Annotated in this window: 51 protein-coding genes and 2 pseudogenes; 30 read left to right on the top strand and 23 right to left on the bottom strand. The window is 71.6% G+C overall.

Annotated features, from left to right (window positions below; genetic code table 11):
• Together ACLQ29_RS20485 and ACLQ29_RS20490 are read left to right on the top strand one after the other, a co-directional pair.
• Positions 1–333: pseudogene (locus ACLQ29_RS20485) on the top strand (hypothetical protein); the annotation flags it as partial.
• A 590-nt stretch (positions 334–923) separates the two neighbouring features.
• The gene (locus tag ACLQ29_RS20490; RefSeq protein WP_425773104.1) at positions 924–1,352 is read left to right on the top strand and encodes a protein-tyrosine phosphatase family protein; all 429 of its coding nucleotides are present in this window, start codon (positions 924–926) and stop codon (positions 1,350–1,352) included.
• Positions 1,353–1,495: 143 nt separating this feature from the next.
• On the opposite strand, the gene ACLQ29_RS20495 is transcribed toward ACLQ29_RS20490, so the two are convergent.
• A complete protein-coding gene (locus ACLQ29_RS20495; RefSeq protein ID WP_425773105.1) occupies positions 1,496–3,790 on the bottom strand; it encodes an ATP-binding cassette domain-containing protein in 2,295 nt (764 codons plus the stop codon).
• A 165-nt stretch (positions 3,791–3,955) separates the two neighbouring features.
• Between ACLQ29_RS20495 and ACLQ29_RS20500 the strand changes: the two genes are divergently transcribed.
• The 3 genes from ACLQ29_RS20500 to ACLQ29_RS20510 all read left to right on the top strand — a co-directional run bounded on the left by ACLQ29_RS20500 (position 3,956) and on the right by ACLQ29_RS20510 (position 6,861).
• Positions 3,956–4,684: a MerR family transcriptional regulator gene (locus tag ACLQ29_RS20500; protein ID WP_425773106.1), complete on the top strand. Its 729-nt coding sequence runs from the start codon at positions 3,956–3,958 to the stop codon at positions 4,682–4,684.
• A 53-nt stretch (positions 4,685–4,737) separates the two neighbouring features.
• Entirely contained in the window at positions 4,738–5,946 is a 1,209-nt protein-coding gene (locus ACLQ29_RS20505; protein WP_425773107.1) for a D-alanyl-D-alanine carboxypeptidase family protein, read from the top strand.
• 87 nt (positions 5,947–6,033) lie between these two features.
• On the top strand, positions 6,034–6,861 hold the full coding sequence (locus tag ACLQ29_RS20510; protein WP_425773108.1) for a peptidylprolyl isomerase: 828 nt from the start codon (positions 6,034–6,036) through the stop codon (positions 6,859–6,861).
• 119 nt (positions 6,862–6,980) lie between these two features.
• Here the strand turns inward: ACLQ29_RS20510 and ACLQ29_RS20515 are convergent, their stop codons facing one another.
• Positions 6,981–8,015, bottom strand: coding sequence for a LacI family DNA-binding transcriptional regulator (locus tag ACLQ29_RS20515; protein WP_357374506.1), 1,035 nt, complete (start codon positions 8,013–8,015; stop codon positions 6,981–6,983).
• Between the two features lie 183 nt (positions 8,016–8,198).
• Here ACLQ29_RS20515 and ACLQ29_RS20520 point away from each other — a divergent pair, with 183 nt between their 5' ends.
• The 3 genes from ACLQ29_RS20520 to ACLQ29_RS20530 all read left to right on the top strand — a co-directional run bounded on the left by ACLQ29_RS20520 (position 8,199) and on the right by ACLQ29_RS20530 (position 10,673).
• Positions 8,199–9,167, top strand: coding sequence for an acetylxylan esterase (locus tag ACLQ29_RS20520; RefSeq protein WP_425773109.1), 969 nt, complete (start codon positions 8,199–8,201; stop codon positions 9,165–9,167).
• A gap of 82 nt (positions 9,168–9,249) precedes the next feature.
• Entirely contained in the window at positions 9,250–10,116 is an 867-nt protein-coding gene (locus ACLQ29_RS20525; protein WP_425773110.1) for a M15 family metallopeptidase, read from the top strand.
• Between the two features lie 50 nt (positions 10,117–10,166).
• The gene (locus ACLQ29_RS20530; protein WP_425756089.1) at positions 10,167–10,673 is read left to right on the top strand and encodes a DinB family protein; all 507 of its coding nucleotides are present in this window, start codon (positions 10,167–10,169) and stop codon (positions 10,671–10,673) included.
• A 61-nt stretch (positions 10,674–10,734) separates the two neighbouring features.
• Here ACLQ29_RS20530 and ACLQ29_RS20535 read toward each other — a convergent pair whose 3' ends face one another.
• Positions 10,735–12,468, bottom strand: coding sequence for a cellulose binding domain-containing protein (locus tag ACLQ29_RS20535; protein WP_425773111.1), 1,734 nt, complete (start codon positions 12,466–12,468; stop codon positions 10,735–10,737).
• A 340-nt stretch (positions 12,469–12,808) separates the two neighbouring features.
• Positions 12,809–13,996 carry a spore photoproduct lyase family protein gene (locus ACLQ29_RS20540; protein WP_425773112.1) on the bottom strand — a complete coding sequence of 396 codons (1,188 nt, stop codon included), beginning with the start codon at positions 13,994–13,996 and terminating at the stop codon, positions 12,809–12,811.
• 157 nt (positions 13,997–14,153) lie between these two features.
• On the opposite strand from ACLQ29_RS20540, the gene ACLQ29_RS20545 reads away from it, so the two are divergent.
• A complete protein-coding gene (locus ACLQ29_RS20545; protein ID WP_425773113.1) occupies positions 14,154–15,461 on the top strand; it encodes an RICIN domain-containing protein in 1,308 nt (435 codons plus the stop codon).
• 62 nt (positions 15,462–15,523) lie between these two features.
• Positions 15,524–16,075, top strand: a complete 552-nt coding sequence (locus ACLQ29_RS20550) for a hypothetical protein (RefSeq protein ID WP_425773114.1) — start codon at positions 15,524–15,526, stop codon at positions 16,073–16,075.
• Here ACLQ29_RS20550 and ACLQ29_RS20555 read toward each other — a convergent pair.
• Positions 16,063–17,022, bottom strand: a complete 960-nt coding sequence (locus ACLQ29_RS20555) for a helix-turn-helix transcriptional regulator (protein WP_425773115.1) — start codon at positions 17,020–17,022, stop codon at positions 16,063–16,065. The genes ACLQ29_RS20550 and ACLQ29_RS20555 overlap by 13 nt on opposite strands.
• A 582-nt stretch (positions 17,023–17,604) precedes the next feature.
• Here ACLQ29_RS20555 and ACLQ29_RS20560 point away from each other — a divergent pair.
• Positions 17,605–19,353 (top strand): GTP-binding protein, encoded by a 1,749-nt coding sequence (locus ACLQ29_RS20560; RefSeq protein ID WP_425773116.1) that lies wholly within the window; start codon positions 17,605–17,607, stop codon positions 19,351–19,353.
• 336 nt (positions 19,354–19,689) lie between these two features.
• Positions 19,690–20,889 (top strand): RtcB family protein, encoded by a 1,200-nt coding sequence (locus ACLQ29_RS20565; RefSeq protein WP_393368896.1) that lies wholly within the window; start codon positions 19,690–19,692, stop codon positions 20,887–20,889.
• Between the two features lie 42 nt (positions 20,890–20,931).
• Here ACLQ29_RS20565 and ACLQ29_RS20570 read toward each other — a convergent pair whose 3' ends face one another.
• The 3 genes from ACLQ29_RS20570 to ACLQ29_RS20580 all read right to left on the bottom strand — a co-directional run bounded on the left by ACLQ29_RS20570 (position 20,932) and on the right by ACLQ29_RS20580 (position 23,989).
• Positions 20,932–21,723: a maleylpyruvate isomerase family mycothiol-dependent enzyme gene (locus ACLQ29_RS20570; RefSeq protein WP_425773117.1), complete on the bottom strand. Its 792-nt coding sequence runs from the start codon at positions 21,721–21,723 to the stop codon at positions 20,932–20,934.
• Positions 21,724–21,832: 109 nt separating this feature from the next.
• Entirely contained in the window at positions 21,833–23,326 is a 1,494-nt protein-coding gene (locus ACLQ29_RS20575; RefSeq protein ID WP_425773118.1) for an MFS transporter, read from the bottom strand.
• A 33-nt stretch (positions 23,327–23,359) separates the two neighbouring features.
• Entirely contained in the window at positions 23,360–23,989 is a 630-nt protein-coding gene (locus tag ACLQ29_RS20580) for a TetR/AcrR family transcriptional regulator (protein ID WP_425773119.1), read from the bottom strand.
• A 558-nt stretch (positions 23,990–24,547) separates the two neighbouring features.
• On the opposite strand from ACLQ29_RS20580, the gene ACLQ29_RS20585 reads away from it, so the two are divergent.
• From ACLQ29_RS20585 to ACLQ29_RS20615, 7 genes are all read left to right on the top strand, one after another.
• On the top strand, positions 24,548–24,955 hold the full coding sequence (locus ACLQ29_RS20585) for a DUF5753 domain-containing protein (RefSeq protein WP_425773120.1): 408 nt from the start codon (positions 24,548–24,550) through the stop codon (positions 24,953–24,955).
• Positions 24,948–25,145, top strand: a complete 198-nt coding sequence (locus tag ACLQ29_RS20590) for a DUF397 domain-containing protein (RefSeq protein ID WP_425773121.1) — start codon at positions 24,948–24,950, stop codon at positions 25,143–25,145. Before ACLQ29_RS20585 ends, ACLQ29_RS20590 begins: the two co-directional genes overlap by 8 nt.
• Before the next feature lie 127 nt (positions 25,146–25,272).
• Complete coding sequence (locus ACLQ29_RS20595; protein ID WP_425773122.1) at positions 25,273–25,647, top strand: L-rhamnose mutarotase; 375 nt, start codon at positions 25,273–25,275, stop codon at positions 25,645–25,647.
• 202 nt (positions 25,648–25,849) lie between these two features.
• Positions 25,850–26,677: a peptidoglycan-binding domain-containing protein gene (locus ACLQ29_RS20600; RefSeq protein ID WP_425773123.1), complete on the top strand. Its 828-nt coding sequence runs from the start codon at positions 25,850–25,852 to the stop codon at positions 26,675–26,677.
• A gap of 182 nt (positions 26,678–26,859) precedes the next feature.
• Complete coding sequence (locus ACLQ29_RS20605; RefSeq protein ID WP_425773124.1) at positions 26,860–27,273, top strand: DUF6069 family protein; 414 nt, start codon at positions 26,860–26,862, stop codon at positions 27,271–27,273.
• A 39-nt stretch (positions 27,274–27,312) separates the two neighbouring features.
• Entirely contained in the window at positions 27,313–27,666 is a 354-nt protein-coding gene (locus ACLQ29_RS20610) for a YciI family protein (RefSeq protein ID WP_425773125.1), read from the top strand.
• Positions 27,667–27,686: 20 nt separating this feature from the next.
• On the top strand, positions 27,687–28,874 hold the full coding sequence (locus tag ACLQ29_RS20615) for an RNA polymerase sigma factor (RefSeq protein WP_425773126.1): 1,188 nt from the start codon (positions 27,687–27,689) through the stop codon (positions 28,872–28,874).
• A 50-nt stretch (positions 28,875–28,924) separates the two neighbouring features.
• Here ACLQ29_RS20615 and ACLQ29_RS20620 read toward each other — a convergent pair whose 3' ends face one another.
• Positions 28,925–30,187 carry an MFS transporter gene (locus tag ACLQ29_RS20620; RefSeq protein ID WP_425773127.1) on the bottom strand — a complete coding sequence of 421 codons (1,263 nt, stop codon included), beginning with the start codon at positions 30,185–30,187 and terminating at the stop codon, positions 28,925–28,927.
• Positions 30,188–30,259: 72 nt separating this feature from the next.
• On the opposite strand from ACLQ29_RS20620, the gene ACLQ29_RS20625 reads away from it, so the two are divergent.
• From ACLQ29_RS20625 to ACLQ29_RS20635, 3 genes and pseudogenes are all read left to right on the top strand, one after another.
• A complete protein-coding gene (locus tag ACLQ29_RS20625; protein ID WP_425773128.1) occupies positions 30,260–31,243 on the top strand; it encodes a DUF5937 family protein in 984 nt (327 codons plus the stop codon).
• 169 nt (positions 31,244–31,412) lie between these two features.
• Positions 31,413–31,862 (top strand): annotated as a pseudogene (locus ACLQ29_RS20630) (snapalysin family zinc-dependent metalloprotease); the annotation flags it as partial.
• 226 nt (positions 31,863–32,088) lie between these two features.
• A complete protein-coding gene (locus ACLQ29_RS20635; protein ID WP_425773129.1) occupies positions 32,089–32,736 on the top strand; it encodes a hypothetical protein in 648 nt (215 codons plus the stop codon).
• A gap of 9 nt (positions 32,737–32,745) precedes the next feature.
• Here the strand turns inward: ACLQ29_RS20635 and ACLQ29_RS20640 are convergent, their stop codons facing one another.
• Positions 32,746–33,582, bottom strand: a complete 837-nt coding sequence (locus tag ACLQ29_RS20640) for a DUF3152 domain-containing protein (RefSeq protein ID WP_425773130.1) — start codon at positions 33,580–33,582, stop codon at positions 32,746–32,748.
• A 137-nt stretch (positions 33,583–33,719) separates the two neighbouring features.
• On the opposite strand from ACLQ29_RS20640, the gene ACLQ29_RS20645 reads away from it, so the two are divergent.
• Positions 33,720–34,220 (top strand): SigE family RNA polymerase sigma factor, encoded by a 501-nt coding sequence (locus ACLQ29_RS20645; protein ID WP_425773131.1) that lies wholly within the window; start codon positions 33,720–33,722, stop codon positions 34,218–34,220.
• Positions 34,217–34,972 carry a hypothetical protein gene (locus ACLQ29_RS20650; RefSeq protein WP_425773132.1) on the top strand — a complete coding sequence of 252 codons (756 nt, stop codon included), beginning with the start codon at positions 34,217–34,219 and terminating at the stop codon, positions 34,970–34,972. Before ACLQ29_RS20645 ends, ACLQ29_RS20650 begins: the two co-directional genes overlap by 4 nt.
• A 16-nt stretch (positions 34,973–34,988) precedes the next feature.
• On the opposite strand, the gene ACLQ29_RS20655 is transcribed toward ACLQ29_RS20650, so the two are convergent.
• Positions 34,989–37,760: an ATP-binding protein gene (locus tag ACLQ29_RS20655; protein ID WP_425773133.1), complete on the bottom strand. Its 2,772-nt coding sequence runs from the start codon at positions 37,758–37,760 to the stop codon at positions 34,989–34,991.
• A gap of 204 nt (positions 37,761–37,964) precedes the next feature.
• Here ACLQ29_RS20655 and ACLQ29_RS20660 point away from each other — a divergent pair, with 204 nt between their 5' ends.
• Positions 37,965–39,413, top strand: a complete 1,449-nt coding sequence (locus ACLQ29_RS20660; protein WP_425773134.1) for a M28 family peptidase — start codon at positions 37,965–37,967, stop codon at positions 39,411–39,413.
• Between the two features lie 74 nt (positions 39,414–39,487).
• On the opposite strand, the gene ACLQ29_RS20665 is transcribed toward ACLQ29_RS20660, so the two are convergent.
• Entirely contained in the window at positions 39,488–40,186 is a 699-nt protein-coding gene (locus ACLQ29_RS20665; protein ID WP_425773135.1) for an SDR family oxidoreductase, read from the bottom strand.
• Between the two features lie 162 nt (positions 40,187–40,348).
• On the opposite strand from ACLQ29_RS20665, the gene htpG reads away from it, so the two are divergent.
• Positions 40,349–42,265 (top strand): molecular chaperone HtpG, encoded by a 1,917-nt coding sequence (htpG, locus tag ACLQ29_RS20670; protein ID WP_425773136.1) that lies wholly within the window; start codon positions 40,349–40,351, stop codon positions 42,263–42,265.
• A 114-nt stretch (positions 42,266–42,379) separates the two neighbouring features.
• The gene (locus ACLQ29_RS20675; protein ID WP_425773137.1) at positions 42,380–43,336 is read left to right on the top strand and encodes an NAD(P)H-binding protein; all 957 of its coding nucleotides are present in this window, start codon (positions 42,380–42,382) and stop codon (positions 43,334–43,336) included.
• A 51-nt stretch (positions 43,337–43,387) separates the two neighbouring features.
• On the opposite strand, the gene ACLQ29_RS20680 is transcribed toward ACLQ29_RS20675, so the two are convergent.
• On the bottom strand, positions 43,388–44,041 hold the full coding sequence (locus tag ACLQ29_RS20680; RefSeq protein ID WP_393368954.1) for a response regulator: 654 nt from the start codon (positions 44,039–44,041) through the stop codon (positions 43,388–43,390).
• Positions 44,042–44,084: 43 nt separating this feature from the next.
• Positions 44,085–45,239 (bottom strand): sensor histidine kinase, encoded by a 1,155-nt coding sequence (locus ACLQ29_RS20685; RefSeq protein ID WP_425773138.1) that lies wholly within the window; start codon positions 45,237–45,239, stop codon positions 44,085–44,087.
• A 111-nt stretch (positions 45,240–45,350) separates the two neighbouring features.
• Here ACLQ29_RS20685 and ACLQ29_RS20690 point away from each other — a divergent pair, with 111 nt between their 5' ends.
• Positions 45,351–46,814, top strand: a complete 1,464-nt coding sequence (locus tag ACLQ29_RS20690) for a nitrilase-related carbon-nitrogen hydrolase (protein WP_425773139.1) — start codon at positions 45,351–45,353, stop codon at positions 46,812–46,814.
• Here ACLQ29_RS20690 and ACLQ29_RS20695 read toward each other — a convergent pair.
• Together ACLQ29_RS20695 and ACLQ29_RS20700 are read right to left on the bottom strand one after the other, a co-directional pair.
• Positions 46,739–47,431, bottom strand: coding sequence for a nitroreductase family protein (locus ACLQ29_RS20695; protein ID WP_425773140.1), 693 nt, complete (start codon positions 47,429–47,431; stop codon positions 46,739–46,741). The two genes, ACLQ29_RS20690 and ACLQ29_RS20695, sit on opposite strands and share 76 nt — an antisense overlap.
• Entirely contained in the window at positions 47,428–47,763 is a 336-nt protein-coding gene (locus ACLQ29_RS20700; protein WP_425773141.1) for an ArsR/SmtB family transcription factor, read from the bottom strand. The genes ACLQ29_RS20695 and ACLQ29_RS20700 overlap by 4 nt, the downstream gene beginning before the upstream one ends.
• 65 nt (positions 47,764–47,828) lie before the next feature.
• On the opposite strand from ACLQ29_RS20700, the gene ACLQ29_RS20705 reads away from it, so the two are divergent.
• Complete coding sequence (locus ACLQ29_RS20705; protein ID WP_425773142.1) at positions 47,829–48,491, top strand: ThuA domain-containing protein; 663 nt, start codon at positions 47,829–47,831, stop codon at positions 48,489–48,491.
• Positions 48,492–48,651: 160 nt separating this feature from the next.
• On the opposite strand, the gene ACLQ29_RS20710 is transcribed toward ACLQ29_RS20705, so the two are convergent.
• The 3 genes from ACLQ29_RS20710 to ACLQ29_RS20720 form a co-directional block, all read right to left on the bottom strand.
• Positions 48,652–49,017: a hypothetical protein gene (locus tag ACLQ29_RS20710; RefSeq protein WP_425773143.1), complete on the bottom strand. Its 366-nt coding sequence runs from the start codon at positions 49,015–49,017 to the stop codon at positions 48,652–48,654.
• A 122-nt stretch (positions 49,018–49,139) separates the two neighbouring features.
• A complete protein-coding gene (gene dinB, locus ACLQ29_RS20715) occupies positions 49,140–50,327 on the bottom strand; it encodes a DNA polymerase IV (RefSeq protein WP_425773144.1) in 1,188 nt (395 codons plus the stop codon).
• A gap of 58 nt (positions 50,328–50,385) precedes the next feature.
• Positions 50,386–50,823 carry a VOC family protein gene (locus ACLQ29_RS20720; RefSeq protein ID WP_425773145.1) on the bottom strand — a complete coding sequence of 146 codons (438 nt, stop codon included), beginning with the start codon at positions 50,821–50,823 and terminating at the stop codon, positions 50,386–50,388.
• A 96-nt stretch (positions 50,824–50,919) separates the two neighbouring features.
• On the opposite strand from ACLQ29_RS20720, the gene ACLQ29_RS20725 reads away from it, so the two are divergent.
• Positions 50,920–51,894 (top strand): helix-turn-helix transcriptional regulator, encoded by a 975-nt coding sequence (locus ACLQ29_RS20725; protein WP_425773146.1) that lies wholly within the window; start codon positions 50,920–50,922, stop codon positions 51,892–51,894.
• Here ACLQ29_RS20725 and ACLQ29_RS20730 read toward each other — a convergent pair.
• The 4 genes from ACLQ29_RS20730 to ACLQ29_RS20745 form a co-directional block, all read right to left on the bottom strand.
• Positions 51,789–52,424, bottom strand: a complete 636-nt coding sequence (locus ACLQ29_RS20730; protein WP_425773147.1) for a GNAT family N-acetyltransferase — start codon at positions 52,422–52,424, stop codon at positions 51,789–51,791. The genes ACLQ29_RS20725 and ACLQ29_RS20730 overlap by 106 nt on opposite strands.
• The gene (locus ACLQ29_RS20735) at positions 52,421–52,987 is read right to left on the bottom strand and encodes a GNAT family N-acetyltransferase (RefSeq protein ID WP_425773148.1); all 567 of its coding nucleotides are present in this window, start codon (positions 52,985–52,987) and stop codon (positions 52,421–52,423) included. Before ACLQ29_RS20735 ends, ACLQ29_RS20730 begins: the two co-directional genes overlap by 4 nt.
• 172 nt (positions 52,988–53,159) lie before the next feature.
• On the bottom strand, positions 53,160–54,734 hold the full coding sequence (locus ACLQ29_RS20740) for a glutamate synthase-related protein (protein WP_425773149.1): 1,575 nt from the start codon (positions 54,732–54,734) through the stop codon (positions 53,160–53,162).
• A 107-nt stretch (positions 54,735–54,841) separates the two neighbouring features.
• A complete protein-coding gene (locus ACLQ29_RS20745; RefSeq protein ID WP_425773150.1) occupies positions 54,842–55,972 on the bottom strand; it encodes a peptidoglycan recognition protein family protein in 1,131 nt (376 codons plus the stop codon).
• Positions 55,973–56,173 lie beyond the last annotated feature (201 nt).

Raw genomic sequence — 56,173 nt, forward strand, 5'->3', positions numbered from 1 at the left:
GGCCTGCCCGAGCGCGCCGCGGTCATCTCGATCGCGACGAGCCTGCAGGAGTCGAAGCTGGACAACCTGGGCCACCTCGGCGACGCCAACGACCACGACTCGCTGGGCCTGTTCCAGCAGCGCCCCAGCTCGGGTTGGGGTACGCCGGAGCAGATCACCAACCCGGAGTACTCCACCACCGCGTTCCTCAAGGGCCTCAAGCAGGTTGACGGCTGGCAGGACATGGCGCTGACCGACGCCGCGCAGACCGTGCAGGTCTCCGCCTACCCGGACGCGTACGCCCAGTGGGAGCAGCAGGCCACCGACCTGGTCGGCCAGTACTGGAACAGCTGACACCGGCACCACCGCAGAACACCGACCGCTGGCCGGCACCCCGCAACCCCGGGGGTGCCGGCCAGCGGCGTCTCCGCCCTGGTCGGTGCGCCGGGGAGGGCGCTGCGGCGGCGCAGGGCGGGCAGGGGGTCGTCGGTTGCCAGCCGGTGGATGGTGGGATGCCCGCCGCCCGCCGCCCGCCGCCCGCCGCCCGCCGCCTGCCGACCCCCGCCCGCGGCTGCAACCGCGACTGCCACCCCGACCTGGACGGCCGCCGCACGCCGATTGAGACGGTGGCCGCACGACAGCGCCCGCACCACCGCTACCGCTACCGCCACCGCTACCGCCCACCAGCACTTCGGTGTGATCGGCCTGGTGGTGGGGTGGGCACGGGGGAACAACGTGGGGGACCGGCTGGTTGTGGAGGGTGTCGGTGTGACTCAGTGTCCCCGGGCCTCACCTAATATCGCCGTCGCGGAATACCGTTTGGCTGGAGCCGCGTCGCGCCACTCGCCGAGAGGCGACCTGCACACCGACACCAGTGCCGCCCCCGGTCCACAAGGCCGGGGGCGGCGCTGTCTGTACCCACCGGTTGGGCCGGGAGCGGCACAATGGGTCGGGTGACTGCTTCTGCGTCCTGGCCTGAGCAGCCTGGTTTGCTCGTACTCCCCAGCGGTGCGACGGTGCGCGGACGCCGCGTCGCCGCCGTGACCTCGCCCGCCGACTTCGCCCTGCTGTTGGCGCCCGGCCCGGGTCCGGCGTGGCCGCACCGGCGGATCCGGTGGCCCGATTTCTGGGTGCCGACCGATGGGGCGGACGCCCTCGATGCTCTGCGGGCGGCGTTGCGGCATGCCCACGACGGTGCGCGCGTCGAGGTGGCCTGTCGGGGTGGGGTGGGGCGTACCGGGACCGCGCTGGCCGCGTTGGCGATCCTCGACGGCTTGCCGGCCGATCGGGCGGTGGCGTGGGTCCGGGAGGGTTACCACCCCAAGGCGGTGGAGACGCCCTGGCAGCGGCGCTGGCTTCGCCGCGTCGCCTGACCGCCCCCGAGCCGCCGCGCGGGCCTACCCCCGCCGGGCCTACCCCCGCCGGGCCTACCCCCGCCGGGCCTGCCCGGCCGGGCCTACCCCCGCCGGGCCTACCCCCGCCGGGCCTGCCCGGCCGGGCTTGCCCCCGCTGGTGCCTACCCCCGTCGCGTTACCGCCGGCTCGTTGACGTATTCGCGCAGGTGGGTGGCGGTCAGCGTGTCACCTTCGGCGACCAGGTCGGCGGGTGTGCCGGTGAAGACGATTCGGCCGCCGTCGTGGCCAGCTCCCGGCCCCAGGTCGATGAGCCAGTCCGCGTGGGCCATGACCGCCTGGTGGTGCTCGATGACGATCACCGTGTTGCCGGCGTCGACCATCCTGTCGAGCAGGGCCAGCAGTTGGTCCACGTCGGCCAGGTGCAGGCCGGTGGTGGGTTCGTCCAGGACGTACGTGGTGGTCTTCTCGGCCAGGTGGATGGCGAGCTTGAGTCGTTGCCGTTCCCCGCCGGACAGGGTGGTCAACGGTTGGCCGAGGCTGAGATAGCCCAGCCCGACGTCGACCAGCCGACCGAGGATGAGGTGCGCCGGACCACCCGGAAAGAAGGCGTACGCCTCGGTGACCGACATGGCCAGCACCTCGCTGATGTTCTTGCCCCGCAGCGTGTACGTGAGCACCTCGTCGGTGAAGCGTCGCCCCTCGCACCGTTCGCAGACGCTTGCGACGCCGGCCATCATCGCGAGGTCCGTGTAGATCAGCCCGATCCCCTTGCAGGCCGGGCAGGCGCCCTCGGAGTTGGCGCTGAACAGGGCCGCCTTGACGCCGTTGGCCTTGGCGAAGGCGGTACGGATCGGGTCGAGCAGCCCGCTGTAGGTGGCCGGGTTGCTGCGCCGGGACCCGCGGATGGGGGACTGGTCCACGATGACCACCCCGGATCGGCCGCGCAGTGACCCGTGGATCAGGGAGCTCTTGCCGGAGCCGGCCACGCCGGTGACCACGGTGAGCACGCCGAGCGGGATGTCCACGTCCACGTCGCGCAGGTTGTGCAGGTCGGCCTGGCGGATGGCGAGTTGCCCGGTCGGTGGGCGTACCGCCTCGCGCAGGGTCACCCGGTGGTCCAGGTGCCGGCCGGTGAGGGTGTCGGAGCGGCGCAGCGCGGGCACGTCGCCGGTGAAGCAGATCCGGCCGCCGTCGGCACCGGCGCCCGGCCCGAGGTCGACAACGTGGTCGGCGATGGCGATGGTTTCCGGCTTGTGCTCGACCACCAGCACCGTGTTGCCCTTGTCGCGCAGTCGCAGCAGCAGGTCGTTCATCCGGGCGATGTCGTGCGGGTGCAGGCCGACCGTGGGTTCGTCGAAGACGTACGTGACGTCGGACAGGCTGGAGCCGAGGTGCCGGACCATCTTGACCCGTTGCGCCTCACCGCCGGAGAGGGTTGCCGACTCCCGGTCCAGGCTGAGGTAGCCCAGTCCGATCTCGACCAGGGAGTCCAGCAGCTCGCGCAGGTTGGCGGTCAGGGGCGCGACCCCCGGGTCGTCGACGTCCCGGACGAACGTCGCGAGGTCGCTGATCTGCATCGCCGAGCAGTCTGCGATGCTGCGTCCGGCGATGCGCGACGACAGGGCCGCCGCGTTGAGTCGGGTGCCGCCGCACTCGCCGCAGGTGGTGAAGGTGACCGCCCGGTCGACGAAGGCGCGGATGTGCGCTTGCATCGACTCGCGGTCCTTGGCCAGGTAGAGCCGCTTGACCTTGACCACCAGACCCTCGTACGTCCAGTTGTTGCTGCCCATTTTGATCTTCGTGGACGGCTTGTGGAGGAAGTCCTCCCACTGTTGCGGGGTGAAGTCCTGGAGCTTGACGTCCGGGTCGAACAGGCCGGAGCCGACGATTGTCTGCCAGTACCAGGAGTCGACAGCGAAGTTCGGCACGGTGATGGCGCCGTCGTTGAGGGAGCGCTCGACGTCCACCAACTCGTTGATGTCGAGGTCGGAGACCCGTCCCAGCCCTTCGCAGGTGGGGCACATGCCCTCGGGCAGGTTGAAGCTGAACGCACCGGCGCCGCCGATGGACGGCTGGCCGAGCCGGCTGAAGAGGATCCGCAGCATGGCGTACGCGTCGGTGGCGGTGCCGACGGTGGAGCGGGAGTTGACGCCCATCCGCTCCTGGTCGACGACGATGGCCGCGCTGAGGTTGCGCAGCGAGTCGACGTCCGGCCGGTTGAGGTTCGGCATGAACGACTGGAGGAACGCGCTGTAGGTCTCGTTGATCATGCGCTGGGACTCGGCGGCGATGGTGCCGAAGACGAGCGACGACTTGCCCGATCCGGAGACGCCCGTGAAGACGGTCAACCGGCGTTTGGGGATGTCGACCGAGACGCTGGCGAGGTTGTTCTCCCGCGCGCCGCGTACCTCGATCATGTCGTGGCTGTCGGCGGCGGACCATGCTGGCTGCGACATGCGAACCCTTCACGGAGTCGTGGCGGGACCTCGCCCCGCCGATGCTGGCGGGTTCCATTGTCTCATTCATCCACATGTAGAGACTTTGGTCGACAGTCAAGCGCAGGGTGCGGAAGCACGTCCGGGAAAGTCTCAAATCACGCCGTAAGCGGTACGGTGGCTCGCGTGGACGTCGCCGGTAAGGATCGGCTGCGCGCCGTGGACCTGGCGGCCACCGTCGGGATCTCGGTGCAGCAGGTGCGCAACTACGTCGAGCAGGGTGTGCTGCCGCCGGCTCGGCGTACCCCGAGCGGTTACCGGATCTTCACGACCGAGCACGCCCGCGCGTTGAGCGTGGCGCGGCGGCTGGCCGAGGGACACGGCTGGAGCCGCGCCCGGGAGATCATGGCCGCGGTGCACAGGGGTGACCTGCCGGCGGCCCTCGCGGCGCTCGACGGCGGCCACGCCGAGGTGGACCGGGAACGCGCCGAGATCCGCCGGGTGCTCGGCGCCTTCGAGACCGTGCTGGCCAGCCCACCGGCGTCCCGGCCCGCACCCCGCCGCGCCGCCCGCATCGGCGAGGTCGCCGCCCTGGTCGGGGTGCGAACCTCCCAGCTACGACTCTGGGAGCAGCGCGAACTGCTGCGGCCGGGCCGCATCCCGGGCACCAACTACCGGGTGTACGACGAGGCGGAACTCCGCGCCGCGCAGGTCATTGCGCTGCTGCGCCGGGGCGCGTACCCGTTCGAGATCATCGAGGCGGTGTTGGCGGAGCTGCGGACCACCGGCAGCCCTCAGCGGGTCCGTGCCGAACTCGCCCGCCGTGAGCAGGACCTGCACATCCGCAGCCTGCGCCGGCTGCGGGGCACGGCCGCCCTGCACGACTACCTACGTGGTCGCGGCGAGGCGGGTTGACCGACAGGCGCATCCCGTCCCGCCGGGCGATCTTGTTGACTAGGGTCGGGCACATGAGAGCTGCGCTGCTGGCGGCCACGGCGTCCGCCGTCCTGCTCGCTCCCGCGCCGGTCGCCGCCGCGGGAGCGTCCGCCCAGGCAACCGTGCGCTGCCCACGGGCGCCGGCCCCGGCGATGTCCCGTCCGCCCCGACCCTCCCCTCCGCCCGCCGTGCCCGCGCAGCGGGTGGTCGGCGGCGCGGCCCTGGACACGGCCGGCCTGGTCGTGCCGACCGACGCCGCCGCGCCACCGGCGATCACCGCCACGTCGTGGCTGGTCGCCGACCTGGACAGCGGCCAGGTGCTCGGCGGTTGCGGCCCACACGAGTACGGCACGCCGGCCAGCGTGCAGAAGCTCCTGCTGGCGGCCACGATGCTGCCCCGGTTGGACCCGAAGCAGACGGTCACCGTCACCGAGGACGACATGCTTATCGAGCCCGGCTCCTCGGCCGTGGGACTGGTCGCTGGCGGTCGGTACACCATCGAGACCATCTGGCTCGGGCTGCTGCTCAACTCCGGCAACGAGGCCGCCAACGCGTTGGCCCGGCTCGGCAGCGGGACGGACAGCGCCGCCGGTGTACGCGCCATGAACGAGCAGGCGCACCGGCTCGGCGCGCTGCAAACCCACGCGGTCACCCCGTCGGGGCTGGACGGCAGGGGACAGTTCACAAGCGCGTACGACCTCGCGCTGATCGCCAGGGCCTGTTTCGCCGAGCCGACCTTCCGCCGGTACGCGCTGACCGAGGAGACGGAGATTCCCACCCAGGCGGCGCAGCGTACGAAGGGTTTCCAGATCCAGAACGAGAACCAGCTCATCTACCGGTATCCGGGCGCGCTCGGCGGCAAGACCGGCTTCACCGATCTGGCCCGGCACACCTACGTGGGCGCGGCGGAACGGGGCGGGCGGCGGCTGGTGGTGACCCTGTTGGGCGCCGAATCGGCGCCGCTGCGCGGCTGGGAGCAGGGTGCCGCCCTGTTGGACTGGGGCTTCACGCTGCCCCGGAACGCCTCCGTGGGCCGGCTGGTCGAAGCGGGGGAGTTGACCGCCACCGCGTCGGCGACACCGTCCGCGCTGGCCGCGCCCGGCGCGCCCCGACCGGCGGCGGCCAGCGGGCCCGCGCGTACCGGCTCGGGGTGGTTGTGGTCGGTGACCGCGGTGAGCGGCGCGGGGGTGCTGGCGCTGTTGGGCGGGCTGCTGTGGCGGCGTCGCCGTCGGCTGCCCTGAGCCGCCGACTGCCCGGACGGATCGACATCGGGCGCTGGCCTCCATAGACTCCGGTCTTTCTGGCACCACGAGTCCAGGAGGATCACAGTGTCGAGTGAACTCGAACCGCGCCGCGGCGGAGCGGCACCCCGCCGGCCGGTGCGCGCCCTGTCCCGCCTCGCGGGGGTGACCGTACTCGCCGGGGCGCTCGTCGTCGGGGCGTCCGCGAGCGCGGTCGCCGCGCCAGCCGCCCCCGAGGGCGCTTCCGCCGCTGCGGACGCCGCCACCCGACCGCCACGCACCACCCACGGCCCGTGCGCGTACACGGAGACACCCGACGAGCCCGCGGCCCGGCCGGTGCCGTTGCCGCCGGACCCGCGACGTACCCCGGCCCGGGGCAGCGTCCGGGTGACCCTGACGACGAACCACGGACCGATCGGGTTGACGCTGGACCGGGCCGCCGCGCCGTGCACCGTGCAGAGCTTCCTGCACCTGGTCGGTAAGCGTTTCTACGACCGCACTCCGTGCCACCGGCTCACCGCGTACCCGACGCTCAGCGTGTTGCAGTGCGGTGACCCGTCCGGCACCGGCGAGGGCGGCCCGGGATACCGGTACCGCGACGAACTGCCGACCGACCTGCCGCCGGCGCCCACCGACCCGACCGGGGAGCGCCGCGTGTACGCCCGGGGTGTGCTGGCCATGGCCAACGCGGGGCCGGACACCAACGGCAGCCAGTTCTTCCTGGTCTACGCCAACTCGGCGCTGCGCCCCAACTACACGATCTTCGGCGAGGTCGACGCGGCCGGGCTGGCCACCCTGGACCGGATCGCCGCCGGGGGAGTAGCGCCGACCGCCGAGGACCCGGCGCCGGTCGACGGCGCGCCCGCGCTGCCGGTGACCATTCGCAAGGCCGTCCGGGCGCACCACCACCACTGAGCACGCGGCGCGGTGGGCGGCCCTCGGCCGCTCACCGCGCCGGCCGGAGTCAGCCCGGCACCGAAATTCTCGGGAGCGGATCGGAACTGGTCCAACCGGTTACCGACCCAGGTCGGGCCTCACGACGGGCTGGGCGACCCGGACGGTGGGGCGGTGCTGTCGCGGACGACAAGTTCCGTGGCGAGTTCCACCCGGGGCGAGTCGATGCCCTCGCCCTGGGCCAGGCGCAGCACGGTCCGGGCGGCCAGCCGTCCCATCTCGACCAACGGCTGGCGCACCGTGGTCAGCGGTGGCGATGCCCACCGGGCCTCCGGCAGGTCGTCGAAGCCGACGACGCTCACGTCGTCGGGCACCCGCAGCCCGCGGCGCCGGATGGCCTCGTAGACACCGAAGGCCATCTGGTCACTCGCGGCGAAGATGCCGGTCGGCGGGTCGGCGAGGTCGAGCAGCGCGGTCGCGCCGGCGAACCCGGAGGCGTGGTAGAAGTCGCCCGGATAGACGAGCGCGTCGTCCACCGGCACCCCGGCGCCCTCCAACCCGGCCCGGTAACCGTCGAGGCGCGCCCGGCTGCACAGCAGGTGCGTCGGCCCCGCCACCAGGCCGATGCGTCGGTGCCCGATCGCGAGCAGGTGTTCGGTCGCGGCGAGCCCGCCGGCCCAGTTGGTGGCGCCGATCGTCGGGACGTCCATGGCCGGCACGCCGGACGGGTCGACGACCACCACCGGCACGTTGAGGCGGCGGAGTTGCGCGTGCAGCGGCGGGCTCAGGTGCGAGGTCACGAAGATGACGCCGTCGGTGGCCCGGGTGCGCAGGTTCTGCAGCCACTGCCGGGCCGCGGTGGGCTGCCGGTGGATCGCGGAGACCACGGTGCCGACACCCGCGCCGTGCCCGACATCCTCCACGCCCCGGATGATCTCCACCGCCCAGGGGCTGTCCAGGTCGTTGAAGACCAGGTCGACGAGGCCGGCGCGGCGAACGCTGCGGCTGGTGCGTCGCCGGTAGCCGTGGTGGCGCAGCAACTCCTCGACCCGCTCCCGGGTGTCCGGGGCGACATCGGAGCGACCGTTGAGCACCCGGGACACGGTCGGCACCGACACCCCGGCTTCCCGTGCGATCGCGGTGATGGTCACCCTGCGTCCGTCGTCCGCGCCCACCCGCGTCTCCTTCACCGAGCCGGAAGAACGACCCCGAGATGTCGTCAACCGAGGATCCCGGAACGGTGTGCCCGTTCCACGCGCCATCTTGCCTCACCGACGGGGGTTGACGACATGCCAGGTCGGTTCTAGCGTTCGGCGAAGTTACGGAATCTTTCCGGAACTTCGTCGACCGAGGACGGCATGTACACCGATCTACCTGAGGAACAGCTGCGCGACTACCGCGGCGTCGTCCAGGACCCCGCGGACTTCGACGATTTCTGGGCCGACACCCTGGCGGAGGCCCGGCACGCGGGCTGGCCGGTGCGGGCCGAGCCGGTCGCGACCGAGTTGGACAGCATCGACGTGTTCGACGTGACCTTCGCGGGGTTCGCCGGGCAGTCCGTGCGGGCCTGGCTGCGGTTGCCCCGCGGCGCTGACTCGGCGCTGCCGACGGTGGTCCAGTTCGCCGGCTACGGCGGCGGGCGCGGGCACCCGCTGGAGAACCTGCTCTGGGCCGCTGCCGGGTTCGCGCACCTGCAGATGGACACCCGGGGGCAGGGCTCGGGATGGAGCCGAGGCGACACCCCGGACCTCGGCGCGGCCGGGCCGGAGGCGCCCGGCGTCACCACCCGGGGCATCGCCGACCCGAAGACCTACTACTACCGGCGGCTGATCACCGACGCGGTCCGGGCGGTGGACGCCGTCCGGACCCTGCCGCTCGTCGATCCGACCCGGGTGGCGGTGCTCGGGCACAGCCAGGGCGGCGGGTTGGCGCTCGCGGCCGGCGCGCTGGCACCCGGGGTGCGGGCGGTGGTCGCGTTCGTCCCGTTCCTCTGCGACATCCCGCGCGCGGTGGTGACCACCGCCGCCCGCCCCTACCGGGAGATCCGCGACTACCTGGCGATCCACCGCGACGCCGAGGAGCGGGTGCTGAGCACCCTCGCGTACGTCGACGGGGTCAACTTCGCCCGGCGCTGCCGCCGCCCGGCGCGGTACTCGGTGGCGTTGATGGACGAGATCGTGCCGCCGTCGACGGTCTACGCGGCGGCCAACGCGCACGCCGGGCCGACCGAGTTGGCGGTGTGGCGCTACAACGGCCACGAGGCCGGCGGAATCGACGACGACGAGTCGGCGCTGGTCTTCCTGCGCGCCCACCTGACCGAGAGCTGACCGGATCGGCGCTGCCGGGCGCGGCCGGCCCGGAACCGGCGCATCCGCCCCCGGCAGCCGTCCCGGCTGATAGACAGGAGAAGTGGGTCACCGGATCGCCGTCGCGCTCGCGTTCGCCGCGCTGCTCGGCGGCTGCTCGCGGCCGGAGCCGCGCCCCGTGCCGGCCGCCCCGCGGTCGACGCCGGTGAGTCCCACCCCCCGGGCGGCCACCCCCGCGCCGTCCAGGCCCGCGCCGTCCAGCTCCGCAGCCGGCCGGCTGCCCGGTTTCGTGGTGCTGACCGACCTCGACCCGCGCATCCACGCCGACATCCGCTACGCCACCGCGCACAACTTCGTGGGCCGCCCGATCGCCGGCTACCCGGAGCCGCTGTGCCTGCTCACCCGGCAGGCCGCCGAGTCGCTGCGCCGGGTGCAGGACGCCGCGCTGGCCGGTGGGCACAGCCTCAAGGTGTACGACTGCTACCGCCCCCAGCCCGCGGTGGACGACTTCGTCGCCTGGTCGAAGCGCCCCGGCGAGCAACAGACCAAGGCCGAGTTCTACCCGGACCTGGCCAAGGACCAGCTCTTCGCGGAGGGCTACATCGGGGCGCCCACCGCGCACAGCCGCGGCAGCACCATGGACCTGACGCTCGTGGACGAACCCGCCACCAGCCAGCCCGCGTACCGGAGCGGACAGCCGCTTGTCGCCTGCACCGCGCCCCGGGGGCGGCGCTTCGCCGACAACAGCATCGACATGGGTACGGGGTTCGACTGTTTCGACTCCCGGGCGCACACCGCCGACCCCCGCATCAGCGCGACGGCGCGGGACAACCGACGGTTGTTGCAGCGGCTGATGACCGACGTCGGCTTCGTCAACTACGACCGCGAGTGGTGGCACTACAGCCTGCGCGACGAGCCGTACCCGGACACGTTCTTCGCCGCGCCGGTCACCCGCTCGTCGGTCGGCTGACGCACCGCCCGACCGCACCGCCAGCAGCGTCATCCGGCAAGATCACTCCAATGACCACCGAACGGATCGGCCCTCCGCTCACCGGGGACGAGCGGGAGACCCTGCGCGCCTTCCTCGACTTCCACCGCGCCACGCTGGCCCTCAAGTGCGCGGGTCTCTCCGACGAAGAGCTGCGCCGACAGTCGATGCCACCCTCCACGCTGTCCCTGCTGGGCCTGGTGCGGCACATGGCCGAGGTGGAACGCGCCTGGTTCCGGCGGGTCATCGACGGTGCGGACATCCCGTTGGTCTGGTCCGAGGCGGGCGACTTCCAGCAGGCGTACGACGCCAGCTCGTCCACCCGGGCCGAAGCCTTCGAGGCCTGGCAGCGCGAGGTCGAGCACGCCCGCCGGATCGAGCGGGCCGCGGCGTCGCTCGACGTGACAGGTCGCAACGTCCGCTCCGGCGAAACCGTGTCGCTGCGGCTGGTGATGCTGCACCTGATCCACGAGTACGCCCGGCACAACGGCCACGCCGACCTCCTCCGCGAGGGCATCGACGGCACCGTGGGCGTGTAGGAACGCGTGTGGGTGCGGCTGCGCGAGCCGCACCCACACGCCCGCCTGGGTGGTGCGGACCTCAGAGGGTGAACACGAGTGTGGAGATGCTGCGGGCGCCGACGTTGATGGTGGCCTGACCGCCGTTGACGCTCGTCGGTTGGCTGGCCGCGTTGGCGTTCTGCGAGGTGAGGTAGTGCTCGGCCCGGGTGACGTTCTGCGGCGCCTGGACCACCGTGTTGTTGACCGCGCTGTTCGAGCGGTTGAGGATCACCAGGGTGACCTTGCCGTCACCCTGGTACGCGGTCACCTCCAGCGGGGATGCCTTCGAGCTCTTCGTCAGCGCGACCCGCTGGTAGCCGGGGCGGACGTACTTGGCGTACTGCGAGAACGCGTACCCGCGCTTGAGCGGAGCGCCCGCGACGGTGCCGAACGCCGACTCGCCGTCACCGATGAAGGAGTAGTAGCGCTTGCCGTACCACCAGATGTAGGCGTTCCAGTTGGCCTCCATCGACTTGTGCACGGTGCGCATGATGTCGTCGAGGGTTTCGTTCCACACCGCCGTGTTGGCGGGGTTGCCCCAGATGTTGGAGCCGCCACCGTCGGCGGCGTGCAGGTTCCACTCGGTCATCCACACCGGCTTGTTGTACTGCTGGGCCAGGGAGTACGGCCGCAGCCGGCCCGACTCCTCGGTGCCGTAGAGGTGCCCGCCGATGTAGCCGATGTTGTTGCGGGCGGTGGCGTCGTTGAGGGTGGGATCGGTGAAGTTGTAGTTGAGGTTCACCGCCTCGGCGACCATCAGCTTGGTGTTCTGCACCTTGGTGCCCTGGTCGCGGACGAAGGTGCGCAGCTCGGTGCCGCTCCAGTCCATCGAGTCGTAGTTCGGGTGCCAGTCGGGCTCGTTCTGCACCGAGGTGACGTCGATGGTCACGCCCTGGCCGCGCATGTACTGGACGTAGCTGTTGAGATGGTTCGCGTAGTCGTCGTAGTAGTCGGTCTTCAGCTTGCCGCCGTTGACCCGGCTGTTGTTCGTCTTCCACGCGGCGGGCGCGGTCCAGGGTGAGGCGAGGATCTTCACGTTCGACCCGTACGCCTTCGCCGTCTTCAGCGAGTCCGCATGTATTGGCCACTCGCTGGATTCCGGCGACAGGCCGGTCCGCACGATGGACAGACCCAACTGGTTGGCGCCCAACCCGACAAGCGTCTGCGTGTCCGTCGTGGACCACGCGCTACCCCAGATCGACTGCGCGGCACCGAAGCCGTCGACGGTCTGGTATTTGGTCGCGCCGTTCACAGTGATGTCCGCCGGCCCGTTCGGAGGCGGGGTGGTCGGCGGTGCGCTGGTTGGCGGTGCGCTGGTTGGCGGTGCGCTGGTTGGCGGTGCGCTGGTCGGCGCCGGGTCGCCGGTGCAGGTCACCCCGTTGAGCGTGAAGCTGCTCGGAGCGGGGTTGCTGCTGGTCCACGAGCCGTTGAAGCCGAACGAGACGGTGCCGTTCGTGGCGATCGCCCCGTTGTAGCTGACGTTCTTGGCGGTGACCGCCGCGCCGCTCTGGGTCAGTGTTGTGTTCCACGCCTGCGTGACGGTCTGACCGGCGCTGTAGGACCAGGCCAACGTCCAGTTGCTGACCGGATCACCGAGATTGGTGATGGCGACGGTGGCGCCGAATCCGCCCTGCCACTGCGACGACACGCCGTAATCCACCGCACAACCAGCGGCTGCCGCCCCGGCCGGCATCGCCACGGCGATCGCTGTCGATGCCACGAGCACCGCGCCGGCCGAGACCGCGGCGGCCCTGATGACTCTGGGTCTCCTCATAGATCATTCTCCTGAAAGATCGGGCCGCTGCCAGTGCGGAGGCGGGGGCCACGGATGGCCGCCCAGGTCCTGGTGCGGAACGCAACCGACACGGTTGCCACGACATCGACAGATCGCTGTCGGGTCACGCCGCCACCGTGACCAGGACAGCGGTGCGGCGCATTGTGAGCGTTAACAGGTGCCGGCCGTCGCAGCCGACACCAATGTCCCGCAATGCCCCGCTGGCGGCCGAGCTCCCGACGGCACGCCACTTACGCCCACATCGACTCTGGTAGATGAGCCGGTTGCCGTCAAGCAACGACGGCGAGGTTCGCGAAAGTTTTCCGAAACAAGCCGGACGTCAGGTCCAGTAGAGGATCCGGCAGGCCGGCACCCGTGCGGCGAGTTCGGCGGTGAACCAGCCGCGCAGCTCGGCCATGGTGTCGCGCGGGTAGACGTACTTCACCGCGCCGAACTTGCCGTGTTTGCGGCTGCGCGACTCCTCGTCCATCTCCAGCCGGGTCCGCGGGTACCAGCCGAGCAGCACCTCCTTGCTGCCCGGGGTGAACCGGTGGGTGATCAGCTCGGCGGTCAGGTCCAGCTCCGGCACCCCGTCGACCGCCGCGCGGACCTGGTCGAGCAACTCGCCGTAGCGGTCCCGCCAGTCGGGCAGCGCGATGATCGGGGCGATGGTCAGCCCGACCGGATAGCCGTCGAGCGCGAGCCGGCGCAGCGCGGCCAGCCGCTCCGGCACCCGGGCCGTGCCGCCCTCGTACCGTTCGCTGACCGGGGCGCAGTTGACGCTGAGCCGGACCCGGGTGCGACCGGCGTGCGGCAGACCGACGAACGTGTCCACGTCGGCGTACTTGGTGGTCCAGCGCAGTTGCACGGGCGCGTCCCAGGCGGCGAAGTGTTGCACCGCCCGCCGCCAACTGCCGGTCAGGTGCTCCAACGCGAGGGGGTCGGTGTAGCAGGACGCCTCGAACGTGGTGCCCTCGTCGGCGCGTCGCGCGTTGCGGCTGGTCACCGTCCCGCGCCCGGCGTACGCGGCCAGACCGGCCAGGATGTCGTCGAGGTCCGCGTACACCCGGGTCACCGGCGGGCCGGACAGCGAGCCGGCGAGGTAGCAGTACTGGCAGTGCGCCGGGCAGCCCTCGGCGAGATCGACCCGCCAGTCGGCGCTGGGCGCGATGGGTTGCAGGGTGCGCCGCGAGGGCGGGCTGACCACGATCGCCATGGTGGCCTTCGCTCGCGCGTACGTCTCCCGGTCGGTCTGTCCGCGTACCCCGGTGAGCCGGTTGGATCGCAGGTGTTCCACCTCGATGCCCTGGGCCTGCACCCGCTCGACGATCCGCTGGCCGTGCGGGTGTTCCAGGGCGGCCGGGGTGGCCACCACCCGGCGCGGGGTCCACCGGTGGGCCGGCCGGGCCGCGGGCGCGAGCCCGGCGAGGTCACGGGTCGGCACCCACTCGCCGCTGGCGTCGTGCGGCGCGGCGGGCACGTCGACGGCGAGGGGCGTGTCGACGTCGACGGCGTCTGGGCTGGTCACCGCGCCGGGGTACCCGTTGTCACGGGAATCCCACCCGATCGGCCGACCCGTGATTGACGCCGCCGGTGCCAGCGCATAACCTTTCGTCTATCTGTAAACCTTGTGAACAGATGTAGGTCGACGCGGCGGCGCGCGTCCCCACCGAAGGGACGATCAGGTGATCGCAGAACTCTCCTCCCGTACCAGACGAATCCTGTCGGTGTTCGTCGCCCTCGTCGTCGCGGTGACCGCCGGCCTCGCGGTCACCGCCTCGCGGTCCGCGCAGGCAGCGCCGACGTTCAAGGTGCTGGCCTTCTACAACGGCACCTGGGACGCCGCGCACATCGACTTCGTCAGGGACGCCCGGGCCTGGTTCCCGCAGGCCGCCGCCCAGCACGGCTTCTCCTGGGAGGCCACGAACAACTGGGGTCTGCTGAACACGGCCAACCTGGCCCAGTACAAGGTCGTCATGTTCCTGGACGACGCGCCGCCCACCGCGCAGCGGGCCGCGTTCCAGCAGTACATGCAGAACGGCGGGGCGTGGCTGGGCTTCCACGTCAGCGCGTGGACCGACAACCCGTCGAGCTGGAGCTGGTACTACAACACCTTCCTCGGCACCGGCTCGTTCCAGACGAACACCTGGGGACCCACCCGGGTCACGATGCGCGCCGACAACCGCACCCACGCCGCCACCCGCAACCTCCCGGCGACCTTCCCGTCGTCGATCAGCGAGTGGTATTCCTGGAGCAACGACCTGCGGCAGAACCCGAACATCGACATCCTCGCCTCGGTCGACCCGTCCAGCTTCCCGGTCGGCACCGATCCCAACCAGTCCTGGTACGGCGGGTACTACCCGCTGGTGTGGAGCAACCGGCAGTACAAGATGCTCTACGCCAACTTCGGCCACAACGCCATGAACTACAGCACCAACACCGGGCTGTCGTCGACGTTCGACAGCGCGCAGCAGAACCAACTGCTGATCGACGGGCTGCACTGGCTCGCCGGCGTCGGCACCGTCCCCCCGACCACGCCTCCGCCGACCGACGGCATCTCACCGACCGCCTGGCACACGGTGGTCAACCGAGGCAACGGCAAGTGCGTGGACGCCCGCGCCGCCGCCAGCGCGAACGGCACCGCAATCCAGCAGTACGCCTGCAACGGCAGCGCGGCGCAGCAGTACCAGTTCGCGCCGACCAGCGGCGGCTACCTGAGGGTCAACAACCGCACCAACAGCGCCCAGGTGCTCGACGTGACCGACCGGTCGACAGCCGACTCGGCGCGGATCCAGCTCTGGTCCTACAGCGGTGGCAACAACCAGCAGTGGCGTGCCGAATCGGAGGGCGGCGGCTACTACCGCCTGGTCAACCGGCTCAGCGGCAAGTGCCTCGACGTGCCCGCAGCGTCCACGGCGGACAGCGTCCAACTCGTCCAGTACACCTGCAACGGCACCGCGGCGCAGTCCTTCCGGCTGGTGCCGCAGTCCTAGGGGGAGTGCGCTCCCTCGCCGGAGGGAGGTGCCGCGCACGCTCGCTTCCTAGCGTGAGCGGCATGACGACAAGAAGTGATCGACTGGCCGGGGCGTGGCGCAGTGCCCACGCTCCGGTGGCGGGAGTGCCCCGCTGGGCGCGGGTCGCCGCCTACGTCATCCCGTTCACCGTGCTGCCGTCGGGCCTCTGGCGGCTTCCGTTCGCGTTCCGCGACGGCATCGGGTTCGACGGGCGGGTGTACCTCGTCTGCCTCTCGATCGTGGCGGAGTTGATCGCGTTCACCGCCGTCGGGCTCGTCGCCGGCTGGGGAGAGCGGTTCCCGCGCTGGCTTCCCTGGCTGGGTGGCCGCCGGGTGCCGACGCCGGCCGCCCTCATCCCCGCGACGCTCGGCGCGACGGTCCTGACCGTCATGTGGACCAGCGCCGTCGCCCGGATAGCCGCCGGGATCACCATGAGAGGCACGCCGCTCCCGGCGGAATTTCCCACCCAGGGCGGCGCGTGGGAAGCCGCGATCTTCTACGCCTGCTACCTCCCGCTGCTGCTGTGGGGACCACTGCTCGCCGCGGTCGCCTACGCCTATCACCGGCGACGTCAGGGCCGCTACGGCACCTGAGCGGCCCGACCGAACCGGGCGGCGACGGCACGCACGACGGCGCGCAGCTCCGGCGGGTCGAGGACGTCGAAGTCGACCTCGATGGTGCTGAGGAAGGCGGCCAGGTTGCTCAGCGACTCCCCACCGGTGTGCAGCAGGCAGGTCCGCTCGTCGATCGCCTCCAGCAGGCCCGCCGTGGTGGGGATCCGCTGGGCCACCTGGTCGGCCGACGCGTGCAGGCGTACCCGTGCCGGGTGTGGCCAGGCGGTGGAGCCGACGCCGCGCAGCACGTGCGCGACCGCGTCACCACCTGGCGGCTCTCGCGGGGTGAAGCGCGGGCCGGTCGGCACCCGGGGCCGGATCCGGTCGGCGCGGAAGGTCCGCCAGTCGGCCCGGTCGGTGTCCCAGCCCAGCAGATACCAGCGCCGACCGGTGTAGACCAGCCGGTACGGCTCGACGTCGCGCACGCTGGCGGTGCCGTCGTGCCCGGCATAGTCGAAGCGCAGGCGCTCCGCGCGGTGCACCGCCGTCGAGATGGCGGTGAGCGTGCCGGCGTCCACGGTCGGGCCGCCGCCCGCGGCCGAGACCGTCGCCGCCCGCAGGGCGTCCACCCGGTGCCGCAACCGCGACGGCAACGACTGCTCCAGCTTGGCCAACGCCCGCAGCGACGTCTCCTCGATTCCGGTCACCGAACCGCCGGCCGCCGCCCGCAGCCCGACGGCCACCGCCACGGCCTCGTCGTCGTCGAGCAGCAGTGGCGGCAGGGCCGAGCCGGCGCCGAGCCGGTAGCCCCCGGCGACCCCGGGGTGGGACTCGATCTGGTAGCCCAACACCCGCAGGCGCTCCACGTCGGTGCGGACGGTGCGGGTGGTGACCGCCAGCCGATCGGCCAGCTCCGCGCCGGACCACTCCCGGCGAACCTGTAGGAGGGTCAGCAGCCGCAGCAGCCGCACCGAGGTCTCCACCATGCCCGCGAGTCTGCCGTACGGTTCCGGGAGCGCGGCTCGGCGGCGGTCCGTCGCCGCGCCGCGCCGCGGGTCTGGGTCGGTCGTGCCCGGATCGCCGCCCGGACTGCGTTCTGCCTCGACTCGGGGGGCTTCGGCATAGGGTCCTCGTGCCCTGTAGAGCTGCCCCATGAATGGGGCAGGCCGGGTGCCGGCGGCGACGGCCGTATCCGGCTGACCCGGTCAAGCCGCGTTGCCGTGGTCCGGCGCGGTGTGGATCCGGCGCTGTGTGGGTGTGGCGCTGTGTTGGTGTGGCGCTGTGTTGGTGTGGCGCTGCCCCACCTGCGGGGCAGCTCTACAGGCGGCGAGGGTGGAATGCCGCCTTGGCCCGGCCACGGCGAACGCGCGGGCTCGCCGGACACCTCACGTCGTGCGCTGCAGGAGGGTGATGCAGCGGGGGAGGAGTGCCGGTTAATCGGTTGTCCGAGCCGCGACTGCCTGCTGAACTACCCGAAACCGACACCAACAGTCAGGGAGCACCAATGCGCGCTGCGTCGATGTCCGACCAGAAGGTATCTGTCGCCTACCTGAAGGACCTGACGCCGCGTGAAGACTCTGAACCTCGGCATCCTGGCTCACGTCGATGCCGGTAAGACCAGCCTGACCGAACGGCTGTTGCACGACGTCGGCGTGACCGACCAGCTCGGCAGTGTCGACGCGGGCAGCACCCGGACGGACTCCCTGGCCCTGGAACGGCAACGCGGGATCACCATCCGCTCGGCCGTCGTGTCCTTCGTGCTGGACGACGTGACCGTCAACCTGATCGACACGCCCGGTCACCCGGACTTCATCGCCGAGGTGGAGCGGGTGCTCGGTGTGCTCGACGGCGCGGTGCTGGTGATCTCCGCGGTGGAGGGAATACAACCGCAGACCCGGCTGCTGATGCGGACCCTGCGCCGGCTGCGCATCCCGACGCTGATCTTCGTCAACAAGGTCGACCGGGCCGGGGCGGACCCCGAGCGGGTCGTGCGGGCCGTCGCGGAGAAGCTCACCCCGGCCGTGGTGGCGATGGGCTCGGTGGCGATGCCGGGGACCCGCGGCGCCCGCTGCTCGCCGTACGGCCCCGCCGACGTGGCCTTCACCGACCGGCTGCTCGACGTCCTCACGGAGCAGGACGACGGGCTGCTCGCCGACTGGGTGGCGAACCCGTCGGCGGTGCCGTACCCGCGACTGCGCGGTGCGCTGGCGACGCGGACCCGCCGGGCGCTCGTGCAGCCCGTGTACGCCGGCTCGGCGATCACCGGCGCGGGCGTGGACGCGCTGCTCGCCGGGATCACCGAACTGCTGCCGACAGCTCAGGGTGACGTCGCCGCCCCGCTCTCCGGCACCGTGTTCGCCATCGAGCGGGGCCCGGCGGGGGAGAGGATCGCCCTGGTCCGGCTCTTCGCCGGCACGATCCGGGTCCGCGATCGGGTCCGCGTCGGTACGGCCGACGCCGCGCTGGTCACGGCGATACGTGTCGCCACCCTGGGGGCCGACGTGGTGGCGTCGTCGGTCGGCGCCGGCCACATCGCCCGACTCTGGGGCGTGACGGAGGCGCGGATCGGCGACCCGGTCGGCGTACCCCCGGAACGTGCCGGCGCGGACCGCCACTTCGCGCCGCCCACGCTGGAGACGGTGGTGGTGCCCGAGCGCCCCGTCGACCGGGTCACGCTCCACGCGGCGTTGAGCCAGCTCGCCGAACAGGATCCCCTGATCAACCTGCGGCAGGACGACCGGCAACACGAGATCAGCGTGTCGCTCTACGGCGAGGTGCAGAAGGAGGTCATCCAGGCCACCCTGGCTGACGACTTCGGCGTGCGGGTGACGTTCCGCGAGACCAGCGTGGTGCACGTGGAGCGGGTGTGCGGCGTCGGCGGGGCAGTCGAGGTGATCGCGGTGGCGCCCAACCCCTTCCTGGCCACCGTCGGACTGCGGATCGCGCCGGCGCCGACCGGCGCCGGTGTGAGTTTCCACCTCGGCGTCGAGTTGGGGTCGATGCCACCGGCCTTCTTCGCCGCCGTCGAGGAGTCCGTGCGCCGGACCCTGCGCCAGGGTCTGTCCGGTGGGAGGTCCCCGACTACCGTCGGGCGGGGCACCTCGTACGTGGTGCGGGGCGAGATCCCGGCGGGCCTGGTGCACGCGCTGGAGCGTCGGCTGCCCGCGCTGACCCGGGGTGAGGGCGTACTGGAGACCGAGTTCGTCAGATACCGCCCGGTGCCCGGTGTCGCCCCGACCCGGGCCCGCTGGGACAACGATCCGTTGGATCGCAAGGAGTATCTGCTGACGGTCGCCCGCCGGGTCGGCGGCCGGTAACGGCGATATCCATTGCGGACGCCCCGGGGAGCTTCTAGTCTCGTCGAAGCAAGGTCAACCGAGCACACCCCGAAGGGAGTACGCCGTGCCACAGCGCGTCCGCACCGTTGCCGCCCGGCGTCTGCTCCCTGCCGGCGCGGCCCTGCTCGGCACCACCAAAACCTGTGTCCGTCGGTCGTTGCGGCGCAATCAGCCGGGGTGGCGCGACTGACGTGACGCTGACGCGTCCGCCGGCCGCCCATCCCACCGGGATCGGGCGGCCGTTTCGTATCCGCGCACCGCCGCCGCGCTCGCACCTGATCATTAACGGTCATCGCACGACAGGAGGAGACCACGATGGGATTCACCCCTCTCGCCGGTACCCGGGCACCGGTCCGGGTCTGGACCGACCCGTACGCCATCGAGCCGCAGGCCGCCAAGCAACTGCGCAACATCGGCGCGCTGCCCTGGGTACAGGGCGTCGCCGTCATGCCCGACGTGCACTTCGGCAAGGGCGCCACGGTCGGCTCGGTGATCGCGATGCGACAGGCCGTCTCGCCGGCGGCGGTCGGCGTCGACATCGGCTGCGGAATGTCGGCGGTGCGCACCTCGCTGACCGCCGCGGACCTGCCGGACGACCTGGCCGGGCTGCGGTCCGCGATCGAGGCCACCATCCCGGTCGGCTTCGCCCAGCGGCAGGACTCCGTCGACACGCGTCGGATCCGTGGCCTGGAGCAGGCCGGCTGGGACGACTTCTGGGGCCGGTTCGCCGGCCTGGACCGGCGGGTGGCGCAGTTGGAGACGCGGGCGCGGCGGCAGCTCGGCACCCTCGGCGGGGGCAACCACTTCATCGAGGTCTGCCTGGAGCAGGGCGGCGCCGACGAGGGGCGGGTCTGGCTGATGCTGCACTCCGGGTCCCGCAACATCGGCAAGGAGTTGGCCGAGCGGCACATCGGGGTGGCCCGGGGGCTGCCGCACAACGCCGACCTGCCCGACCGGGACCTGGCGGTGTTCCTCGCCGGAACGCCGGAGATGGACGCCTACCGGCGGGACCTGTGGTGGGCGCAGGAGTACGCGCGGCGCAACCGTGCCGTCATGCTGGCCCTGCTCTGCGGTGTGGTGCGTGAGCACTTCCCGCAGATCTCCTACGACGAGTCGATCTCGTGCCACCACAACTACGTGTCGGAGGAGAGCTACGACGGGGTGGACGTGCTGGTCACCCGCAAGGGCGCGATCCGGGCCGGCCGGGGCGACCTGGGCATCATCCCCGGCTCGATGGGCACCGGGTCGTACATCGTGCGGGGTCGGGGTAACCCGGACGCCTACTGCTCGGCGTCGCACGGGGCGGGCCGGCGGATGTCGCGGGCGCAGGCCAAGCGGACGTTCAGCACGGAGGACCTGGCCGCGCAGACCGCCGGGGTGGAGTGCCGCAAGGACGCCGGGGTGGTCGACGAGATCCCCGGCGCGTACAAGGACATCACCGAGGTGATGGCCCAGCAGGAGGACCTGGTCGAGGTGGTGGCGCACCTCAAGCAGGTGGTCTGCGTGAAGGGCTGACGTGCCGTGCGGGCCGGGTTGACCGGCCCGCACGGCCGCCGCTCAGAAGCCGACGAAGACCCGGCGCAGGTCGTCGAGGGTCACCGAGCCGGTCACCCGCACCCCCTCGGGGGTGTGCTGGGTGCCCAGCCGTCCGGTGGCCAGCCGCAGCCACGCCTCGGCCGGTGCCGCCAGCTCCCCGTCGGGACGCTCCGGCGCGTCGACGATCTCGACCTTCTCGCCCAGCCGCAGCCCGAACGTCCGCTCGGGGGCGTCCAGCCGGACCAGCAGTGTGGCCTCCCGCCCGGCCAGCTCCTGCGGGCGGCTGGTCCAGGACAGCATGCCGCCGATCTGGTCGAGCAGCAGCGCCACCGCCCCCGGCGTCACCGCCGCGAACGGGTTGAACGCCACCTCGGCGTCCCACTGGTGCAGGGCGAACTCGCTGAGTCGGAACCGGGCCGCGGTCGCCACGTCGATCGGCTCCGGCAGGAAGCCGAGGTCGACCCGCATCGTGGCCCGGGTCTCGGCGTCCAACGCCTCGTACGCCTCGACCAGCCGCTCGTTGGCGGCGAGGAACCCGGCGGCGTGCTCGGCCGGGGGCATCGCATCCCAGCGCGCCCAGACGCCACGGTTGAAGTCCCCGTCCGGGCCGGGCGCGCCGGTGCGGGCGGCCTCTAGCGTCGCCAGGTTGATCTCGGCACCGCTGCCCAGGTGGCTCAGCACCTGGGAGACCTGCCACTCGCTGGCGCCCGACGGGCGGAGCAGGTCGTCTTCCTTGAGGTCGCGGACGAGCGCGGCGAGCTCCTCGTGGCCCGCGCGCAGAGCCGTGATGATCTGGTCAGCAGAGGTCGGCATGGATCTCCTCAAACGGATATTCGACGATGGTCGGGACGTTACCGGACGTGACCGCCGGCCGGCCCACCCCACGCTCGGGGCGATCCGGTCGGCGGCCACGTCGGTCGGCTCAGCCCATGTGCACCGTGGTGCCGGTCGGGACGTCCTCCTTGCGCACCTTCACCAGGACCAGGGTGGCCAGGCCGGCGAGCACGATCAGCGCCGCTCCCCAGGCGAACGCCACCCGGTAACCGTGCACCAGCGCCTCGACCTGGGTGACCGGGTTCGGCGCCCGGCCGACCAGGTAGGCGGCGACCGCGCTGGTGTAGAAGGTGTTCAGCAGCGCGGTGCCCAGCGAGCCACCGATCTGTTGGGTGGCGTTGAGCGTCGCGCTGGCCGCGCCGGCATCGTGCTCCGGCACCCCGACCAGGGCGAGGCTGGACAGCGGGACGAAGGTGAAGCCCAGCCCGAGGCCCAGGATGACCTGGGCGGGCAGCAGGTGGGTGAGGAACGAGGTGTCCGCGTCGATCTGGGTCAGCACCAGCATGCCCAGGGCGGCGAGCACGGCACCGGCGACCATCAGCGGCTTGGCGCCCAGTCGCGGCATCAACTGGCTGGCGCCACCCGCGGCGATGAGCACACCCGCGGTGACCGGCAGCGACGCGAGACCCGCCTCCAGGGGCTTGTACTGCAGCACCACCTGGAAGTAGAAGGTCAGGAAGAGGAACGCCCCGAACAGGCCGGCGCCGATCAGCGTCGAGGTGAGGAAGGCCCCGCCCCGGTTGCGGTCCAACACGATCCGCAGCGGCAGCAGCGGGTGGCTGGAGCGCAGCTCGATCACCACGAAGGCGGCGAGCAACACCACGCCCGCGGCGATGAAACCGAGCGTCGCGGTGGCGTCCCAACCGTCCTCGGCCGCCTTGGTGAAGCCGTACACCAGGGAGACCAGGCCGGCGGTCACCACGATCGCGCCGGGTACGTCGTAACGGGTGTTGCCGTGCGCCCGGCTCTCCGGCACCAGCGGAATCGCGAACGCGATGGCGATGGCGGCGACCGGGATGTTGACGAGCAGGCACCAGCGCCAGTCGGCGTACTCGGTGAGCACCCCACCGAGCAGCAGACCGACAGCCGACCCGCCGCCGGCGATCGCGCCGTACACCGCGAACGCCTTGGCCCGCTCGGTGGCCTCGGTGAACAGCACGGTGAGCAACGCCAACGCGGCCGGGGCGAGCAGCGCGCCGAAGGCACCCTGCAACGCGCGGGCTGCGAAGAGCATGCCGCCGGTGGTGGCCAGGCCGCCCAGCGCGGAGGCGAGCGCGAAGCCGGTCATGCCGACCAGGAAGGTGCGCTTGCGGCCCCAGTAGTCGGCGATCCGGCCGCCGAGCAGCAGCAGGCCGCCGAAGGCCAGCGTGTAGGCGGTGATCACCCACTGTCGGTTCGCGTCGGTGATGCCCAGGTCGGCCTGCGCCTGCGGCAGCGCGATGTTCACGATGGTGGCGTCCAGGACGACCATCAGCTGCGAGACCGCGATGACCGCCAGCGCGATCCAGCGCCGCGGGTGCGGCGCGCTTGTCGACGCCCCGGCGCCGGGTGCGCCAGGTGCGGTCGAGGTGGTTCCGGACATGGTGAAGCCTTCCGTGTTGCGGATGTCGGTGGGTCAGGCCTGTGACGGGCGGTCGGGTTGGTAGCGGAGTACCGGGATCAGCACCTGGTCGACGACCTGGATGAGGAACGCGTCGTCGGCGGGCAGGCCGTGCGCGACGATGCGGGACATGGTGAGCGCGGGCGCGAGATCGTGGAACAACTCCCGTTCGCCGGCCTCCGGTGGGATCTCCCCACGGGCGGCGGCCCGGACCAGGATGGCGGTGCTGGCCACCCGCCCGGCCGGCAGCACCTGGTGGCGTACCAGGCGTTCCAACTCGGGGTTGGTCCGCATGGCGAAGGTCAGCGCCTGCATCAGGTCGCAGTCGGCCACGCAGATCGCGGCCGTGGCACGCAGCAACTCGATCAGGTCGCCGCGCAGGCTGCCGGTGTCGGGCGGGTTGTGCACACCCACGTGCCGGTCACGCAGGGCGGCGACGACCAACTCGGCCTTGCCGTCCCAGCGCCGGTAGATGGTGGCCTTGCTGACGTGGGCCCGGGCAGCGACGCCGTCGATGGTCATCCGGTCGAAGCCGACCTCGCGCAGCAGGTCGATGACCACGCCGAACAGGTCGCTGTCGGTGCAGCGCGGACCCCGGGCGGCCGGCACTCCGGCGCCCGCGCCCACCTGCTGACCACCAAGCATCCCGACCCCCCGTGAAACGATGTCGTACTGACCTTAGTTCGCGGAGGGCTGATTGTGCAGGCTTTCGTGAGTTGCCTCGCACTGAGTCGACGAAACGATTGCGTTTCCACCAGGAGTCCGGCAGGTGAACCCGGTGGTCAGCCGCCAGCGTGCACGTACCGCACATGCTCGGGCTGAACGAACAGGGTGCGTCGGGCGATGGCGTGACCTCTGCTGTCGAGCTGGTGAGGTCGGCATGGGGCGCGGTATCGGTCTTCCGGCCGGCCCGTTTCCCCATGCCGCCTCCCGAACCGGACGTGCCCGTTTCCGAGCATCCGGCTCTCCACAGCTTCCTGTCGATGTCAGGTGCTGGTGTTGCGTGTTGCCCAGCGGGTGGGATCTTGCCCCGGTATCGGTACCGGCTGACCGTGATGGATGCCGGGTTGAATAGGGTGATTCCGTCGGCGGTGGGTACCCATCCGGGCATGAACCGCCGCCGTAGGGCCTTCCACGACAGTCCGGGGTGTCGTTTGCGGATCCAGTACGCTACCCGCCGCCAAGTGAAGTAGCCGAGGTCTCTTGGCCCGGCGCAGCCCGGCGGCGCCCAGCTTCCATGCGGTCATTGATGAGGCGGTAGTCCGCAGACCCATCGGTGACATCGACGCGTGGCGCGCGCAGCTTGCCCACCTGGTGAACGCTGCTCAGGCCCCGAACATCTCCGTCAGGGTGCTGCCGCTGGCCACCGGGCCGCACCGCGCGTCCGTTGCCGGAGCGTTCGTGCTGCTTGACTTTCCGGCGGTTGGCACGCGGCCGGCGGAGCCAAGCACTGTCTACTGCGAGTCCCTGACAGGCAGTCTCTACCTGGATCGACCGAGTGAGGTTGAGACGTACTCTCAGGTCTGGCAGACGCTCTCGGATCTTGCCCTCAGCGAGCGCGCGTCAGAGGAACTGATCAGCACGGTGATTAAGGAGACTTACGATGAGTGATTTGACTGGTGCTCTCTGGCGTAAAAGCAGCCGCAGTGGCAACGAGGGCAACTGCGTTGAGGTTGCTGACAACCTCCGTGACGTCGTCGGTGTGCGAGACAGCAAGGATGTGCAGGGGCCTGCCCTGGCGTTCGCTGCGGCCACCTGGCGAGCCTTCGTTGCTGGCGTTCGGGCTGATTCCCTGAGCTGAGCGCGCTTCGGAAGCGGAGTCACCTGGCACCGACCGGGCGTTGATCTCGACGCGGGCTACTGAGATCATCGGTCGCTTGGTCTGCGGGCCCGGCTCGATCCGATCAGCTCACACGAAGGGGCACGACGTGCAACGTCATGGCTGCGTGATCCGGCTCCGCCCGGAGCAGCGGGAAACCTACCTGCGGCTCCACGCCGATGTCTGGCCCAGCGTCGAGCAGACGCTGCGCGAGGCGAACTTCCGCAACTACACCATCTTCCTGCACGACGACCTGCTCTTCGGCTACTACGAGTACGTCGGCGACGACTACGAGGCCGACTCGCGGCTGATCGCCGCGGACCCGCAGACGCAGGAGTGGTGGAAGCTGACCGACCCGTGTCAGGAGTCGATCGCCGAGCCCGGCTCGGGAGACTGGTGGGCCCCGATGCGCGAGATCTGGCACCTGACCGACGAGGCGGTCGCGCAGGCACCGGACCCGACCCGGCAGGGCTCCGTCAACTAGACGAGTGAGTGTTGAGCGGTATGCCGCAGAGTCATGGTTATAAATCTGCGGCATACCGCTCACTACCGCGTCCGCCCCCACGGAGGTGACCAACGGTCACCGTTGGAGGTTCGTACGCTCCAACGGGGTGACAACTCGGCTCGCGCATTGAAGACCAGCTTCATCCGTCTATGTGGATTGGTCGATATCCTACGGAGGAAGCGTGCTCACGAGAAGGAAGCTGCTCGTCGCCGCAGCAGCGGCCGTGGTCGGCGCCGTACCGCTGGCTGGCTCGGCCGCGGCCGCGTTGCCAGAGCTGAACATGGAGGCGCTGATCAAGGCGGCCCAGATCGACCCTCGTCGGCCGGACACCGCGCTGACCGAGGGGGCCAAGGACAGCGTCCTGCTGGTGGAGCGCGCACTCCAGGCGAGAGGGCTGCTCTCGTCGGCGTACGTCGACGGTCACTTCGGCACCACCACGATCGCCGCGTACGCCGCGTACCAGCGGTCCCTCGGCTACACAGGTCTCGACGCGACAGGTCTACCCGGCCCGTCGTCGCTGCGGTCGCTCGGCGAGGGACGGTACACAGTGGTCAGTGCGATCTCGCCGGGCAGTGTGGTGACCCTGCGCGGTGTGCAGGTCAACATGCGCACCAGGTCGATGCTGATCGAGGCCGAACGCCTGCTCGGCCGCCAGCTCGCCATCACGCAGGGCTCGTACAGCAGCGGTGTGGGTGCCTCTGCCGGCACGCACGACGGCGGCGGCGCGCTCGACCTCTCGGTCAGCGGTCTCTCCTCGGCGGTCCGGACGGACGTGCTGCGTCGACTGCGCACGGTGGGCTTCGCCGCGTGGCTGCGGACCCCGAACCAGGGGGACTGGGGTTACCACATCCACGCCATCGCGCTCTCCGACACCGACCAGTCGACAGGTGCGCAGAACCAGGCCGGCGACTATTACCTCGGTCGTAACGGCCTGGCCAACCGGGGCGTCGATGATGGCCCAGCCGTCAGTCCGAAGCGAACCTGGGAGGAATACCAGCGCACGCTCTGAGGCCTACCGGTTCACCCACGTCGATGCCGGCCACTGAGCCCGGACATCTTCACCGTGCAGCAGGTGTCCAACCAAAGATCTTCGGCAGAACGTGGGCGTGCCTGTCGATCGGGGTCGGTCCCATTCGTAGCCCTGGTGAGAGCCCGCCACCCCGGCGGGCCACACACCCGCCGGAGGGCACGATGACCACCACAGCGACCACCACCCCCGCCACCACGTCGACCGTCGGCGCGCTGATCCGGACCGGTCTCGTCGCCACGGTCGCCGCGAGCGCCGCCACCATGGCCGTCGCCGCCGTCGGCCGCGCGGCGGGGATCAGCCTCGACGTGGCCGACGCGCCGATCCCGGTGTCGGGCTTCGGTGTGCTGACCGCCGTATTCTCGCTGGTCGGGGTGATCCTCGCCGCGCTGCTGTCCCGCTTCGCCAGGCGTCCGCGGCGCACGTTCGTCCGTACCACTGTGGTGTTGACGGTCCTGTCGCTGGTGCCGGACGTGATCGTCGACGCCGGGGCGGCCACCAAGGCGCTGCTGATGCTCACCCACCTGGTCGCGGCCGCGATCGTCATCCCCGCTCTCGCGCGCCGCCTGGCCGCCTGACCTGTCGCCCATTCACCATCCAACGGTTGGAGGATCGTCATGAAGCAGTACCTGCTGTCCGTGCATGCCGTCGAGGGCGCGCCGGAGATGTCCGACGAGGAGACGCAGACCATGTTCCGGGAGACCGGCCGGGTCAACGACGAGATGCAGGCCGCCGGCGCCTGGGTCTTCGGCGGAGGGCTCCGGTCGCCGGACAGCGCCACGGTCGTCCGGGTCGAGAACGGCGACACCAGTATGAGCGACGGGCCGTTCGTCGAGACGAAGGAACACATCGCCGGGTTCTGGGTCATCAAGTGCGCCGACCTGGACCAGGCGCTGGCCTGGGCCGAGAAGTGCGCGGCGGCCTGCGGCCCGATCGAGGTGCGCCCCTTCGACGACCTGTCCCAGGCCTGACCGGGGGCCGGCCGGCCGACATGGACCTGGGGAGCATCTACCGCGCGGAGTACGGCCGCTGTGTCGCCACCCTGGCCCGCCTCCTCGGTGACCTCAGCCTCGCCGAGGAGGCGGTCCAGGACGCCTTCACCAAGGCTCTGGAGAAGTGGCAGACCCCGCCGCCCAACCCGGGCGCCTGGATCGTGACCACCGCCCGCAACCGGGCCGTCGACCGGCTCCGCCGGGAGTCGACCCGGGAGGCGCGGCACGCCCAGGCCCTGCTGCTGCACCACCAGGACGAGCCCCGAGAGGTGGGACCGGTGAAGGACGACCAACTGCGACTCATCTTCACCTGCTGCCACCCGGCGCTCGGTCCGGACGCGCGGACCGCCCTCACGCTTCGCCTGCTCGGCGGTCTCGACGTGCCCGAGATCGCCCGGGCGTACCTGATCCAGGAGTCGACTGTCGCGCAGCGCATCGTGCGCGCGAAGAAGAAGATCCGGGACGCCGGCATCCCCTACCGGGTACCCGCCGAACACGAGCTGCCGGACCGACTGCCGTACGTGCTCACCGTGCTCTACCTGATGTTCAACGAGGGCTACGCGTCCACCGCCGGACCGTTGATCAGAACGGACCTGTGCGCCGAGGCGATCCGACTCACCCGCGAGCTTGCGGCGTTGATGCCCGACGAGCCCGAGGTGCTGGGCCTGCTCGCCCTGCTGCTGCTGACCGAGGCGCGCCGCCCGGCCCGGCTCGACCCGTCCGGCGAGCTCGTGCTCCTGGCCGACCAGGACCGGTCACTGTGGGACCGGGCGCTCATCGCCGAGGGGCACGACCTGGTCCGGCGTTGCCTGCGGCGCAACCAGCCCGGCCCGTACCAGATCCAGGCCGCGATCGGCGCCGTGCACACCGACGGCGCGGCCACCGACTGGCCGCAGGTCCTGGCACTGTACGACCAGCTCCTCGCGCTCACGCCGAGCCCGGTCGTCGCGCTCAACCGTGCGGTTGCCGTCGCCGAGGTGCACGGACCGGCGCAGGCCCTGGCCGGGTTGGCGGACCTCGACCTCCCGGGCTACCACCGGCTGCCGGCCACCCGCGCCGAACTGCTGGTCCGGCTCGGCCGCGACGAGGAGGCCCGAGCCGCCTACGACCAGGCCGTGGCACTTGCCACAAACGAGACCGAGCGGGCCCACCTGCGGGCCCGTCGTACCGCCACCCTGCACGTCTGAGTCGTCCGGCATCCTCGGGTGGCCGATCGCCGGCTCACGGTGGCGGAGAGTCAGTCGAGGGTGGGCGGCCGGTGGAGCGTGCGCAGCGGAGAGAAGAACACCGGAAGCCAGGTCAGCGCGTTCGCGATCGCGCCGACCACAAGCGCGGCACGGACGCCTCCGTACTGTCCGAGCACTCCGGCGAGTACCGCGCCGATGGTGAGGGCGCCGGTGAGCAGAAACCGGAAGGTGGCGTTCATCCGGCCGAGCAGCGCATCCGGGGTGGCGCCCTGGCGCAGGCTGACCCCGATCACGTTGCCTATTCCCGTCCGCCAGGCCAGCGCCAGCCAGCCGACCCCCGCCACCCAGAGCATCGGTCCCGTGTCGATCAGCGTGACCAGTCCGCCGAGTGGCGCGGCGAGCAGCCCGGGCAGCCAGAGGGCGCGGCCGTGACCGATCCGCTCGGCGAGCGGGCGCGCGGTCACCGCGCCGAGCAGGGCGCCGATCCCGCCCATGCCGAGGAACAGGCCGAGGGCGGCGGCGCCCAGCCCCAATTCGCGGAGGAACACCACCGGCAGCAGGGTGGTGGTCAGCTGCATGGTCAGGTTGATACTCGCGGTCGAGAGGGCGAGCGGGCGGAGCAGGGGGTTGCCGGTCACGTGCCGGACGCCCGTGCGGAGATGCTGGACGAAACCGCCCGGCGCTCGCGGCGGACGTCGGCGGGGTGCTTCGGCACGGATCCGGGTCAGAATCACACCGGACACCACGAAGGTCACCGCGTCCAGCACGATCGCGACCGGTGCCGTGAGCGCTTGTACGACGATCCCGCCCAGCCCTCGCCCGGCGATCTGCATGGTCGCGCTGGTGCTCATCATCAGGGTGTTCGCCGCCACCAACCGGCCCCGGCCGACCAACTGCGGCAGATAGCTCTGCGCGGCGACGTCGGCGAAGACGGTGGCGACTCCGGTCAGCAGTACCACCAGGTACAGCTGCGGGATGGTCAGCCACCCGGCCCACCATGCCAACGGCACCGATGCGACAAGCGCCGCCCGGGTGAGATCGGCGGCGACCAGGACGGCGCGGTGCGGCAGCCGGTCCACCCAGACTCCGGCCGGCAGGCCGATCAGCAGGAACGCGGCGGTGCTCAGCGCGCCGAGCAACCCGACCTCACCGGGGCTTGCCGACAGCAGGGACACCGCCAGCACCGGCACGGCCAACTGGCCGATGTGGAAACCGACGCCGTTGACGAGGGCGGCGGCGTAGAGCAGTCGGAAGGAATGCGGCCAGGGGTTGGCCTGGTCCGTCGATCCGGTCGTCGTCGAGGCGGTGGTCATGCCGCCCACGGTGCCGGCGGCAGCGCCGCGAACCGATAGATTTGACTCTCGCCGAATCCGTCGGGGGCGCCAATGATGCTTGTCGGTCTGAACGTGCGGGACCTGGCGATGATCCGATTCGCGGTGTCACCGCTCTGGGAAGCTGTGGCGAGCGTGCGGATCATCAAGCGGCCGCGTCAGTTTCCGGAGCATCTGGCCTGGTACGAGCGGGTCCAGCCACGCTTGGTGGGCGTGCGGTGGCAGCTCTTCGCCGACCTGGTGCAGATGCCGACGTCGATCATCCCGACCTTCGTCTGCCCGCCGCCGGCCACCTCACAGCCCACCCTCGACATCGAGTTGGCGTCCCTCGTCGCCACCCCTGCCGAAGCGGTGCGGGCCAGCCTCGACGCGCTGTCCGGGCCGCGGTCGTCACCTCTGGCGGCGCTCTATGCCGACCCGCCGAGTCACCTCGATCGGCTGGCCGAGGCCATCCGGGCGTACGTCGACGCGGTCATCGCACCCTACTGGCCCCGGATGCGCACCCTGCTGGAGCGGGAAGTGCTACTCGGTGCGCAGCGCATGGCCACCGACGGGGTTCATGGTCTGCTCAACCACCTCGACCCCTTCGTCCGGCTGAAGGCCGACACGCTGTCGGTAGAGCACATCACCCAAAGTGGCACGGTGCGACTCGACGGGCGGGGCCTGCTGCTCGTACCGTCGGTATTCAGCGGCCGCCGGGTGTGGTCGAATTTCGGCTCTCCTGGACAACCGGTGCTGCGCTTCCCGGCGCGGGCGGTGGCCACCCTCTGGGAACGGGATCGGACCCCGCACGCGCACGCGCTCGCCCGGGTCCTGGGTCGGACCCGGGCGGCGCTGCTGCACGAGTTGGCCGTGCCGACCTCGACTCTGGAACTCGCCGAGCGGTGCCGGCTCACCTCGGGCACCGTGTCCCAGCACCTCGGCGCGCTGCGCGCCGCCGGCCTCGTCGGCACCCACCGGGTCGGACGCTTCGTCCTCTACGCCCGCACCACCGCAGCCGAGGCGCTGATCGCCGCCAACGGTACGGCTGTCCCCTGAGACCGGTCGGCGAGGCCCGCCACGGCACTGGCGCATCTCGGCGGTATGACGCTTCCGCTATGCCGAACATCGATCGCCGTCACACTAACATCTACGTGTATCGATGATCTGGCGGCCCGTGGCCGTCGACGAGCGCAGGGGAGTGCCCGATGTTCCGAGGACAACTGAGACGCGCGACGCGAGTCGGACCGGCGAGTTCCGCACCAACTTCGACCAGGCGGCGCAGATCTGGAACAGCCGGGTCAGTAACGTCCGACTCCTGGCCGGCACCCCGGCCAGCATCACCATCTACGTCGACGACGGCTGGCCCCGCGCGCAGCCGACCGGTCTCGGCTCGGGCCGGATCTGGATGGGTCGCACGGCCGTCAACCAGGGCTACGACCGCACCCGCATCGCCACCCACGAGGTCGGCCACATCCTGGGCCTGCCGGACCGCCGCACCGGGCTCTGCTCCGACCTGATGTCCGGCAGCAGCGCACCGGTGTCCTGTCGCAACGCGACCCCCAGCGCGGCCGAGGCGAGCCGAGTCAACTCGCTGTTCGCCGGCAGCCTCGCCGCGCCGGCCAGTACGACGTACACCTGGACCGGCGCGTCCGACGTCGAGCCGCTCGTGGTCGGGCGGTGAACCACCCGAGCGTCGACGTCAAACTGCTGCAACTGGCCAGCTCGGTCCTGCCGTCCATCCGCTCGTGGATCTCCACCCAGGTCGGTGGTCTGTCCGTCTGATCCAGCAGGGACATCGCGGGCGGGGGCGAGCGCCAGACGCGCCCCCGCCCCGGTGTCGCCCACGCCATCCCACGATGCGATACGGTGCCTGGCATATTCGGCACATCGGAGGTGGCGTCATGCCTACCGTCGTCGTCCTCGCGCTGACCCTCGCCCTCGCACCCGCGCCGTCCCCGTCGGCCACCGCGGATTCGCTCGGCGGCATCATCGGTGGCGTCGGCCAGATCGTCGACGACCTGCTCGGCGGCGACACGCCGACGGCCCCTCCGCCGCCGAGCGTCACCCCTACCGGGGCGCCCACGCCGAGTCGGCCACCGGCTGCCGGTCCGCCCGGCCCGGTGCGGTCCACCGCGATCCCGATGCCCACCACCTCGGCGGGCGGTCCCCCCGCACCCATCGCCCCCGACCGCTCCACCGCTGGCGAGGGCGCCGGCACCCACGAGGCCGCCGTGCCGCGCGACGGCGACACCCCCGCACCGCCCGCACCGCCCGCTCCGCCGGCCCTCGCCACCCCCACCTCGAATGCCTGGCCACCCACGTCGTACCTGCTGGTCGTGGTGGTCCTCGGGGTGCTGGCAGTGCTGTTCCTGCGCCGCCGGGCCCTGGTCCCCGCCGCCGCACCCGATCCCGGTCCGGCACCCGACCCGGCACCGGATCCCGGCCCTCTGCCGGAGAACGTCAGCCGGTTGCCGACCGGCCTGAACGCCATCTACGAGATGGGCCGACAGGACGAGCGACTGGAGCAGGAGCGCCGCCGACCCACCTGAGGCAGGGCCTCACGGGGCCGAGTACGCGCCCTCGCGCCGCGGGACGGCGTCGTCGTAGGCCCCGACCGGCCCGCTGTAGCGGTCCGTGCCCGTCGGGTACGGCCAGGCGTTCGCGGTGCAGCCGTGCAGGCCCAACGTCTGCTGCTGCATCACCGGCGCCGGCCGGCCCCGCCGGGGGCACCGCTCGTGCCCGAACCCGAGTTTGTGGCCGACCTCGTGGTTGACCATGTACTCCCGGTAGGTGGTGAGACTCGCGCCGTAACCGGGCACCCCCTTGACCCAGCGCGCCACGTTGAGCACCACCCGGCCACCGTTGCGGCACGAGGTGTAGGCGTCGGGCACGTCCTGGCAGAGCGTGTCGCGGGTGCCGGGAGTCGCCAGGTAGATGGTGAAGTCGGTCGGATCGCCGGCGCCCACCCGGCGCAGCCGCCACGTCCCGCCGGCCGTCCACCCTCGGGGGTCGTTCAACGTCGCGGAGATCGCCGTCGCGACGTCGCCCACCGGCAGACCCCGGATGTCGCGTTCCACGGCGATCCGGTAGCGCAACAACCGACCGTCGGTCGCTGCGGTGGGTGCCGCCTCGGCGGGTGCCGTCGTCCAGCGGTTGCCGCCGGTGGCGGGGTAGCTGACCCCGACGCTCGGCGCGGAACTGGGCGGGACACCGACGACTCTGGTCGGCCGACCGGAGGCGGTGACCGTGGCCGGCTCGCTGGGCCGTGGCCCAGCGGCGACGGGATCGGTGTCGGGTTGCCCGGCAGCCGGCAGCCCACACCCGGTGAGCAGCGCCACCACCAGGAGTAACGCCGCCGGGGCGGTACGCCACCGGCGGGTAACCTTCGTCGACATGTCTCTCCCCTCGCCCGCCGATCGGCGGCGGCGCGGAGGAGAAGACGGGCGACCACCGAAAAAAGTTGAGGTGACCTGGACTCAACTTTTCCCCGGCCTCGCCCGTCCCTGGGGTGTGGCACGGGGGAGGGTTCTAGGTGGCGCGGGGTGACGCGGAGTTCGTCGAGTTCGCCAGAGCGGCGTCCGGGCGACTGGTGCATGCCGCGTTCCTCATGACCGGCGATCACCACCTGGCCGAGGACGCCGCGCAGACCGCTCTGGTCCGCACGTACGCGTCCTGGGCACGGATCCACGACGACGACGCCTACGGGTACGCCCGCCGCACCCTGGTCAACCACCTGGTCGACGGGTGGCGGCGACCGATGCGGGAGTATCCGACCGACGAGGTGCCGGAGCAGCGGCGCGGTGACGTGGCCGACGAGGTGGCCACCCGGCGCTGGTTGATCGCCATCCTCGGCGCGCTCAGCCCTCGTGAGCGGGCCATCGTCGTGCTGCGCTACTACTTCGACCTTCCGGAGGCGCAGGTGGCTCGGGAACTCGCCGTATCCGTGGGCACGGTCAAGAGCACCAGCTCGCGAGCCTTGGAGAAGCTGCGCGCCGCCTCGCCCCGGACAGCCGACAGGGAGGCGCGCCGATGAGCGAGTGGGATCTGCTCCGCGACGCCATGCGAGCCACCGAGCGCCCCGGGACCGTGCTCGACCTGGACCTGGTCCTGCGCGAGGGACGGCGGCTACGGACCCGTCGGCGGGTTGCCGGAGCGGGAGCGGCGACGCTCGCGGCCGGGCTGGCCGCCGTCGTCGCGGTGGGGGTCGTCACGCGGCCGGGCGATCCACCCGGACCCGAGCGCCCACCGCCGGTCGCCGTCGCTCCGCCGTCGGCCGCTGTCTCGCCGACGGTCCCGGACTCGGTCGAGTCCACGTCACCGCCGACGATGGCCCGCGACGTGCCTCCCCCGAAGCCCCTGGGCCAGATCATCGACAGCGGGGTGCGGCACGGCTCCGACCGGCGGGTGTACTACGTCATCGGGCTGTCCGTGCCCAGTGCGCCCAAGGTGACGATCGGGCTGGCCGCCGGTCGCCAGGCTCCGAATGGCGCCCTGACCACGGACATCCTGGTCAACGACGTCGAGGGGTCCGACCGCAGCCTCGGGTTCCACGAGATCGGCTACGACGAAAGCTCGTCGACCGCGTCGGCGCCGACCTTCGGTTACTTCGTCGGCCCCGCCCATCGGATCGTCGGCACGGTGGACGGCCGGCAGGTCGACGCCGAACTGGCCCGCTGGACTCTCGACAAGCAGGTGGTGATCTTCTGGTTCGACCCGGCCCACTTGACCCCGGGGGACCGGCTCGACGGCATCATCGCCCGCGACGCCAGCGGCCGCCGACTCTGACGCGCCGGCCTGTCGCTCAGGCCGGGTCGGCCAGTCGGCGCTCGATCGTCACCGTCGTCCCCTCGGCGGTGGAGACCAGCCGCACGTCGCCGTAGGCGTTCATCAGCAACGCGCCGCGCCCGCGGTCCATCGCCGGCCGGCGGTCCCGCCAGGTGCCGAAGTCCCGCACCGAGATCCGGATCAGCCCGCCGCCCACCTGGAGCCGGACCCGCACCTCCGGACGGCTGGGCTGCTGCGCGTGCTCGACCGCGTTGTTCATCGCCTCGGACGCGGCGAGCAGAAGATCCTCCAATACGTCCGGGTCGACGTCGAGGTCGTCAAGCGTCAGCCGGACGTCCCGGCGCATGGCCGCCGCCGAGGTGGGTGCGGACGGGTAGGTCCACCCGACGTCCAGGACGTCGCCCAGTTCGCTCCGGTCGGTGGCGGCCCGCGCCAGCACCGGCGCGTCCTGCCCGGGTGCGACCGTCCGGGGCGGCGTGACGGCGTTGAGGGGGTCGGGCCGCGCCGACGCCGTGTCGACAGTCGGTGCGGTGACGTCGCCGACCGGGTGGCTGCGGGCCCGCCGGATGCCGGCCCGGACCCGGGCGACCAGCTCGGCCGCGGCGAACGGCTTCACCAGGTAGTCGTCGGCGCCCAGGGTGAGGCCCTCCACGCTGGCCTGCCCACCGGCTCGGGCGGAGAGCACCAGCACCGGCAGAGTCCGGGTCGCCGGGTCCGCGCGTAGTCGCCGGACCAGGTCGAAGCCGTCCAGCACCGGCATCATCACGTCGGTGAGGACCAGGTCCGGCCGTTCGCGGTGGACCTCGTCGAGGGCCTGCCGGCCGTCGGTGACGGCCCGCACCCGCCAGCCCTGCCCGGTGAGCAGCCGGCTGAGGTACGCCCGCATGTCGGCGTTGTCATCGGCGATGAGGATCCGTGCGCCGAGCAGCTCGTCCACGGCCGGACCGGACACGTCGCCGGGCTCCGCCGGATCGCCGCCCGACTCGGTGAGCCAGCCCATCGCCTCCTCGACGGTGGCCCGCGCCGCGTCGCCCCGTCCGACCGGCGACGGCCCGTTCCCCGCCGTGCGGCCCGCCGCCGACCAGGGCAGCGCCACGGTGAACGTGCTGCCGACACCCACGCTGCTCGTCACCCGGACCGCGCCGCCCTCCAGCCGGGCCAACTCGTACGCCAGGGCCAGGCCGATGCCCGTGCCCTCGTGGCTGCGGGCGCGGGCGCCGCGGACCCGGTGGAAGCGTTCGAAGAGTTTCGGCAGGTCCGCTTCGGCGATGCCGATGCCGGTGTCCGCGACGGTGAGGCGGATCTCCTCGTCGTCGGCTTCCAGGGCGACCCGGATCCGGCCGATGAACGTGTACTTCAAGGCGTTCGACAGCAGGTTCGTGACGATGCGTTCCCAGTTGACCGGGTCGATCGTGACCGGCCGGGGCAGCGGCGGGCAGACCACCTCGAGAGTGAGTCCGGCCCGTTCGACGGCGGCCCGGAACACACTGGCGAGCTCGGCCGTGAGCGCCGCCAGGTCGACCACGCGAGCGTCACTGCGAGCCCGCCCGGCCTCCAGGCTGGAGAAGGTGAGCAGGCTGTTGACCAGGGTCAACAGCCGCGTGGCGTTCCGCCAGGAGGTTTCCACCCGCTCCCGCTGCGCAGCCGGCAGCGGCGCCGTGGCGTCGGTGAGGGCGTCGGCGAGCGGGCCGAGGATCAGGGTCAGGGGGGTACGGAACTCGTGGCTGACGTTGGCGAAGAAGTCGGTCTTCACCCGGTCCAGTTCGGCGAGCGCCTCGACCCGGCGCCGCTCCTGCTCGTACTCCTGGGCGTTGCGCAGCGCCACGGCGATCTGCTGGGCCAGTAGCTGGTAGAAGGACCGGTACGCCTCGTCCAGCCCTCGGCTGGGGCTGATCCCGGCCAGCAGGACGCCGAGCGGCTGATCCTCGCCGCCCGAGGGCAGCGGCAGTGCCAGCGCGGTCCGGACCGGGTCGCCCCACGGGCCGCCGGGCAGCGCCAGCCGGTCGGCGACGTCGGACACCGCGGTCGGTCGACCCTGCGCGGCGTCTGCCAGCCCCCACCCGTCCGCGGCCGGGCCGGGGTCGGCCAGCTCGACGGTGTCCGGTAGTGCCCGCGCGTACCCCTGGTCGCCGCCGGTGCGGGCGACCCGCCGCAGCACCGTGCCGTCGCGCAGGTAGATGGCGGTGAACGGCACGTCCAGCGGATGGCCCTCGATCGCGTCGGTCAGCCGGGCGCCGGTGGCGTGCACGTCGACGGTGCGCCCGTCGCCGAGAACGGACAGGTCGCGCAGCAGTCGCAGCCGACGTTCGCCGACCACCTGCTCGGTGACCTCGCTGCACACGGTGAGCACGCCGACGGTCTGGCCGTCGTCGTCGCGGACCGGGGCGTGCGAGACGCTGAAGTACGCCTCCTCGCGGTAGCCGGCCCGGTCCAGCAGCAGTCGCAGGGCGGGGACCCAGCTGGCCACTCCGGTCACCGTGGCCTGCTCGATGAGCGGGGCGAGGACGTCCCAGCCCTCGGCCAGGGTCACCCGGACGTCGTCGCCGAGCGCGGCCGGGTGCTTGTCGCCGATCAGCGCGGAGTACGCGTCGTTGTAGAGCTGGGAGAAACTCTCTCCCCAGAGCAGCAGCATGGGGTACCGGGACGAGAGCACCGTCCGGACCGCGGCGCGCAGGCTCTGCGGCCAGTCGGTCACCGGGCCGAGTGGGGTGCGGGCCCAGTCCAGCTCTGCCATCAGCCGGCCGGTGTCACCACCACCGGTGAACAGGTCGATGCCGGGTCCCGTCACGCTTGATCCGGCCCCATCGCAAGCCCCCGTTCCGGGCCCGACGACCCCTGCTGGCGTTACCTACCCATCCTGACACCTCTACTCACCTGTGCCGACGCCGGTACCTACCGTCGAAGCGGCGGCGGTTCGGGACGAACGACCGATGCTCGCAACATCGATATCTGTAAGTGTCTCGGGTATCTCTCCAACCCCCGAGGAGCCCCCATGAGAGGCAGAACGCTGAGCGCGGGTGTCGCGCTCGCCGTGTTCGCCGGGATGACGGTGACGCTGGCCGCCCAGCCGGTGACCGCGTCGCCCACCACCGCGACAGTGGCCCGGCCGATCGCCGTGTCCGCCGCCGCGGTGGCCGCACCGGACATCTCCGTCACAAACGTCCAGGCCCACCTGACCCAGCTCAACGCCATCGCCAGCAGCAACGGCGGCAACCGCCGGGCCGGCTCGGCCGGCTACACCGCCTCCCTCAGCTACGTCAAGACCAGGTTGCAGTCGGCCGGCTACACCGTCAGCGAGCAGTACTGCTCCAGTTGCAGGTACCCCTCGAACAACCTGATCGCGGAGTGGCCGGGCGGCCCGACCGACCAGGTCGTCATGTTCGGCGCGCACCTGGACGGCGTCTCGGCCGGTCCGGGCATCAACGACAACGGCACCGGCTCGGCGACACTGCTGGAGAACGCGCTGGTCCTGGCCGCGCAGAACCCGACAATGACGAAGAAGGTCCGGTTCGCCTGGTGGACCGACGAGGAGCAGGGGCTCAACGGCTCCCGGTTCTACGTCAACTCGCTGAGCAGCACCCAGCGCGGATATATCAAGGGCTACTACAACTTCGACATGGTCGGCTCGGTCAACGGCGGCTACTTCATCAACCGGGTCAGCTCGACCACGGCGGCGCCGCTGAAGGCGTACTGGGACTCGTTGGGCCTCTCGCCGGAGGAGAACGTCGAGGGACAGGGTCGCTCCGACGACTACTACTTCCAGCAGGCCGGCATCCCGACCTCGGGTTACGCGGCCGGCGCGAGCGCCCGCAAGACCAGCTCGCAGGCGGCCAAGTGGGGCGGCACCGCCAACTCCGCGTACGACCCGTGCTACCACCGCTCCTGCGACACCACGGCGAACGTCAGCGCCACGGTGCTGAACCGGGCGGCCGACGGCGTCGCGTACGCGCTGTGGCAGCTCGCCGTCGGCGGCGGCACCCCGAGCTGTTCCGGTGGTCAGGTGGTCGGCAACGGCGGCTTCGAGAGCGGCGGCACGCCGTGGACCGCGTCCTCCGGGGTGATCACCAACGCCAGCGGCCAGCCGGCCCGGACCGGGTCGTACAAGGCGTGGCTCAACGGCAACGGCAGCACCCGCACCGAGAGCCTCTACCAGTCGGTGACCGTGCCGGCCGGCTGCGCCAGCTACACGCTGTCCTTCTGGCTGCACATCGACACCGCCGAGACCACCGGCTCCACGGCGTACGACCGGCTCACCGTGCAGGTGGGTTCGACCACGCTCGCGACGTACTCGAATCTCAACGCCGCCGCCGGCTACACCCAGCGCAGCTTCAGCGTGGCCGGGTTCGCCGGGCAGACGGTGACGCTGCGGTTCACCGGCACCGAGGACTCGTCGTTGCAGACCAGCTTCGTGCTCGACGACGTGACGTTGCTGGCGAGCTGACCGCGTACCCGCAAGCAGCGGGCCGCCGCCGGAGAGCCGGCGGCGGCCCGTGCGTGGTCATGCTGCGCCATGGGTCAGGGGAGTTGCGGGTAGAGCGCGGCGACGCCGCCGGCCAGCCCGGCCTGCACCTGACGGCTGGTCTCGTCGGTGACGATCTCGTACGCGTCGGCCTCGATGCCGTCCACCCCGATCCGGGCGATCACGGCCGGGTCGGACTTCGGGGCGTCGACCCCGGCGGCCATGTCGGTGTCCATGTAACCGACGTGCAGGCCGGCGACCCGCACCCCCCGCTCGGCGAGCTGGACGCGCAGCGCGTTTGTCATCGCCCACTCGGCCGACTTGGCGGCGCCGTACGCGCCGACGGCCGGAAAGTTCACCCAGGACAGCGCGGAGAGCACGTTGAGAATCGTCCCACCGCCGTTGCCCGCGATGATCGGAGCGAACGCCCGGATCATCGACAGGTTGCCGAAGTAGTGGGTCTCCAGCTCCAGCCGGACCAGGTCCAGGTCGCCTTCGAGCAGATCGGTGCCGGTCTCGATTCCGGCGTTGTTGATCAAGAGCTGGACGTCGCCGGCCAGCTTGGCGGCGGCGGCGACCGAGGTGGGGTCGGTGATGTCAAGGCGCACCGGCGTCACGCCGGGCAGGTCGACGGTGTCCGGGTTACGGGCGCCGGCGTAGACGGTGGCGCCCCGGGCGAGGAGTTCGGCGGCCAGGTGCCGGCCGAAGCCACGGTTGGCGCCGGTGACGAGGGCGGTGCTTCCTGCGATCTTCATGGTGATGACGCTATCCCACCTGACTTCTGTATACCAAAGTCAGCTATCTCACGAAGTCGGCCCGTCCCGATCGGGAATACGACGGGGATGCGGTCACCACGCGGCCGGTGACGACTCGTATCCTTTCCGCGAACCTCCGTACGAGCCGAGAAGGGAGACGGTGTGAGCAATCAGGCCGAGACGTTGGAGTTCCAAGCCGAGGCGCGTCAGCTGCTCCAGTTGGTGGTCCACTCGATCTACTCGAACAAGGACGTCTTCCTGCGGGAACTCATCTCGAACGCGTCCGACGCGCTGGACAAGCTGAGGCTGGCCACGCTCGTCGACAAGGACCTCGTCGCCGACACCGACGACCTGCACGTCGCCCTGGAGATCGACCGGGACGCCCGCACCCTCACCGTGCGGGACAACGGCATCGGGATGACCCGCGACGAGGTCGTCGCGCTGATCGGCACCATCGCCAAGTCCGGCACCGCCGAGCTGCTGCGCCAGCTGCGCGAGTCCGCCGACGCCCACGCCAAGCAGGACCTGATCGGCCAGTTCGGCGTCGGCTTCTACGCCGCGTTCATGGTCGCCGACCGGGTCACCCTGCTGACCCGCAAGGCCGGCGAGACCGGCGGCACCCGGTGGGAGTCCAGCGGCGAGGGCACGTACTCGATCGAGGCGGTCGACGAGGCGCCGCAGGGCACCACCGTCACCCTGCACCTCAAGCCGGTCGACACCGAGGACAACCTGCACGACTACACCGCCGAGTGGACCGTCCGGGAGATCGTCAAGCGCTACTCCGACTTCATCGCCTGGCCGATCCGGATGACCGTCGAGCGCCCCGGCACCGACGACGCCCCCGCCACCAGCGAGGTGCAGACCCTCAACTCGATGAAGGCGCTCTGGGCGCGGCCCCGCGACGAGGTCGACGCCACCGAGTACAACGAGTTCTACAAGCACGTCAGCCACGACTGGGCCGACCCGCTCGAGGTCGTGCACATGAAGGGCGAGGGCACCTTCGAGTACGAGGCGCTGCTCTTCCTGCCCAGCCACGCCCCGCTGGACCTGTTCTCCCCGCAGGGCCGCCGGGGCGTCCAGCTCTACGTCAAGCGCGTGTTCATCATGGACGACTGCGAGGCGCTGGTCCCCACCTACCTGCGCTTCGTCAAGGGTGTGGTCGACGCGCACGACCTGTCGCTGAACATCTCCCGGGAGATCCTCCAGCAGGACCGGCAGATCCAGATCGTCCGCCGCCGCCTGGTCAAGAAGATCCTCTCCACCGTCAAGGACCTGAAGGCCAACCACGCCGAGCGTTACCGCACCTTCTGGACCGAGTTCGGCGCCGTGGTCAAGGAAGGGTTGATCGACGACACCGACAACCGCGACACGCTGCTGGACATCCTGTCGGTGGCCTCCACCCACGACCCGGCCGAGCCCACCGACCTGGCCGGCTACGTGTCCCGGATGAAGGACGGCCAGAGCGACATCTGGTACGCCACCGGCGAGTCGCGGGCCGCCATCGAGAACTCTCCGCACCTGGAGGCGTTCCGGGCCAAGGGCCACGAGGTCCTGCTGCTCACCGACCAGGTCGACGAGGTGTGGGTCGAGCGGGTCGGCACGTACGACGGCCGTCCGCTGCGTTCGATCGCCAAGGGCGAGATCGACCTGGACACCGACGAGGAGAAGCAGCAGGCCGAGGCCGAGCGCGAGCAGCAGCGACAGGAGTTCGCCGGGCTGCTGGACTGGCTGGGCACCACCCTGACCGACAGCGTCCGGGAGGTCCGCCTGTCGTCCCGGCTGACCACTTCACCGGCCTGTGTCGTCGGCGATGCCCACGACCTCACCCCAACCCTGGAGAAGATGTACCGGGCGATGGGGCACGAGATCCCCGCGACCAAGCGGATCCTGGAGATCAACCCCGGCCACCCGCTCGTCTCCGGGCTGCGCAAGGCCCACGAGCAGGGCACCGACCCCACCGCCCTGACCGAGACCGCCGAGCTGCTCTACGGCCTGGCGGTGCTCGCCGAGGGCGGCGAGCTGACCGACCCGGCCCGCTTCACCCGGACGCTCGCCGACCGACTGGCCCGCACCCTGTAACCCGCCTGCCAGGTCGGCTGGTGCGGGCGCTGGTAATGTTGGCGGCCTCAGGGTCCGCACCCTCCCGGCCAGTGGGAGGCGCAAGATCTCCGCTTTCCTGCTGGGAGTCTTGCCGTGTTTGTGCACACTCGACCTTCTAATCCGTCGCACGCTCGGCTGCGCCTGTTGACTGCGGTCAACGCCCGCAAAGATGCCGGCAGCAGCCCCACCGGGATCGTCGGGCGGAACCTGGCTCGGCAACTGCTGGGTGCCGGCGACAGGGTGCGGGTTCTCGCCGAGCCCGGCCAGACCGATGACTGGCCCGACGGGGTCGAGGTCGTCGAGGGATCCATCACCCGCCCGATCGAGTACGCCGAGGTCTTCGACGGCGTCGACGGCGTCTTTCTCGCTGGAGCCGTCCCGACGACGGTGCGGGATGCCCTGGAGGCCGCCCGGAATGCCGGTGTGCGACGCGTCGTCGTGCTGTCCTCGCACGGGCCGGAGTACGAAGAGGACCATCCGCCGGAGACGTGGTTCTGGTTGGCCATCGAGCGGGCCGCCGAGTGCTCGGGGATGGAATGGACGCACATCCGCCCGTCGGCGGTGCTGGGGGCGATGATCGAGGGCACCTATCCGGCGACGGGGTCGGACTGGCCGGAGATGATCCGGGGCGATGGTGTCGTACGGGAGGCGTTTCTGGACGGCGGCCACTACCCCTTCATCCACGAGGACGACCTCGCCGCGGTCGCGATGGCGGCGCTGCGCGTCGACGACCACGTCGGCGCCGTACTGGAGGCGGTCGGTCTGCCGATCAGCAGCCGCTCGCGGGTGGCGAGCATCGCCAGAGCCATCGGCCGCGACATCGCAGCCGTCGGGGTGGCGCCCGGCGAAAGCCGCGCGAGGTGGCGGCGTGGCGGCTGGCCCGACAGCGGCATCGACGTGACGCTGTACGCGCTCGAGGAGTACGGGGCGCGGCTCGCCGAACTCACCGCGTGGACGCTCGACCAACGGCCGGCCGTGCACGAGATCATTGGCCGCCCACCACGCGACGTCGATGACTGGGTGGTCGAGAACGCCGACCTGTTCCGCTGAGCGCGGCTTGCCCCGCCTGCGCCACCGCATCGTGGGCTTACTCCGCCGCCGTCACTGGCCGGGGATCACCAGGCCGGACTCGTAGGCGATCATCACCGCCTGGGCCCGGTCGCGCAGGTGCAGTTTGGCGAGCACGTTGCCGACGTGCGTCTTCACCGTGTGCTCGCTCAGGTGGTGGTGGGCGGCGATCTCGGCGTTGGACAGACCGGCCGCGATCAGGCGCAGTACGTCCGTCTCGCGAGCGGTCAGGGCGGTCACCGCGGCGGCCCGAGCCGGATCCGGGTGACCGCGCCTGTGCAGTTCACCGATCACCCGTGCCGTGACGCCGGGGGCGAGTAACGCGTCGCCGGCGGCGACCACGCGTACCGCGTTCACCAGGTCGGCCCGGGGGACGTCCTTGAGCAGGAAGCCGCTGGCACCGGCACGCAGCGCCGCGTACAGGTAGTCGTCGGTGTCGAACATGGTCAGGGCCAGGACCCGGCTCGGCGTACGGGCGCACACCTGACGGGTCGCGGCGACGCCGTCGAGGACGGGCATCCGCATGTCCATCAGGACGACGTCGGGTAGGTGTTCGAGGGCGGCACGCACGGCCCCCGCGCCGTCGGCGGCCTCGGCGACCACCTCGATGTCCGGCTCGGCGCCGAGGATCGTCGCGAACCCGGCCCGGAACAGGTCCTGATCGTCGGCGAGCACGACGCGCAGCATCAGCACCACACCGGCGTCGGACGACGCCTGGCGACTGCCGCCATCAGGCCACCGCCGGTAGGGGCAGGGTGGCGGTGACGGTGAAGCCGCGGCCGTCCTCGGCGGGACCGGTGCGCAGGGTTCCACCGCAGGCCTGGGCCCGCTCGCGCATACCGACGATCCCGTACCCGGGCCGGTCGACGCCGGAGGCCCGGTCACCGTGGCCGTCATCGGTGATCGAGACGGTAAGCGCCTCCGCCGTGTGGTCCAGCAGGACGCGGACCGACCCCGCCCCCGCATGGCGGACCACGTTTGTCAGGGACTCCTGCACGATCCGGTAGGCGGCGACCCCGACGTCCGCGGGCGGTTCGACAAGCACCCCGCGGGCGGGTCCGGCCGGCGGCTCGGACCGCTCTCCGCGCACGGGCTCCGACGGTCCGGCCGCGACGGTGAGGACGGCGTCCAGCCCGGTGGCGCGGACGCGTTCGACGAGGGCGCCGAGGTGGGCCAGGCCCGGTTGGTCGAGGGGGTGGTCGGCGGGCTCGCGCAGGCTGCCGACCGCGCGGCGGAGTTGGACGACCGCGTCGCGGCCGGTGGAGGCGATCGTGGCGAACGTGGCGTCGGCGCGGTCCGGGTGGGGACGGACCAGCAGCGGCCCCGCCTCGGCTTGCACGATCATGACGCCGACCGCGTGGGTGAGGATGTCGTGCAGGTCGTGGGCGATGCGGGTGCGTTCGCGCAGCACGGCCGCCGCCCGCTCACCGGCGACGCGACGATCGCGTTCGGCGAGGGCGGTGGCCTGGGTGCGGCGGGCGCGGGCGCTGGTGCCGAGGGCGTAGGAGAAGACGTAGGCGACCGACAGGTACCGCAGCACCTCCACGTCCGGGTGTGGATGCAGCAGTGACACCACCAGCCCGGCCGCGGTGAGCACGACGCCGAGCAGGCGGATCGGCAGCGAGGACCGCGCCGCGAACGTGTAGAGGCAGACGAGCGGGCCGACCGGCAACAGCGGGGGCGCGCCGAGCGTGGCCGAGACGGTCGTGGCGACGCCCACGACGACGGCGACGGGGATCAGCGCGCGGTCGCGCCACAGCACCGGCACCGACGAGGCGACCGCGAGCGGCAGCACCCACCAGGCGCGTGGACCGCCGGCCAGCGCGGGCAGTACGGTCGCGGCGACGGCGGCCACGGTGACGGCGAGATTGACGTACCGCTTCACGTCGGCAGTATCGTCCGGCCCGGCGCCTACGCGCCTCCCTCCACGGGACCAGATCACACCCGGCTCGTACGGCGATCCGCCCCCGCCGCCTCGGCCCGCACGATTCGACGCATGATGACGATCGTCGCCGCACTCCTCAGCGGCCTGCTCTGGCTCGGCGGCTCCGGGCTGCACCCCGTCGCCGCGCTGACCTGGCTCGCCCCGATTCCGCTGATCCTCGCCTCGGTGCGGGTACGCCCGAGGACCGCGCTCGGCGCGACGATCCTCGCCTGGTCGATCGGTCAGCTCGGCCTGGTGGGGTACTACCTCGACACCCTGCGCCTACCGGTGCCCGCGGTGGCCGGTGTGCTCGGCCTCGGCCTCGGCCTGGCGAGCGGCACGGTCCTGCTCGCCCGGGTGCTGCTGCTGCGCGGGCGGACCGTGACCGCGGTCCTCGCCGTGCCGTCGCTGTGGGTGCTTGGCGAGTACGGCGCGTCCCGCCTGCTCCCGAACGGCGCGTGGTGGAGTCTCGCCTACACGCAGGCCGACGTCCGCCCGGTCATCCAGTGGACCGCCCTCACCGGCGTCTGGGGCGTCACCTACCTGCTGCTCGCCGTCCCGATCGCCCTCGCCGCCCTGCTCGGCGTGGCACTCCCGACCCGCGTCGGCCGGCTCGACAACCCACGCCCTGCCCTCGCCTGCCTGCTGGCCCTCCTGGTCGGCGTCGGCACGTGGTCGGCCTGGTCACTGAGCCGCTCCCTGGAACCGGCCGCGCCGCTGACCGTCGGCCTGGTCGCCCTGTGGCAGCCCGAGGACGGGCTCCCGATCGACGAACCGGCCGGGCGGGACCTGCTCACCCGCTATGGTCCGCGGGTCGCGGGTCTGGTCGACCAGGGAGCGCGTGTCGTCGTGTTGCCGGAGAAGGTGTTCGCCGTGACGGACACGACGCTTCCCCTGCTCGTGGACGCGCTCGGGCAGACCGAGGCCCGGGTGGTCGTCGGCGCGGTGCTGTGGCGGGCCGGCACGGCGCACAACGTCGCGCTGGTGCTGGACCCGGACGGGACGATCACCACGTACACCAAACAACACCTGGTCCCCGGCCTGGAGGACTGGATGACACCGGGTGACGAGGCGCTCGTGCAGGGACGGTTCGGGGTCGCGATCTGCAAGGACCTCGACTATCCCGACCTGGTCCGGCGGTATCGGGCGGCGGGCGCGTCGGTGTTGCTCGTTCCCGCCCTGGACTTCACCTCCGACGGCTGGCTGCACGGCCGGATGGCCCTGGTGCGGGGTGTGGAGAACGGGCTCACCGTGGTCCGCGCCGCCGCGCTCGGTCGGCTGACGGTCACCGACCCCGGCGGTAGAACGGTGGGTGAGACGACCACCGCCGGTGACGCGGAGCTGCTGGTCACGGCCGCTCCCACGACCGGATGGAGCACCGTCTACTCGCGTACCGGGGACTGGTTTCCGGGTCTGTGCCTGGCCCTGTTGCTCGTCGCCGTCGCTGGGGTGCGGCGGCGCTACCAGCCGTTCCAGTGGGCGAACGCGTCCGCGTCGGCCCGCGGGCCGGGCTTGAAGTCCGTGCCCAGGGTGTAGGCCACCGGGGTGAGCGCCACCTGCACGACGGTGTCGTAGGGGATGCCGAGCAGGTCGGCCATCTCCCGTTCGTAGCTGAGGTGGCTCGTGGTCCACGCGGTGCCGAGCCCGCGTTCCCGGGCGGCCAGCAGGAAACTCCAGAACGCGGGGATGACCGAACCCCAGGCCCCGGCCTGCCCGCGTACGGTTGCCAATTCGGCGCGGGACTCGACCCGCAGACAGGGGATGAGCAGCAACGGGACCTCGTGCAGGTGGTCCGCGAGGTGCTGCAGGCTGCCGGCGATCCGGCCCCACTGCGCGGAGGCGAAGTCCATCCGGCTGAAGGCCGGCCCGGTGCCGCCCGACGCCGGTGGCGGCGCCATCAGGCCGAGTCGCCACAGCCGGGCGACGGCGGCCCGGGTCTGCGGGTCCTCGACGAAGACGAAGTCCCAGCGCTGCCTGTTACGGCCGCTGGGTGCCTGAAGCGCGAGGCGCAGGCAGTCCTCGATCACGTCACGGGGGACCGGGCGTCCCAGGTCGAGGCGCTTGCGGACGGCGCGGGTCGTGCTCAGGACCTCGTCGGCGGACAGGCCCAGGGTTCGTGGCCCGCTCTGCCCGGTCGGTGCGGTGTCGCTCATGCGGGCGCTCCCACCGGTGCGGGCAGGTCGAGGTTGGCGATGATCGCGGGGAGAAGGCCGGGAAACCTGTGATTGATCTCGTCCGCGCGTAGTTCGTGGCGGCGGAAGCTGCCGTTCGGCGTGACGCGGAGGACACCGGCTGCGCGCAGCACCTTCAGGTGATGCGACAGCGTGGACATGCTCACCTCGGACAACGCGTCGAATTTGCCGCAGACGACCCCGCCGGCCTGCGCCAACTGTCGTACGACACTCAGCCGCACCGGATCGGCGAGGGCGCCGAGCACGGTGGCGAGGTCGACCGAGGCGAGGTCGGGATGATGCAGGGCTCTCATGGACGCCATGCTAGCTTTGGTTTCGTGATTTCGAAAATCTTCCAAATGATGGACGGAGCGCGGTCATGCCGATCGACACTGTGATCTTCAGCGGAGAGGGCCCGCACGCCGATCCCTGGCACCCGTTGGCCGAGACGAGCGCGGCGGTCGCCGACCTCGTCGGCGACGACGGCCAGGTGGCGATCGTGACCACCGTCGACAAACTCGCGACCGCACTCGACGGCGCCCGCCTGCTGGTGGTGAACGCCAGCGCCAACCGCACCACAGCGATCGCGGAGGACGAGGAGTTCGGCCGTGTCCTCGACGACTTCCTGGCCGGTGGCGGCGGCCTGCTCGCCCTGCACAGCGCGACTATCGCGTTTCCCCAGCTCGCGACCTGGCGGTCCACGGTCGGGGCCGCCTGGGACCGCGGCCGGACCTTCCACCCGCCGATCGGGTCGACCCTCATCCGACGCACCGACGCCGAGCATCCGATCACTACCGGTCTAGGGGACTTCGAGGTCTACGACGAGCGCTACACCGACCTGGAGCTGCTCGACGGCGTCGACGTCGACACCCTCTACGTCCACGACGAGGGCGGCGCCACCCACCCGCTCGTCTGGGCGCGCACCATCGGGAGCAGCCGGGTCGTCTACGACGCGCTCGGTCACGACGCCCGGTCGTACGAGTCGCCGGGGCACGTGGACCTGCTACGGCGCATCGTGACGTGGCTTCGCCACGAGAGCTGAACGGCGTGGCTTCGCCACGAGAGCTGAACGGCGTGGCTTCGCCACGAGAGCTGAACGGCGTGGCCCCGTCACCACGGTCGAACGCTCGGCCGGGTCACCGGCCGAGCGTTCGTGCGTGTGGTGCGGATCAGCCCACGCGTTCGTACCCGGGGGAACGCCGTCACGCCGCGGAGGCGGACGCCTTCGGTCCCCGGTGCGACGCGACCGGGCCGGCGTTCCAGCCCCAGCGGGGTGCGGCGCTCTCACCGGGCCAGCCCGCGGCGCCCTCGTCGCTGTCGTCGCCGTCGATGGTCATCTCGACCGAGTCGGGAGTGCTGCGGGCCAGCCGCAGCGACTGCTCGGCGCCGTTGCGGGCCGCGCACGGCCAGGACTGCCCGGCGCACTGGAGGTTGCGGCAGTGACCCTCGTCGTCCGGCTCGTGGGCACTGAGCACGTCGATCGCCAGCTGCCACAGCAGCGGGTCGGTCACGTCGTGCGGGCGCTCGGCGCTGCGGCTTGGTCGGTTGCTGGTGTCGTCGTCGGACATTGCGGTCCCCCCTTGTCAGGCTGTACCCCACAAGGGTCACCCGTCAGCCGCGGGTTAAACCGCCGACCTGCTGTGATGTGTCTCCGGTCGCAGCGGGCGCCGGGACGCCGCACGCAGATCGGTCAATCCGGCAGCAGCGGCATCTCCACGCCCGGGTCCCGGCCCAGCAGCACCGCGCGGGTGAGCGCCGCCGATCCGAACCGGTTGCGGACCGCGTCCACCGCCGCATCCAGCTCCGCGCCCGGGTCGCGGTGGAACGGCAGCTCCGGCTGCACCGGGTTGTCGTCCAGATTGCCCACCGAGACACCGATCAGCGTCACACCACGACGATCGATCTCGGTCAGTGCGGCCCGGAGCAGCGCCCGCGCGGCAGCGAGCAGCGGCGTCGTGTCGGCGGTCGCCTTGCCCACCGTGTGCGATCGGGTCGCCCGGGTGTAGTCGCCGAAACGTAGCCGCAGCATCACCGTGCGTCCGGCCCGCCCGGCGCCCCGCATCCGCCGCGAGACCCGATCGACCAGACCGGCGAGGATGGCGTCCAACTCCGCCGGGTCATGCGGCGTACGGCTCAGCGCGTGTTGCGCGCCCATCGAACCGCGACGGCGGCCGACCTGCACCGAGCGGGGGTCGCGGTTGTGCGCCAACGCGTGCAGGTGCCGCCCGGCGCCCGACCCGAGCAGTGACACCAACGCGGCCTCGCCCAGCCGGGCCACCTCGCCGACGGTGCGGATCCGGTGCTCCCGCAACGTCGCCGAGGTGACCGGGCCGACGCCCCACAGCCGCTCGACCGGCAGCGGGTGCAGGAACGCCAACTCGGCGTCCGGTGCGACCACCAGCAGCCCGTCCGGCTTGGCCACGCCACTGGCCACCTTCGCCAGGAACTTCGTGCGGGCCACCCCCACCGTGATCGGCAGGTGGACCCGTGCCCACACCTCCCGGCGCAGCCGCTCGGCGATCTCGGCCGGCGACCCGACCAGCCGCCACAGGCCACCCACGTCCAGGAACGCCTCGTCGATGGAGAGCCCCTCGACAAGTGGGGTGGTCTGTCGGAAGATCTCGAAGACCGCGCGGCTGGCCGCCGTGTACGCCGACATGCGCGGCGGCACCACGATCGCGTTCGGACACAGCCGGCGCGCCTGTTGGCCACCCATCGCGCTGCGTACGCCCCGTGCCTTCGCCTCGTAGCTGGCCGCGAGGACCACGCCTTCGCCGACGATGACCGGCCGCCCACGCAGGCGTGGGTCGTCACGCTGCTCGACCGACGCGTAGAACGCGTCCAGGTCGGCGTGCAGGATGTGGGCGCCGGACGACACGTACACATGTTCGCATGGCGCCCGGCGACGACCGCGGTGAGCTGGGTGAACGCCCGGTTCAGTCCAGGCAGAACTCGTTGCCCTCGGGGTCGGCCATGATGAGGTGGCCGGCCCCCAGCGGGGGAGCGGGCTCGTGCCGGCTGAGCCTTGTGGCCCCGTGCCCGATGAGCCGGTCCGCCTCCGCCTCCAGGGCCGCCATCCGCTCGTCCCCCTCCAGCCCGGGAGCGGCCCGCACATCGACGTGTACGCGGTTCTTGACCTGCTTGGGCTCCGGCACCCGCTGGAAGAACAGCCGGGGCCCCGAGCCGTCGGGGTCGACCACCGCCGACGCGTCGTTGCGGTTCTCCGGCGGCACACCCATCGCCTCCAGCGCCTGGTCCCACGACTCGAAGTTTCCGGGGGGCGCCTGCACCTGGTAGCGGAGCGCCTCGGCCCAGAAGGTCGCCAGCGCGCCCGGGTCGGCGCAGTCGAACGTGATCTGTATGTCGCGGGCCATGTCAGCTCCCTGTGTCCTGGTCTTTGTCGGTCATGATCTGAAGCCTCTCGCGAATAGCGGACAGGGTCGTTCCGCTATTCGTGCAACGATCGGCGCATGAGCGTCGAGGCGACCACCGAGCGGGTTCTTCGGCTGCTGGCGCTGCTGCAACGGCGACCGTCCTGGACGGCCACCGAGCTCGCTGCCGAGTTGGGGGTCACCAGCCGGTGTGTGCGCCGCGACGTGCAGCGTCTGCGGGTGCTCGGCTATCCCGTGCACGCGACGGCGGGCGTGGGCGGCGGCTACCAACTCGGCGCGGGCACCCGGCTGCCGCCGCTGCTCCTCGACGACGAGGAGGCGATCGCGACCGCGGTCTCCCTGCGGCTCGCCTCGGGCGGCACGGTCGCCGGTGCGGGCGAGGCGGCCTTGCGCGCGCTCGCGAAGCTCGACCAGGTGATGCCGTCGCGGCTGCGCGCCGAGGTACGGGCCGTGCACGGTGCCACGGAGACTCTGCTCGGTCCGGTGGCCGAGATCGACGCGGAGTTGCTGGTGACTCTCGCACGGGCCTGTCGCGACGCCGTGCGGGTCCGGTTCAGCTACGCCGCCCGCGACGGCGGGGAGAATGAGCGGACCGTCGAGCCGATCCGGATGGTCACGACAGGTCGCCGCTGGTATCTGATGGCCTGGGACGTCGACCGCGACGACTGGCGTACGTTCCGGCTGGACCGGATGGGCGACGCGGTGGCGACGACGTGGCGGTTCCGGGCGCGCGACCACCCGGATCCGGTCGCCTTCGTGCAGCGGTCGGTGACCGGGGCGCCGTACCGGTATGTGGCCCGCGCGCGGGTGCACGCCCAGCCCGACCGGGTACGGGCGTTGGTGCCGCCCCAGGTGGGGCGTGTCGAGGACGACCGCGACGGGTGGTGCGTGCTGGTCGTGGGCGGGGAGAACCTGGACTGGCTGGCCGCGCACCTCGCACGCCTGGATTACGAGGTGGAGGTGTTGGAGCCGCCGGAGTTGCGCGAGGCCGCCGGCCTGCTCGCCCGCCGCCTGGCGGCGATGGCCGGGGTGGCGTCGGAGCGCAGCGCGTAGTGCCGTAGCGACACCGGGCTGCCGTCCGGAGCGGTCCATGGTGCGGTGCTGGTGCCGGTGCACCGCCACCCGGAGCGCTCGTAGAGGGCGATGGCCGCGGGGTCGCCGGTGGTCACGTCGAGCACCAGATCGGTCCCGCGCGCGCTCGCCCACTGCCGTGCCCGCTCCAGTAGTGCGCCGCCCAGCGCCAACCCTCTGGCGGCCGGCACGACGAAGAGGCGAGCGACCTCGGCCGTCGGTCGGGCGGGCAGCCCGTTCGCCGGGCCGGGCAGCCGGTGCACCGCGACGTGCCCGACAACTGCCGCGCCGGTGTCAGCGCCGGTGCCGATGTCAGCGCCAGCGCCGGCGTCCGAGCCGGCGTCACCGGCGAGGGCGACCCAGGCGCGTGCCGGGTGTGGTTCGCGCAGCCAGCGGTTCGGGTCGGCGGGCCAGTTCAGCGGATATCTGTCGACCCGGTGGACCTGGGCGAGCGCCGCTACACATCCGTCGAGGTCGGTGGCGCGCCGCCGGCGGATACGCGGTGCGATCACAGGTCGTCGAACGGGGACGCGTAGCGGAACTCGCCCCGGATCGACTCGCGCCAGGCATTCATCGGTCGGGCCATGAAGTACTGCGGACCCCATGGCTGCGGCGGGGTGACACCCACCTCGACGGCAGGTCGGAACCCGAAGCGCGGGTAGTAGTCGGGGTGCCCGAGCAGCACGACGAGCGGCTCGTCACGGGCGTCGGCCGCGCCGAGCACCGCGTGCATCAACGCGCTGCCGACGCCGCGCCGCTGCCATTCCGGCAGCACCCCGAGCGGGCCCAGGCCCAGCGCGACCGGCTCACCGGCCACCCGGCCGCGGGTGGCCACCACGTGCCCCACCACCCTGCCGTCCGAGTCGGTCGCCACCAGGGAGTACGCGGGCAGCCAGCCCTCGTCGGCGCGCAGCGCGTCGACAAGCGTCGCCTCGACGGGCGTGGCCTGGGTGGGCGTGGCCTGGCCGGGCGTTGCCTCGACCGCCGCGCCGTCGCCCGTGGCCTTGGCGAAGGCGGCGGCATGTACCGCCCGGATGGCATCGACGTCGGCGGATGTCTCGCGTCTGATCAGCACCGCGCCACGATAGGGCACGACAGACAATGACTCCACGCCTTTACCCCACCCCCCCACCCCACCCCACCCCGCCCGCGCCGATCTTGCAGTTTCGGTCGCCGATATGCCCAGAGTGCCGCTCTTTGTCGCGACAGTAAGTGCAAGATCGCGAAGACTTGGCGGTGGGGGTGGCTCACCCGACGGCGGTCGCCGAGGGCGGGGCGCTGCCGCCCCGCGGTCCCTCTGGCGCCATCAGTCGAACGATCTCCGCCTGGTCGGTGGGCGAGGGCAGCCCCCAGTGCGGCTGATAGCCGTACACCTCGTGCAGTGGGGTGGAGCCGGTGCGGCCGTCCAGGATCTCCACGGCGTCCGTGCCGATCAGGCCGGGGTGTTCCACCCCGCAGGCCTCGGCGACCTTGGTCAGGTCGCGGCGCAACGTCCGGAGGTAGTTGGCCGCCCGGACCGACTTCAACGCCGGGTCCAGGCCTCGGGACAGCCAGGCGTTCTGCGTCGCCACGCCGGTGGGGCAGGTGTCGGTGTGGCACTTCTGGGCCTGGATGCAGCCGATCGACAGCATCGCCTCCCGACCGACGTTGACCATGTCGCAGCCGAGCGCGAACGCCACGACGGCGTTGTCCGGCAGGCCGAGTTTGCCGCCACCGACGAAGACCACCCGCTCGTGCAGGTCGTGCTCGGCGAAGACCGTGTAGACCCGGGAGAAGCCCTGCTGGAACGGGAGCGACACGGAGTCGCTGAAGATCAGCGGTGCGGCGCCGGTGCCACCCTCGCCGCCGTCGACCGTCACGAAATCCACACCCCGACCGGTGTCGCGCATCAGGGTCGCCAACTCCCGCCAGAAGCCCAGGTCGCCGACTGCCGACTTGATGCCGACCGGCAGGCCCGTCTCGGCGGCCAGCAGCTCCACCCAGTCGAGCAGACTGTCGCAGTCGGAGAACTCGGCGTGCCGGGAAGGGCTGACGCAGTCCGCACCAGCCGGGATGCCCCGGGTGGCGGCGATCTCGGCGGACACCTTCGCCCCGGGCAGCAACCCACCGAGGCTCGGCTTGGCGCCCTGGCTGAGCTTGATCTCCAAGGCCCGCACGGGCGCGCCGGCGACCAGGTCCTTCAGCCGGTCCAGGCTGAACCGGCCGTGCTCGTCCCGGCAGCCGAAGTACGCAGTGCCGAGTTGGAAGACCAACTCACCACCGTTGCGGTGGTACGGCGACAGGCCGCCCTCGCCGGTGTTCTGCAGACAGCCAGCGAGCGCGGCCCCCTTGTTCAGCGCGGTGACCGCGTTGCCGGAGAGCGACCCGAAGCTCATCCCGGAGATGTTGACCACCGACTCCGGGCGGAAGGCACGGGCTCGCCCCCGGGCCGCGCCGAGCACCTTCGCGCAGGGCAACCGTACGTCGTGCCCGGCGGTCGGGGTCGACGGCGGCACCGCCCGGCCGAAGGTGCGGTGCTTGATGATCGGATAACCGCGGGTGTGCTCGATGTCGTTGTCCGTGCCGAAGCCGAAGTAGTTGTTCTCCTGCTTGGCCGACGCGTACACCCAGCGGCGCTGGTCACGGGTGAACGGTCGCTCCTCGTCGTTGCCGGCCACGATGTACTGCCGAAGCTCCGGCCCGATCGCCTCCAACAGGTAACGGGCGCGACCGAGCACCGGAAAGTTGCGCAGCAGCGCGTGGTCGCGCTGGATCAGATCCCGCGCGGCGAGCGCCGCGACGGCGGCGGCGACAGCGGGTACGGCTCGACGGGCCCATCTCATACCGGCAGTCTTTCCGCCCGCGCCGTGCGCCAAACCGCCCCGGCCGCGCCACCGCGCTGGTGGCAGGCCCGGTGGCGGTGCGGGGACGCCCGCACCGCCACCCCCGCTCAGCGGTGCCGGAACGACTGGCGGACCGACCCGCCGACGACAGCGCACCACGTGCTCGTGCTGAGCTTGCCGTTGCGGGGCAGGCCGTGCAGCGCCTGCAGATCCTGCACGGCCGCCCGGGTGGCGTGGTCGTACGCCCCGGTCGCGGTGACCGCGTACCCCTTGGTGGCCAGGATTTCCTGCACCGCCGTGACCGGCGCGCCGGTGGCGTGCTGGTCGAGCTCCGGAGCGAGGGTCTCCCACGTCGCCGTGGTGAGGGTGGCGTCCACGTCCACCGGAATGCCGTTACGGGCCTGCCAGTCCTGGACGGCCGCCACCGTCGCGGCGTCGAACGTGCCGCTGACCGTCACCGGGTAGCCCCGGTGGGCGAGCAGGTGCTGCACCACCCGGACCGAGGGAGAGTTGACGAAGCGCCACAGGTCCGGCCAGCGGCGGGCCGGCACGTCACCCGGCCTGGTGCCGAGGGCCGCGTGGACCCGCCGCCGCAGCTCGGGGAACTGCCGGTAGAACGCGGCCCCCGGGCACTCGGTGGTGCGGAAGTCCCAGTGGCCGAAGATGTCGTACGCGTGCAGCCCGTACTGCCGGCAGATGGCGACGCAGAGCCGGACCAGTGAGTCGGTGAGTGCCTTCGGCGGCGTCTCGGTGACGTAGGTGCCCTCGTTCTCGATGCCGATGGCCCGGCCGTTCTCGCCCGGACAGTGCGCCGAGATCATCTGCCGGTCGCCGGCTTCGAGGCGTTCCAGGCTGCCCCGGCGGCCCTCCAGCACGTAGCCACCGCGGCTCACCGTGAAGTGCTGGCCGGTGTCCGACCAACCGTTGCCGTCCATGTGCAGGTCCTGGCAGTCGTGGGCCAGTCTGACCGCCTGCTCGCGGGAGTAGTCAGTGACGTTGGGGAACGCCATGTGATGCACGATGATCTTGTTGGTGGCGATGGCGCTCACCGACAGCGGGTCCTTCGGCGGGCGGGCGGCCCACTCGTCACAGCTGATGACCCAGTCCAGGTCGGTGCCGGGCGCGGCCTGTGCCGTGGCGGGGAAGGCGAGTTCGCTCCCGACGACGGCGACCGTGGCGGCGCCGAGACCGGCCCGCAGCAGTGTCCGGCGGTCCACTTCGGAATGGTCGACGTGCATGACATCTCCTCCTGCGGCCGACGGCGGGGGGATGAAAAGTAGCTCCAGTGGCCGCACGCACTCCGGAGAATATTGCCAAGACTCGCCAGCGCGCTAGGGGGCGGTGCCCACGATCCAGCCGGCCGGGCCGTCGGTGGCTGGCGTTTCCGCACGTCGGGTCGAGGGTAGGTCGGGGACTGACCATCCCCGGCTGCGCGTAAA

Origin of the sequence: Micromonospora sp. DT228 (genome assembly GCF_049841595.1) — a bacterium.
Classification (GTDB): Bacteria; Actinomycetota; Actinomycetes; order Mycobacteriales; family Micromonosporaceae; genus Micromonospora.

What these genes read in the sequence shown, in the direction of transcription:
- ACLQ29_RS20490 (WP_425773104.1), top strand. Translation starts at nt 924, where the DNA reads ATGGGTCGGGTGACTGCTTCTGCGTCCTGGCCTGAGCAGCCTGGTTTG.
- ACLQ29_RS20495 (WP_425773105.1), bottom strand. Translation starts at nt 3,790, where the DNA reads ATGTCGCAGCCAGCATGGTCCGCCGCCGACAGCCACGACATGATCGAG.
- ACLQ29_RS20505 (WP_425773107.1), top strand. Translation starts at nt 4,738, where the DNA reads ATGAGAGCTGCGCTGCTGGCGGCCACGGCGTCCGCCGTCCTGCTCGCT.
- ACLQ29_RS20520 (WP_425773109.1), top strand. Translation starts at nt 8,199, where the DNA reads ATGTACACCGATCTACCTGAGGAACAGCTGCGCGACTACCGCGGCGTC.
- ACLQ29_RS20530 (WP_425756089.1), top strand. Translation starts at nt 10,167, where the DNA reads ATGACCACCGAACGGATCGGCCCTCCGCTCACCGGGGACGAGCGGGAG.
- ACLQ29_RS20535 (WP_425773111.1), bottom strand. Translation starts at nt 12,468, where the DNA reads ATGAGGAGACCCAGAGTCATCAGGGCCGCCGCGGTCTCGGCCGGCGCG.
- ACLQ29_RS20550 (WP_425773114.1), top strand. Translation starts at nt 15,524, where the DNA reads ATGACGACAAGAAGTGATCGACTGGCCGGGGCGTGGCGCAGTGCCCAC.
- ACLQ29_RS20555 (WP_425773115.1), bottom strand. Translation starts at nt 17,022, where the DNA reads ATGGTGGAGACCTCGGTGCGGCTGCTGCGGCTGCTGACCCTCCTACAG.
- ACLQ29_RS20565 (WP_393368896.1), top strand. Translation starts at nt 19,690, where the DNA reads ATGGGATTCACCCCTCTCGCCGGTACCCGGGCACCGGTCCGGGTCTGG.
- ACLQ29_RS20570 (WP_425773117.1), bottom strand. Translation starts at nt 21,723, where the DNA reads ATGCCGACCTCTGCTGACCAGATCATCACGGCTCTGCGCGCGGGCCAC.
- ACLQ29_RS20575 (WP_425773118.1), bottom strand. Translation starts at nt 23,326, where the DNA reads ATGTCCGGAACCACCTCGACCGCACCTGGCGCACCCGGCGCCGGGGCG.
- ACLQ29_RS20580 (WP_425773119.1), bottom strand. Translation starts at nt 23,989, where the DNA reads ATGCTTGGTGGTCAGCAGGTGGGCGCGGGCGCCGGAGTGCCGGCCGCC.
- ACLQ29_RS20590 (WP_425773121.1), top strand. Translation starts at nt 24,948, where the DNA reads ATGAGTGATTTGACTGGTGCTCTCTGGCGTAAAAGCAGCCGCAGTGGC.
- ACLQ29_RS20605 (WP_425773124.1), top strand. Translation starts at nt 26,860, where the DNA reads ATGACCACCACAGCGACCACCACCCCCGCCACCACGTCGACCGTCGGC.
- ACLQ29_RS20610 (WP_425773125.1), top strand. Translation starts at nt 27,313, where the DNA reads ATGAAGCAGTACCTGCTGTCCGTGCATGCCGTCGAGGGCGCGCCGGAG.
- ACLQ29_RS20615 (WP_425773126.1), top strand. Translation starts at nt 27,687, where the DNA reads ATGGACCTGGGGAGCATCTACCGCGCGGAGTACGGCCGCTGTGTCGCC.
- ACLQ29_RS20620 (WP_425773127.1), bottom strand. Translation starts at nt 30,187, where the DNA reads ATGACCACCGCCTCGACGACGACCGGATCGACGGACCAGGCCAACCCC.
- ACLQ29_RS20625 (WP_425773128.1), top strand. Translation starts at nt 30,260, where the DNA reads ATGATGCTTGTCGGTCTGAACGTGCGGGACCTGGCGATGATCCGATTC.
- ACLQ29_RS20635 (WP_425773129.1), top strand. Translation starts at nt 32,089, where the DNA reads ATGCCTACCGTCGTCGTCCTCGCGCTGACCCTCGCCCTCGCACCCGCG.
- ACLQ29_RS20640 (WP_425773130.1), bottom strand. Translation starts at nt 33,582, where the DNA reads ATGTCGACGAAGGTTACCCGCCGGTGGCGTACCGCCCCGGCGGCGTTA.
- ACLQ29_RS20650 (WP_425773132.1), top strand. Translation starts at nt 34,217, where the DNA reads ATGAGCGAGTGGGATCTGCTCCGCGACGCCATGCGAGCCACCGAGCGC.
- ACLQ29_RS20660 (WP_425773134.1), top strand. Translation starts at nt 37,965, where the DNA reads ATGAGAGGCAGAACGCTGAGCGCGGGTGTCGCGCTCGCCGTGTTCGCC.
- ACLQ29_RS20665 (WP_425773135.1), bottom strand. Translation starts at nt 40,186, where the DNA reads ATGAAGATCGCAGGAAGCACCGCCCTCGTCACCGGCGCCAACCGTGGC.
- ACLQ29_RS20680 (WP_393368954.1), bottom strand. Translation starts at nt 44,041, where the DNA reads ATGCTGCGCGTCGTGCTCGCCGACGATCAGGACCTGTTCCGGGCCGGG.
- ACLQ29_RS20690 (WP_425773139.1), top strand. Translation starts at nt 45,351, where the DNA reads ATGATGACGATCGTCGCCGCACTCCTCAGCGGCCTGCTCTGGCTCGGC.
- ACLQ29_RS20695 (WP_425773140.1), bottom strand. Translation starts at nt 47,431, where the DNA reads ATGAGCGACACCGCACCGACCGGGCAGAGCGGGCCACGAACCCTGGGC.
- ACLQ29_RS20700 (WP_425773141.1), bottom strand. Translation starts at nt 47,763, where the DNA reads ATGAGAGCCCTGCATCATCCCGACCTCGCCTCGGTCGACCTCGCCACC.
- ACLQ29_RS20705 (WP_425773142.1), top strand. Translation starts at nt 47,829, where the DNA reads ATGCCGATCGACACTGTGATCTTCAGCGGAGAGGGCCCGCACGCCGAT.
- ACLQ29_RS20710 (WP_425773143.1), bottom strand. Translation starts at nt 49,017, where the DNA reads ATGTCCGACGACGACACCAGCAACCGACCAAGCCGCAGCGCCGAGCGC.
- ACLQ29_RS20720 (WP_425773145.1), bottom strand. Translation starts at nt 50,823, where the DNA reads ATGGCCCGCGACATACAGATCACGTTCGACTGCGCCGACCCGGGCGCG.
- ACLQ29_RS20725 (WP_425773146.1), top strand. Translation starts at nt 50,920, where the DNA reads ATGAGCGTCGAGGCGACCACCGAGCGGGTTCTTCGGCTGCTGGCGCTG.
- ACLQ29_RS20740 (WP_425773149.1), bottom strand. Translation starts at nt 54,734, where the DNA reads ATGAGATGGGCCCGTCGAGCCGTACCCGCTGTCGCCGCCGCCGTCGCG.
- ACLQ29_RS20745 (WP_425773150.1), bottom strand. Translation starts at nt 55,972, where the DNA reads ATGCACGTCGACCATTCCGAAGTGGACCGCCGGACACTGCTGCGGGCC.